The 57,671-nt window shown below is 37.3% G+C and carries 57 protein-coding genes (2 of these 57 cut by a window edge); 36 read left to right on the top strand and 21 right to left on the bottom strand.

The features are described 5' to 3' along the window. Both secB and gpsA read left to right on the top strand, forming a co-directional pair. Nucleotides 1-262 carry the 3' portion of a protein-export chaperone SecB gene (gene secB, locus AC27H3_RS11860; RefSeq protein ID WP_085306022.1) on the top strand. It extends 248 nt beyond the left edge of the window, so only the last 262 of its 510 coding nucleotides appear in the window; its start codon lies beyond the left edge, outside the window; its stop codon occupies nucleotides 260-262. 3 nt (nucleotides 263-265) lie between these two features. Further along, nucleotides 266-1,273 carry an NAD(P)H-dependent glycerol-3-phosphate dehydrogenase gene (gene gpsA, locus AC27H3_RS11865; protein WP_487106470.1) on the top strand — a complete coding sequence of 336 codons (1,008 nt, stop codon included), beginning with the start codon at nucleotides 266-268 and terminating at the stop codon, nucleotides 1,271-1,273. Between the two features lie 93 nt (nucleotides 1,274-1,366). Here gpsA and trmL read toward each other — a convergent pair whose 3' ends face one another. Then, nucleotides 1,367-1,831, bottom strand: coding sequence for a tRNA (uridine(34)/cytosine(34)/5-carboxymethylaminomethyluridine(34)-2'-O)-methyltransferase TrmL (gene trmL, locus AC27H3_RS11870; RefSeq protein WP_487106472.1), 465 nt, complete (start codon nucleotides 1,829-1,831; stop codon nucleotides 1,367-1,369). A gap of 110 nt (nucleotides 1,832-1,941) precedes the next feature. Here trmL and AC27H3_RS11875 point away from each other — a divergent pair, with 110 nt between their 5' ends. Continuing rightward, nucleotides 1,942-2,868, top strand: a complete 927-nt coding sequence (locus AC27H3_RS11875) for a cation diffusion facilitator family transporter (protein ID WP_487106473.1) — start codon at nucleotides 1,942-1,944, stop codon at nucleotides 2,866-2,868. 47 nt (nucleotides 2,869-2,915) lie between these two features. On the opposite strand, the gene AC27H3_RS11880 is transcribed toward AC27H3_RS11875, so the two are convergent. Genes AC27H3_RS11880 through AC27H3_RS11890 form a run of 3 tightly spaced genes read right to left on the bottom strand, consistent with a single transcriptional unit; the run spans nucleotide 2,916 to nucleotide 6,083 of the window. After that, the gene (locus AC27H3_RS11880; protein WP_487106474.1) at nucleotides 2,916-3,926 is read right to left on the bottom strand and encodes an alpha/beta fold hydrolase; all 1,011 of its coding nucleotides are present in this window, start codon (nucleotides 3,924-3,926) and stop codon (nucleotides 2,916-2,918) included. 49 nt (nucleotides 3,927-3,975) lie between these two features. After that, on the bottom strand, nucleotides 3,976-5,382 hold the full coding sequence (locus tag AC27H3_RS11885) for an ATP-binding protein (protein WP_487106475.1): 1,407 nt from the start codon (nucleotides 5,380-5,382) through the stop codon (nucleotides 3,976-3,978). Then, the gene (locus tag AC27H3_RS11890) at nucleotides 5,382-6,083 is read right to left on the bottom strand and encodes a response regulator (protein ID WP_085306027.1); all 702 of its coding nucleotides are present in this window, start codon (nucleotides 6,081-6,083) and stop codon (nucleotides 5,382-5,384) included. The genes AC27H3_RS11885 and AC27H3_RS11890 overlap by 1 nt, the downstream gene beginning before the upstream one ends. A gap of 176 nt (nucleotides 6,084-6,259) precedes the next feature. On the opposite strand from AC27H3_RS11890, the gene AC27H3_RS11895 reads away from it, so the two are divergent. Beyond that, nucleotides 6,260-6,757, top strand: a complete 498-nt coding sequence (locus tag AC27H3_RS11895) for a Spy/CpxP family protein refolding chaperone (protein WP_487106476.1) — start codon at nucleotides 6,260-6,262, stop codon at nucleotides 6,755-6,757. A 2-nt stretch (nucleotides 6,758-6,759) separates the two neighbouring features. Here the strand turns inward: AC27H3_RS11895 and AC27H3_RS11900 are convergent, their stop codons facing one another. The 4 genes from AC27H3_RS11900 to rsgA all read right to left on the bottom strand — a co-directional run bounded on the left by AC27H3_RS11900 (nucleotide 6,760) and on the right by rsgA (nucleotide 11,910). Then, nucleotides 6,760-8,721, bottom strand: a complete 1,962-nt coding sequence (locus AC27H3_RS11900; protein ID WP_487106478.1) for a TonB family protein — start codon at nucleotides 8,719-8,721, stop codon at nucleotides 6,760-6,762. 49 nt (nucleotides 8,722-8,770) lie between these two features. Next, nucleotides 8,771-9,157: a BlaI/MecI/CopY family transcriptional regulator gene (locus AC27H3_RS11905; RefSeq protein ID WP_085306030.1), complete on the bottom strand. Its 387-nt coding sequence runs from the start codon at nucleotides 9,155-9,157 to the stop codon at nucleotides 8,771-8,773. Nucleotides 9,158-9,959: 802 nt separating this feature from the next. Then, nucleotides 9,960-10,835, bottom strand: a complete 876-nt coding sequence (gene asd / locus AC27H3_RS11910; protein WP_487106480.1) for an archaetidylserine decarboxylase — start codon at nucleotides 10,833-10,835, stop codon at nucleotides 9,960-9,962. Nucleotides 10,836-10,872: 37 nt separating this feature from the next. After that, on the bottom strand, nucleotides 10,873-11,910 hold the full coding sequence (rsgA, locus tag AC27H3_RS11915) for a small ribosomal subunit biogenesis GTPase RsgA (RefSeq protein WP_487106482.1): 1,038 nt from the start codon (nucleotides 11,908-11,910) through the stop codon (nucleotides 10,873-10,875). Nucleotides 11,911-12,123: 213 nt separating this feature from the next. On the opposite strand from rsgA, the gene orn reads away from it, so the two are divergent. Next, nucleotides 12,124-12,669, top strand: coding sequence for an oligoribonuclease (gene orn / locus AC27H3_RS11920; RefSeq protein WP_085306033.1), 546 nt, complete (start codon nucleotides 12,124-12,126; stop codon nucleotides 12,667-12,669). A 258-nt stretch (nucleotides 12,670-12,927) separates the two neighbouring features. Here orn and AC27H3_RS11925 read toward each other — a convergent pair whose 3' ends face one another. Beyond that, nucleotides 12,928-13,398 (bottom strand): hotdog fold domain-containing protein, encoded by a 471-nt coding sequence (locus AC27H3_RS11925; RefSeq protein ID WP_487106484.1) that lies wholly within the window; start codon nucleotides 13,396-13,398, stop codon nucleotides 12,928-12,930. A gap of 449 nt (nucleotides 13,399-13,847) precedes the next feature. Here AC27H3_RS11925 and AC27H3_RS11930 point away from each other — a divergent pair, with 449 nt between their 5' ends. From AC27H3_RS11930 to AC27H3_RS11940, 3 genes are read left to right on the top strand one after another with little or no spacing between them, the layout of a single operon-like run. Next, nucleotides 13,848-17,474: a hypothetical protein gene (locus AC27H3_RS11930; protein ID WP_487106486.1), complete on the top strand. Its 3,627-nt coding sequence runs from the start codon at nucleotides 13,848-13,850 to the stop codon at nucleotides 17,472-17,474. Next, nucleotides 17,471-17,668 (top strand): DUF1289 domain-containing protein, encoded by a 198-nt coding sequence (locus AC27H3_RS11935; RefSeq protein ID WP_487106488.1) that lies wholly within the window; start codon nucleotides 17,471-17,473, stop codon nucleotides 17,666-17,668. The genes AC27H3_RS11930 and AC27H3_RS11935 overlap by 4 nt, the downstream gene beginning before the upstream one ends. A gap of 31 nt (nucleotides 17,669-17,699) precedes the next feature. Continuing rightward, on the top strand, nucleotides 17,700-19,349 hold the full coding sequence (locus AC27H3_RS11940; protein ID WP_487106490.1) for a response regulator: 1,650 nt from the start codon (nucleotides 17,700-17,702) through the stop codon (nucleotides 19,347-19,349). A gap of 63 nt (nucleotides 19,350-19,412) precedes the next feature. Here AC27H3_RS11940 and queG read toward each other — a convergent pair whose 3' ends face one another. Then, nucleotides 19,413-20,558, bottom strand: a complete 1,146-nt coding sequence (gene queG / locus AC27H3_RS11945; protein WP_487106492.1) for a tRNA epoxyqueuosine(34) reductase QueG — start codon at nucleotides 20,556-20,558, stop codon at nucleotides 19,413-19,415. Between the two features lie 398 nt (nucleotides 20,559-20,956). On the opposite strand from queG, the gene tsaE reads away from it, so the two are divergent. The 8 genes from tsaE (at nucleotide 20,957) to hflC (ending at nucleotide 29,614) form a co-directional block, all read left to right on the top strand. Continuing rightward, nucleotides 20,957-21,397, top strand: coding sequence for a tRNA (adenosine(37)-N6)-threonylcarbamoyltransferase complex ATPase subunit type 1 TsaE (gene tsaE / locus AC27H3_RS11950; protein ID WP_487106577.1), 441 nt, complete (start codon nucleotides 20,957-20,959; stop codon nucleotides 21,395-21,397). Nucleotides 21,398-21,492: 95 nt separating this feature from the next. Beyond that, nucleotides 21,493-22,806 carry an N-acetylmuramoyl-L-alanine amidase gene (locus AC27H3_RS11955; protein ID WP_487106494.1) on the top strand — a complete coding sequence of 438 codons (1,314 nt, stop codon included), beginning with the start codon at nucleotides 21,493-21,495 and terminating at the stop codon, nucleotides 22,804-22,806. Between the two features lie 7 nt (nucleotides 22,807-22,813). Next, the gene (gene mutL / locus AC27H3_RS11960) at nucleotides 22,814-24,784 is read left to right on the top strand and encodes a DNA mismatch repair endonuclease MutL (protein WP_487106496.1); all 1,971 of its coding nucleotides are present in this window, start codon (nucleotides 22,814-22,816) and stop codon (nucleotides 24,782-24,784) included. Between the two features lie 12 nt (nucleotides 24,785-24,796). After that, a complete protein-coding gene (gene miaA / locus AC27H3_RS11965; RefSeq protein WP_487106497.1) occupies nucleotides 24,797-25,753 on the top strand; it encodes a tRNA (adenosine(37)-N6)-dimethylallyltransferase MiaA in 957 nt (318 codons plus the stop codon). 118 nt (nucleotides 25,754-25,871) lie between these two features. Continuing rightward, a complete protein-coding gene (gene hfq / locus AC27H3_RS11970) occupies nucleotides 25,872-26,120 on the top strand; it encodes an RNA chaperone Hfq (RefSeq protein WP_487106499.1) in 249 nt (82 codons plus the stop codon). 33 nt (nucleotides 26,121-26,153) lie between these two features. After that, nucleotides 26,154-27,440 carry a ribosome rescue GTPase HflX gene (gene hflX, locus AC27H3_RS11975; RefSeq protein ID WP_487106500.1) on the top strand — a complete coding sequence of 429 codons (1,287 nt, stop codon included), beginning with the start codon at nucleotides 26,154-26,156 and terminating at the stop codon, nucleotides 27,438-27,440. A gap of 137 nt (nucleotides 27,441-27,577) precedes the next feature. Next, a complete protein-coding gene (gene hflK / locus AC27H3_RS11980) occupies nucleotides 27,578-28,726 on the top strand; it encodes an FtsH protease activity modulator HflK (protein WP_487106501.1) in 1,149 nt (382 codons plus the stop codon). Between the two features lie 3 nt (nucleotides 28,727-28,729). Beyond that, nucleotides 28,730-29,614: a protease modulator HflC gene (gene hflC / locus AC27H3_RS11985; RefSeq protein ID WP_487106502.1), complete on the top strand. Its 885-nt coding sequence runs from the start codon at nucleotides 28,730-28,732 to the stop codon at nucleotides 29,612-29,614. 288 nt (nucleotides 29,615-29,902) lie between these two features. On the opposite strand, the gene AC27H3_RS11990 is transcribed toward hflC, so the two are convergent. Together AC27H3_RS11990 and AC27H3_RS11995 are read right to left on the bottom strand one after the other, a co-directional pair. Continuing rightward, the gene (locus AC27H3_RS11990; protein ID WP_487106504.1) at nucleotides 29,903-30,709 is read right to left on the bottom strand and encodes a hypothetical protein; all 807 of its coding nucleotides are present in this window, start codon (nucleotides 30,707-30,709) and stop codon (nucleotides 29,903-29,905) included. A gap of 161 nt (nucleotides 30,710-30,870) precedes the next feature. Continuing rightward, nucleotides 30,871-31,746, bottom strand: coding sequence for a CE1 family esterase (locus AC27H3_RS11995; RefSeq protein ID WP_487106506.1), 876 nt, complete (start codon nucleotides 31,744-31,746; stop codon nucleotides 30,871-30,873). Nucleotides 31,747-31,911: 165 nt separating this feature from the next. Here AC27H3_RS11995 and AC27H3_RS12000 point away from each other — a divergent pair, with 165 nt between their 5' ends. The 3 genes from AC27H3_RS12000 to AC27H3_RS12010 all read left to right on the top strand — a co-directional run bounded on the left by AC27H3_RS12000 (nucleotide 31,912) and on the right by AC27H3_RS12010 (nucleotide 35,465). After that, a complete protein-coding gene (locus AC27H3_RS12000) occupies nucleotides 31,912-34,005 on the top strand; it encodes a winged helix-turn-helix domain-containing protein (protein ID WP_487106508.1) in 2,094 nt (697 codons plus the stop codon). 152 nt (nucleotides 34,006-34,157) lie between these two features. Then, on the top strand, nucleotides 34,158-34,775 hold the full coding sequence (locus AC27H3_RS12005; RefSeq protein ID WP_487106510.1) for an HAD family hydrolase: 618 nt from the start codon (nucleotides 34,158-34,160) through the stop codon (nucleotides 34,773-34,775). Between the two features lie 150 nt (nucleotides 34,776-34,925). Continuing rightward, entirely contained in the window at nucleotides 34,926-35,465 is a 540-nt protein-coding gene (locus AC27H3_RS12010; protein ID WP_487106512.1) for a CIA30 family protein, read from the top strand. 71 nt (nucleotides 35,466-35,536) lie between these two features. Here AC27H3_RS12010 and AC27H3_RS12015 read toward each other — a convergent pair whose 3' ends face one another. Genes AC27H3_RS12015 through AC27H3_RS12025 form a run of 3 tightly spaced genes read right to left on the bottom strand, consistent with a single transcriptional unit; the run spans nucleotide 35,537 to nucleotide 37,360 of the window. Beyond that, entirely contained in the window at nucleotides 35,537-36,283 is a 747-nt protein-coding gene (locus AC27H3_RS12015; RefSeq protein ID WP_487106513.1) for an SDR family NAD(P)-dependent oxidoreductase, read from the bottom strand. After that, a complete protein-coding gene (locus tag AC27H3_RS12020) occupies nucleotides 36,246-36,671 on the bottom strand; it encodes a thiol-disulfide oxidoreductase DCC family protein (RefSeq protein WP_085306052.1) in 426 nt (141 codons plus the stop codon). The genes AC27H3_RS12015 and AC27H3_RS12020 overlap by 38 nt, the downstream gene beginning before the upstream one ends. 38 nt (nucleotides 36,672-36,709) lie before the next feature. Next, on the bottom strand, nucleotides 36,710-37,360 hold the full coding sequence (locus AC27H3_RS12025; protein WP_487106515.1) for a flavin reductase family protein: 651 nt from the start codon (nucleotides 37,358-37,360) through the stop codon (nucleotides 36,710-36,712). A 325-nt stretch (nucleotides 37,361-37,685) separates the two neighbouring features. Here AC27H3_RS12025 and AC27H3_RS12030 point away from each other — a divergent pair, with 325 nt between their 5' ends. Then, nucleotides 37,686-38,687: an ABC transporter substrate-binding protein gene (locus AC27H3_RS12030; protein WP_487106517.1), complete on the top strand. Its 1,002-nt coding sequence runs from the start codon at nucleotides 37,686-37,688 to the stop codon at nucleotides 38,685-38,687. 13 nt (nucleotides 38,688-38,700) lie between these two features. Then, complete coding sequence (locus AC27H3_RS12035; protein WP_487106518.1) at nucleotides 38,701-39,978, top strand: GGDEF domain-containing protein; 1,278 nt, start codon at nucleotides 38,701-38,703, stop codon at nucleotides 39,976-39,978. A gap of 11 nt (nucleotides 39,979-39,989) precedes the next feature. On the opposite strand, the gene AC27H3_RS12040 is transcribed toward AC27H3_RS12035, so the two are convergent. From AC27H3_RS12040 to AC27H3_RS12060, 5 genes are all read right to left on the bottom strand, one after another. Continuing rightward, entirely contained in the window at nucleotides 39,990-41,741 is a 1,752-nt protein-coding gene (locus AC27H3_RS12040; protein WP_487106579.1) for a sugar phosphorylase, read from the bottom strand. A gap of 17 nt (nucleotides 41,742-41,758) precedes the next feature. Beyond that, the gene (locus AC27H3_RS12045; protein WP_487106520.1) at nucleotides 41,759-42,985 is read right to left on the bottom strand and encodes a glycosyltransferase family protein; all 1,227 of its coding nucleotides are present in this window, start codon (nucleotides 42,983-42,985) and stop codon (nucleotides 41,759-41,761) included. A gap of 54 nt (nucleotides 42,986-43,039) precedes the next feature. After that, nucleotides 43,040-43,891 (bottom strand): HAD-IIB family hydrolase, encoded by an 852-nt coding sequence (locus AC27H3_RS12050; RefSeq protein WP_487106522.1) that lies wholly within the window; start codon nucleotides 43,889-43,891, stop codon nucleotides 43,040-43,042. Further along, nucleotides 43,888-44,769, bottom strand: coding sequence for a kinase (locus tag AC27H3_RS12055; protein WP_487106580.1), 882 nt, complete (start codon nucleotides 44,767-44,769; stop codon nucleotides 43,888-43,890). Before AC27H3_RS12055 ends, AC27H3_RS12050 begins: the two co-directional genes overlap by 4 nt. Nucleotides 44,770-45,061: 292 nt before the next feature. Further along, nucleotides 45,062-45,934, bottom strand: coding sequence for a LysR family transcriptional regulator (locus AC27H3_RS12060; RefSeq protein WP_487106524.1), 873 nt, complete (start codon nucleotides 45,932-45,934; stop codon nucleotides 45,062-45,064). Between the two features lie 93 nt (nucleotides 45,935-46,027). Between AC27H3_RS12060 and AC27H3_RS12065 the strand changes: the two genes are divergently transcribed. The 3 genes from AC27H3_RS12065 to AC27H3_RS12075 all read left to right on the top strand — a co-directional run bounded on the left by AC27H3_RS12065 (nucleotide 46,028) and on the right by AC27H3_RS12075 (nucleotide 47,470). Beyond that, nucleotides 46,028-46,531 (top strand): lactoylglutathione lyase family protein, encoded by a 504-nt coding sequence (locus tag AC27H3_RS12065; protein WP_085306058.1) that lies wholly within the window; start codon nucleotides 46,028-46,030, stop codon nucleotides 46,529-46,531. A 463-nt stretch (nucleotides 46,532-46,994) separates the two neighbouring features. Further along, the gene (locus AC27H3_RS12070; protein ID WP_487106526.1) at nucleotides 46,995-47,258 is read left to right on the top strand and encodes a DUF3081 family protein; all 264 of its coding nucleotides are present in this window, start codon (nucleotides 46,995-46,997) and stop codon (nucleotides 47,256-47,258) included. Next, nucleotides 47,255-47,470, top strand: a complete 216-nt coding sequence (locus tag AC27H3_RS12075) for a TIGR02450 family Trp-rich protein (protein WP_487106528.1) — start codon at nucleotides 47,255-47,257, stop codon at nucleotides 47,468-47,470. The genes AC27H3_RS12070 and AC27H3_RS12075 overlap by 4 nt, the downstream gene beginning before the upstream one ends. A 49-nt stretch (nucleotides 47,471-47,519) precedes the next feature. On the opposite strand, the gene AC27H3_RS12080 is transcribed toward AC27H3_RS12075, so the two are convergent. Continuing rightward, entirely contained in the window at nucleotides 47,520-47,936 is a 417-nt protein-coding gene (locus tag AC27H3_RS12080) for a DUF3429 domain-containing protein (RefSeq protein WP_487106530.1), read from the bottom strand. Nucleotides 47,937-48,087: 151 nt separating this feature from the next. Between AC27H3_RS12080 and AC27H3_RS12085 the strand changes: the two genes are divergently transcribed. The 12 genes from AC27H3_RS12085 to AC27H3_RS12140 all read left to right on the top strand — a co-directional run. Further along, nucleotides 48,088-48,603 carry a DUF2878 domain-containing protein gene (locus AC27H3_RS12085; RefSeq protein ID WP_487106532.1) on the top strand — a complete coding sequence of 172 codons (516 nt, stop codon included), beginning with the start codon at nucleotides 48,088-48,090 and terminating at the stop codon, nucleotides 48,601-48,603. Beyond that, nucleotides 48,593-49,216 carry a chalcone isomerase family protein gene (locus AC27H3_RS12090; protein WP_487106534.1) on the top strand — a complete coding sequence of 208 codons (624 nt, stop codon included), beginning with the start codon at nucleotides 48,593-48,595 and terminating at the stop codon, nucleotides 49,214-49,216. Before AC27H3_RS12085 ends, AC27H3_RS12090 begins: the two co-directional genes overlap by 11 nt. Then, complete coding sequence (locus AC27H3_RS12095) at nucleotides 49,213-49,773, top strand: DUF3833 domain-containing protein (protein WP_487106535.1); 561 nt, start codon at nucleotides 49,213-49,215, stop codon at nucleotides 49,771-49,773. The genes AC27H3_RS12090 and AC27H3_RS12095 overlap by 4 nt, the downstream gene beginning before the upstream one ends. A 203-nt stretch (nucleotides 49,774-49,976) precedes the next feature. Next, entirely contained in the window at nucleotides 49,977-50,552 is a 576-nt protein-coding gene (locus tag AC27H3_RS12100) for an LON peptidase substrate-binding domain-containing protein (protein WP_487106537.1), read from the top strand. A gap of 69 nt (nucleotides 50,553-50,621) precedes the next feature. Continuing rightward, nucleotides 50,622-51,248, top strand: coding sequence for a sigma-70 family RNA polymerase sigma factor (locus AC27H3_RS12105; RefSeq protein WP_487106539.1), 627 nt, complete (start codon nucleotides 50,622-50,624; stop codon nucleotides 51,246-51,248). Further along, the gene (locus AC27H3_RS12110; protein WP_487106540.1) at nucleotides 51,241-51,930 is read left to right on the top strand and encodes a ChrR family anti-sigma-E factor; all 690 of its coding nucleotides are present in this window, start codon (nucleotides 51,241-51,243) and stop codon (nucleotides 51,928-51,930) included. The genes AC27H3_RS12105 and AC27H3_RS12110 overlap by 8 nt, the downstream gene beginning before the upstream one ends. 11 nt (nucleotides 51,931-51,941) lie before the next feature. After that, entirely contained in the window at nucleotides 51,942-52,901 is a 960-nt protein-coding gene (locus AC27H3_RS12115) for a YbgA family protein (protein ID WP_487106541.1), read from the top strand. Between the two features lie 20 nt (nucleotides 52,902-52,921). After that, on the top strand, nucleotides 52,922-54,325 hold the full coding sequence (phrB, locus tag AC27H3_RS12120) for a deoxyribodipyrimidine photo-lyase (protein ID WP_487106542.1): 1,404 nt from the start codon (nucleotides 52,922-52,924) through the stop codon (nucleotides 54,323-54,325). Between the two features lie 108 nt (nucleotides 54,326-54,433). Continuing rightward, nucleotides 54,434-54,910: a nuclear transport factor 2 family protein gene (locus AC27H3_RS12125; RefSeq protein ID WP_487106543.1), complete on the top strand. Its 477-nt coding sequence runs from the start codon at nucleotides 54,434-54,436 to the stop codon at nucleotides 54,908-54,910. Continuing rightward, complete coding sequence (locus AC27H3_RS12130; RefSeq protein WP_487106545.1) at nucleotides 54,910-55,668, top strand: SDR family NAD(P)-dependent oxidoreductase; 759 nt, start codon at nucleotides 54,910-54,912, stop codon at nucleotides 55,666-55,668. The genes AC27H3_RS12125 and AC27H3_RS12130 overlap by 1 nt, the downstream gene beginning before the upstream one ends. Then, complete coding sequence (locus tag AC27H3_RS12135; protein ID WP_487106547.1) at nucleotides 55,668-56,951, top strand: NAD(P)/FAD-dependent oxidoreductase; 1,284 nt, start codon at nucleotides 55,668-55,670, stop codon at nucleotides 56,949-56,951. The genes AC27H3_RS12130 and AC27H3_RS12135 overlap by 1 nt, the downstream gene beginning before the upstream one ends. Continuing rightward, nucleotides 56,944-57,671, top strand: the 5' portion of a protein-coding gene (locus AC27H3_RS12140) for a DUF1365 domain-containing protein (RefSeq protein WP_487106549.1). Its footprint extends 91 nt past the window's final position; the window shows 728 of its 819 coding nt (coding positions 1-728); the start codon lies at nucleotides 56,944-56,946; the stop codon falls past the right edge of the window. Before AC27H3_RS12135 ends, AC27H3_RS12140 begins: the two co-directional genes overlap by 8 nt.

The raw sequence follows: 57,671 nt of genomic DNA on the forward strand, positions 1-57,671 counted from the left end.
TTTAGCAGAAGTACAACAATCAGGTATTTTTACTATTGGTAATTTACCAGAAGCACAATTAGCACATACTATTGGTGCATTTTGTCCTACAACATTATTCCCATATGCTCGTGAAGCCGTAGCTAATTTAGTCAGTCGTGGCTCTTTCCCACAAATTAACTTAGCACCAGTAAACTTTGAAGCATTATTCGCAAACTACGTACAACAGCGTGCAGCTCAAGCAAATGCTGAACAAGCTCCAGCAAGTACAGAAACGCATTAATTGATGAGCCCTGATTCTGCCGCAATTTCGGTTATTGGTGCTGGCTCTTACGGTACCGCGCTGGCTATTTGCTTAGCGAGAAATGGCCATAAGACGCTACTTTGGGGGCGTAATGAAAATCATGTTGCCCAAATGGCAAGCTCGCGTGCCAATGAAAAATATTTACCAGGTAGCTCTTTTCCAGAAGCGTTACTCGTAAGCAGTGACTTAGCTAAAGTAGTCGCTGCCAGTAAAAATATTTTATTAGTAGTACCTAGCCATGTTTTTGGTGAAATGCTAACGCAAATAAAGCCTTTTTTGACAAAAGATGCCCGTTTAGTTTGGGCCACTAAAGGCTTAGAGCATGATACAGGGCGTTTATTGCAAGACGTAGCAAGAGAGATCTTAGGTGACGATATATCGTTAGCAGTACTTTCTGGGCCTACTTTTGCTAAAGAAATGGCGGCAGGCTTACCTACCGCAATTTCGTTGTCTTCAACGGATGATACTTTTGTTGAAGATATCTCGAATTTATTACACTGTGAACGAACATTTCGGGTGTACAGCAATAAAGACTTTATTGGCATTCAATTAGGTGGTGCTGTTAAAAACGTTATTGCCATTGGTGCTGGTATGGCCGATGGTATTGGCTTTGGTGCCAATGCACGTACCGCATTAATTACCCGTGGCCTAGCAGAAATGACACGCTTAGGCTGTGCATTAAATGCTGAACCATCAACTTTTATGGGCATGGCCGGGCTAGGTGATTTAGTATTAACGTGTACTGATAACCAATCACGCAACCGTCGTTTTGGCTTAGCCTTAGGTGGCGGGGCTGGTGTTGAGCAAGCTATTGCTGATATTGGGCAAGTGGTAGAAGGTTACCGCAACACCAAAGAGGTTTACTTATTGGCTAAAAGAATGGGCGTTGAAATGCCTATTGTTGAGCAAGTTTACCAAGTACTTTATTGTGCTAAAGATGCCAAATTAGCTGCTGCAGATTTATTGTCACGCGATCGTAAATTCGAATAACTGATAACTTAGAGTTTCAAGCTGTCAGTTTTAAGCTGTCAGCTTTAAGTTCATTTTTCTAATTTTAGCTTCTCGCTAATTCAACCTCTGCTTTTAAACCGAATTTTCAAAACCTAGTTGACGCCACGCCTCGTAAATAATAACAGCAGTAGCATTTGATAAATTCATACTTCTACTGTCTTTTAGCATCGGAATTCTGATTTTGTCTTGATCGGGGATTTGTTGCCTAACCTCTTCAGGTAAACCTCCGGTTTCAGAGCCGAATAAGAGATAATCGCCGGCTTGAAAGTTTATATCACCATAATAACCGGTAGATTTAGTCGTTACCGCTAATACGCGTTTAGGTTGCTCAGATTCAACAAAGCTTTGATAATTAGCATGACGTTTAAGCGCAGCAAACTCATGGTAATCTAGTCCAGCTCTGCGGAGTTTTTTATCTTCTAGATCAAAACCCAATGGCTCAATAAGGTGTAATCTAAACCCCGTATTGGCACATAAGCGAATAATATTACCTGTATTGGGCGGTATTTGAGGTTGAAATAAAACGACATCTAACATAGCAAGTGCTTAATAAATTCTATAATTAAATGTTATTATACAGGCCTTGAAGCGAATGCTTAAGCTTTGCTTTGACAATTTTTTAGAATATATATTCATGGGAGAACCCAGTGTCAGAAAACAAGATTGATTCTGCTCAATATGCGCACTTAGTTAAGATGGCGGCCTTTGCTGCATCGACAACGGCCTTGGTGTTAGTGCTAATAAAGCTCTATGCATTTTTTGTGACTGACGCTAGTGCTATGTTGGCCTCTGCTACCGACTCTATTTTAGATTTGTTTGCTTCTATTATGAATGTGGTTATTTTACGTTTTGCTTTAGCGCCAGCTGATAAAGAGCATAAATTTGGTCATGGCAAAGCAGAAAGTTTAGCTGGCTTAGTGCAAGCCGCCTTTGTTTTAGGTTCAGCGCTACTGCTAGTATTTAATGGTGTTGAACGCACGATTAGCCCTCAAGAAGTTGTTCGAACTGAAGTCGGTATTGTGGTATCGATTATTGCGATTGTGATGACATTAATGCTAGTGGTATTGCAAAAATGGGTTATTAGTCAAACAAAGTCGGTTGCGATAAGCGCCGATGCTTTGCATTATCAATCTGATCTGATATTGAATTTAGGCGTGTTGGTGGCATTATTTCTTAGCCAAGGTTACTGGTTACAGGCAGATGGAGTATTTACGGTTGCCGTTGGTATATTTTTGCTAATTGGCGCAGGTAAAATAATATGGACCAGCGTGCATCAGTTAATGGATCACGAATTAACTTCAGAAGAGCTGAGTGTTATTAAGAAAATAGTTTTAGCGCATGAAGGTACACTAGGTTTGCATGAATTAAGAACACGACAAGCAGGTCCTGACCGTTTTATACAGTTTCATTTAGAGCTTGATGGAGAATTGTCTTTGTTTGAAGCCCATACAATAGGTGAAGCGATTGAACTTGAAATTATTGAAGCGCTAGCACCTTGTGAAGTCTTTATTCATCATGACCCGCTATCTGCGGCTAATCATCAACATACTAGCGATGAAATAAAACGTATTTAGTCTTTCATTCTCATAGCTAACAACGCGTTACTGTGAAGATAATAACGTTATTGGTGTAATTCAAACCACGCGATAGTTTTATCTATCGCGGTATCTCGATATTGGTCTAACTCAAAATAAAGCTCGTGATAAGCTCCGTTGATAACAACAGGTTTACCTTCAGGACATGCTTTTTTATTGGCTTTATAAAGTTGTTGGCAAAAGCTCAACTGAGCATCGTTATCTACAATATATTCGCTGCCGGCTTGTAGCATTTGTATAGGTAGCGATAGCTTGTTTATATCTTTAAATAAGTTGTCTGAATTAATTATGGCTTGCTCTAACCAGGTAAAGGTTACACCGCCAAGCTTTAATTCAGGTTGCGCCTGGTATAACGCTTGAAAACGCTCGAACCTAGGTGCTGAATGCATCAGGTAATTCTCTTCAAAAGTACTTTTATTGATATCGTTTTGTCCTAAAAAATACCAAGGATTGTCTGACAGCCAGCGATTTAATGTTGAGCCTGTTTTTATTAATGACTTCGCCAACCACTTTGGTGTACCACCACTTGATATAGCGATCATCGGTGAACTTAATGTCAGTGCTTTGATATTATTAGGATATAACTGCAAATACCTTAGGGCAATCGCGCCACCCATAGAATGTGCCAGCATATAGGCTTGTTTATTATGTTGCGGGTATTGCTCGGGTAAAACGACGCTAAGTAACTGGTTTAAATCTTGGGCGTAGTGATCAAACTTTTTAATATACCCTTGTAAACGATTAGGCGTTAATCGTGCTGAAAGCCCTTGGCCGCGATGATCAATAATAACACTGTCATAACCTAGGTTATCGAGATCAAATGCCAATTCTTGATACTTTAAGTAGCTTTCTGAGCGGCCTGGAACAATAACAATGAACGGCTTTTCTGGACGCTTAAGGTTAGTGGCATAAGCAATAGTAATGCTATCTTGGGTTTCGAATGAAGCATGATTCACTGTCTTCCAAAAATCTGCAATGGCGAGCTCTTTTTGGGTTGTAAGTGCTCGCTTACTTTCTATGCTTTTGTCATTAGCCATTAACGGGGTTCCTAGCAATAGTCCCAATAAGACTACTACATAAAATAATTTAAGCTTGATGACGACTATTTTTGCCGATTGCAGTGGGTAATTCAATGGTTACTGTTAATCCGTTTTGATTATTATTTTGGGCGCTTATTTTACCATTATGCGCAACAACAGCTTGTTTTGCTATAGCCATTCCTAGCCCGGTTCCACCGGTTGCCCGATCGCGTGCTTGAGCAACTCTATAAAAAGGGTCAAATAGCTTAGGTAAATCTTCAATAGGTACACCTGTGCCGGTATCAGCTATCTCAATAATAAATGTTGAATTTGTTTTCGTTAATTTAACACTAACTTGTTGATTTTTATGACTGTAGTTTACTGCGTTAATCAATATATTATTAAAGGCGCTCGATAGTAAGTTAGCATCTGCTTGCAATAAAGCGCTTCCTTGATGATCAAAGAGAATATTAATAGATTTTTCATTAGCGATATACTGTGCGTCTTCAATACACAGCGTAAGTAGTTGTTTAAGATCTAAAGACATTAACTCAAGTTGGTTAATCGTATTTTCTTGCCTTGATAGCGATAAAACACTCGATATCATTTCGTCGAGTCGAGCTATTTCAAGCTCACATCGTTGTAAATGTTTATGTAATAAAGCTTCAGAGATATTGTTTTGTTGAGCAAGGCCTAACGCGATTTGTAAGCGGGTCATCGGGGAGCGGAGTTCATGAGAAACATCAGCCATTAATCGTTGATGTGAACCAATATTTTGTGCAAGTTTTTCAGCCATTAAATTAAAGCTTGCTGCACAAGCGCCAATTTCATCATTACGTTGGGCAATTAAAGGTATACGGGTGCTAAAGTCGCCATCACCAAAACGAGCAGCTGCTTTTTGCATAGCGATAAGCGGCTTGGTAAATGATCGGGTTAATAACCAGAGTAAAAAAGAGCTAATAATAATGGGAATAGCTAAACGTAGCCAAGTCGGAATACGTTGTATTATATTACCAAAGACAGGTTTTCGATCACGATTTGCAAGATACAATTGATATGAATTGCCGGCGACGTTAACTAAAACTGGGCCGGTCATACGGTAGAATTCAAATTTTATGGTAGTAAGATTTTCAAGATTATTTTCAGATAAAAACTTTTGTAAATTAGCTGTTTGCCATTCGCCTGATGTAAGTACTTCGTTGGTGTTAACATTTTTAAGTAGTATTTCTCGACCGGTTTTTTTTGATAAATTAGCTAATATTTTTTCGGTTGTTTCATAACGGCTGTTAATTAATTTTTGGCTGATGCGATCAACTCTGACGATATCTGAATGATGCGTTGGAATAATAACGCTTTTTGTTCTAAATTGTTCAGATATCAACCGTGTAACAACTATAGTTAAAATTACGATCAACCAAAAGCAAATAAATAGTTTAGCGCCAATGGAAAAGAATTTTTTTGGTATTTTAAGCATTAAGACACCTCTCCTGCTAAGAAAATATAACCAGCGCCACGAATGGTTTTAAGTTTGTCCGTTGGGCTAAAAGGTAGAAGCTTACGGCGAATATTACTCACATGCATATCAATACTGCGATCAAACGCGCTTAACTTTCGGTTTAATACTTGTTCTGAAATTTCATTTTTACTGACAATTGAACCTGGCTTTGCCATTAAGTGCTCAATAATTTGATATTCAGTGCCGGTGAGTTCAACAAACTGATCATGGCAAGTCACTTGTCGTGTTGCGTGATTAAGCTTCACACCATTGACTTGTAAAGCTGAAATAGGAGCTTTAGTATTTTTAACGATGTTTATGCGGCGAAGAATTGCTTTAATACGTGCAAGTAGCTCACGATGCTGAAAAGGCTTTGGTAAATAATCATCGGCCCCTAGCTCTAAACCTAATATGCGATCAGCATTATCGCCTTTAGCTGTTAACATTAAAATAGGTGTTTTATGGTTGCCACCTAAGGCTTTCAATACTTCAAAACCCGTTAATCCGGGCATCATAACGTCTAACAAAATCAATGAAATTTTATCATCGAAGGCCTTTTCTAATCCTGAAATTCCATCATGACAGCAAATAAGCTCAAAGCCTTCAGTAGCAAGGTAATCTGTTAATAATTCGGCAAGCTCTTTGTCATCGTCGATTAATAAAAGTTTATGATTTTTCATTGTGGTTCTCGCTAATTACTGATGTATATGTCGATAGAAGTCATTTATTGATTCGTGGTGCATGATAACGTATAAATTTAAAGCGCATTGCTATCTTTACAAAACATTTACGTTGGCTTTCGTTTCTTTTCGTTGCATAAATTATACTGGTGTTGAATTCATTGAGGAGCAATATTATGAAAATCCAAAAACTATATACAACAATTAAGCCGTACGCAGTAGTCAGTATATTTGTACTAGGTATTAGCAGTCTTAGTGTTAGCGCCATGGGGCATAATAAAAACGACCATAATACCGAAAATAAAGTTGAAATGAGCCAACATAAAGGTGAGGGCGGTCATAAGCATCACGGTAATATGAAAAAAAGTCTACGTCGTCTAGCGAAAAAATTGGACTTAACGGCTGAGCAACGTAGTGAAATAAAAGCTATTTTTGCGGGTATGAAGGAAGATAGGAAAGCAAATAAAGTTGCGCTTTCTAGTTATAAAGAACAAATGAAGTCACTACATGCTGAGAGCGAATTTGACGAAAATAAGTTTAATGCAATTTATGCCGAATTTCAGGAGAGCTTTAAACAGCTAGCAATGGAAAAAGCAAAAAATCATCATGCTATCATGCAAGTATTAACACCTGAACAACAGGAAAAATATTCATCAATGCGTAAGCGCCGTTAAGCTTATTTTAAAAGGCTGAACGAGAATATTTTAGACATCTTGCTTTCTACCGCACGGCCGTTCTTTTTAGCCGGTAGAAAGCGCCACTTTTCCATGGCATTACGAATGGTACTTCGAAAGTAGTTCACTCTACTTTTTGATTCAAATTCGATATTTCTAACAAAGCCATTTCGGTCAATATCAAACTCAACCATAACCTCTAGCTCTATACCTTTTCTTTTTGCAGAGCTAGGGTATTTAGGATCTGCAGAGCTTAATAACTTAGCCGCTACGGTTTTATGCTGTAAATCATGCTTACTTATATCGTTATCATTTAATGTTGCTTGATTAAAGTGATTGTTATTAGTGCCTAGTTGCACGCTTTTGGCTGTTTGGTAATAATTTTTTGGGTGACTTCTATTTAATGTATTAGTTAACGTATCACTTGATGTAACAGGTTCATTTAACAGGTTACTAATTTGTTTAGTGTATGAATTATTTTTAGCAACATTACGCTTAGAGTCGGTACGTTCAAACGCTATTTCAGAAATTGACTTAGTATTTGAATTTGCTTGATTTTGTTGGGTAGGTAAATGTTGAGTTAGCTCTTCAATAATAGGTTGCGCTTCATTTTTTGTATCGCTGGTGTTTGCACCTATAAAAGGTAGCTCATTGTAATACGGGTTCGTTGAATATTGATTCACAATAGCTAACTCATTAGCTGGCTCAACAGCTATAACTTTAAGCTTTGAATTAAATTTTTTCGGCTCAGCATTAGCAGGAGATATCGATGCTGAATTTGCGCCGTCTGCGTTATCTATGGCTAATAAATGGCTAGCTAACGACGTGTTAATATTTTCAGGTTCAACATTAGGCACTGCTTGTAATAGTAAGCTTTTGTTTAAATATGTTGCCGAATTATTTAAAGAAATGCTGCCAGATTGCAAATCAATGATAGGTAAGGTGAAAGAATATTTTGACAACAGAAATACTACGGTAAGTAAAATACTAACCGAAGCTAACCACTTACCCGAGTCATTAGTTTTTGTACAATGTTGTTGGTGCTCTAATAAGCGTACAACCCGTTGCTTAAGATCACCACCAGAAGCTGCCATCGCCATGTTCGGAATAGTATGGTGGCGATGATTTGCGCATAACGAAGCTGTATCTGCTAAAGTATGCGCATAGGCAAGCGAGTTGCCGCAATGTTTTACCGCAATGTCATCGCTACAATATTCACGCTCATTACGCATTTGTTTTGAAACCCAACGCACGCTTGGATGAAAAAATAATGTTATTTCTACCAATGTTTGGAAAAAGTTAACTAAATAGTCATGGCGACGAATATGGGCTAACTCATGCAACAATAACATATCAAGCTGTTGCGGGGTTAAACCAGAAACCATGCTAAATGGAATCAACACTACTGGCTTTAACCAACCTATTGCCATGGGTACATCAGTTTTATGTGAAAGTAAAAGAGATACAGGTTGCGACAAGCCAACTTGGCTTATTAACTGATTAAATCGCGTTTGTAAGGTTATATCTGCTTTTGTGCAGCCTTGAAGCGGCAGACGATTTACATTGTATAACTCTATAATTAGCTTAAGCGTTAGTACAATTACAAAGCTTAGCCATACCATGGTAAGCAGTGGTAGGTACTCTAACCATTCAACATACCAAATATTAGTTTGTATATGCTCTAGATTAAAGCTTTGATCAAGTAACGGTAGGCTATACACCAAATTGGTTACTTGACGGTAATCAATATCGTAGACAAAAAAGAAAGTTATCGTAGGTAGAACTAAGTTAGCCAGCATAGCTAAGGTGCTTAATGCGTAGCGTAATTGAGACTTTTGATATGAAATTAACGATAGAAAAGCTTTTAATACTGCTGCAACAAGTGCTCCTTGCCATAAGAAATGGATAAGAGTAATGGCTAAAGCAGCTAATAGTGGATTATTAATTAAGCTTTCCTGAAACATGCCTATTTAAGTGACCTTTTACGTATAAGTTAGTTAAGGTGTTGATGAATTAAGACTGTTGTTCTAATTCATTAAGTAACTGTCTAATGTCTTCAATTTCTTTTTTACTGGTTGAGTTATCTAGTGCGCGCATAACGAGCTTTGACGTTGAACCACCAAAGGCTTTTAAAACTAAGTCTTTCAATAAAGAAGATTGGGTAACCATTTCGCTATTCGCCGGAGCATAAACGTGTGCTCGATTGCTTTCATCGCGAATGACTAACGCTTTTTCATGCATTATTTGCAATATTTTTAAAACGGTCGTGTAGCCAGTCGTTTGTGTTTGGCTAACTGTTTCATGTATTTGTCTAACGGTAGCAGGTCCCATTTTCCAAAGTATATTAAGTAACGTCAGCTCGGCTTCGGTAGGCTTAATATCTGATTTATCTCGTAACATTGAGATTCCTTAAGCAGTTTTATTTCATTGTTATACTAAACAGTACGCTGCATTTAAGTTTTAATTTTCTATTAACGGCGTAAATCAGTTCAGTCTTATTATGTTATGTTTTTACATTTTTTTTATATTGTTATACGAATTAACTCGTATCATATTACTCCTATCCTATCTTGCGATGAATAAATGAGCAATAGCAATTATAAAATTGCCCGATTTAAATCTAAATATTAATAACAAATAAAAGAACGGATACTCGTTTAAGGTCAATATTATTTCATGCGTATGTGCTGGGGAATTGGTAAATAACCTGACGATTTGGAAACCGAAATATTGTTAAATTTAATATTAATTATCAATAGTATAAGCCTAAGCCTGTGAGCTTGCTTGAAACGCAGCGTTGATTATTTCAGCATCAAAGCACTTAAGTGAAAGATTAAGTATTCTGACGTTTAATTTTTGGCAGAATTAGCGTAGCTGATAGGGCATTATGCAATAAGTGCAGCGATTTTGATGCTAGATATATTATCTGCTATTAACAAAAATGCATGATGATTAAACGAAGAAAAAATTGCAGGTAAAAAATTATTGCCTGTTTTTATTGTTTTAATGAATCAAAGAGCTTCTGAATTTCAATACGGAGTTGTTCGCCTTGTGTTCATAAAACTCAATGGCATTGCAACCTCGTATGGCTGTTTTACTCAAAAGCTAGTAGTGAGTTTTTGTGGAACTCACTACTGGTATCATTGCATAATGATCTTCTTGGTTTTAAATACCTTCAGGCTTGAAAGTCAAAAAATATGGTTTATGTACTTTCAGTTGCGTTAACTAAATCAGCATAATGTTCACCAAGTCGCGTTACAGTTTCTGGACCTGCTGCTTGATTAAATTTCACCATGTTAGGTGCAAAGGTTGTTACAACGGTAGAGCCGAGTTTAAAGCGACCCATTTCAGCACCTTTTTCTAATGTAATAGCACCAACGCCATCTGTGGGGTAGTGCCAGCGAAATACATCTTTACCTGCCGGAGGTGTAATAGTGCCTGCCCAAACTGTTTCAATACTGGCAACAATTGTTGCACCGACAAGCACCATTGCCATAGCACCATGTTCGGTATCAAAAATAGCGACAACACGTTCATTACGAGCAAATAAATTAGGCACATTATTAGCCGTTAATGGGTTAACAGAAAATAAATCGCCCGGTACATAAATCATTTCACGCAATGTACCTGTAATTGGCATGTGAATGCGGTGATAATCTTTCGGGGCAAGGTAAATACATGAAAATTCACCATCTTGAAAAGGTGCCGCTGTTGCTTTGTCGCCACCAAGTAAGGTTTCTAAGCTGTAATTAAAGCCTTTTGCTTGAATAAGTTGTCCTTGCTCAATAGGGCCTTGTTGACTGATAGCACCATCAACAGGATAACAAACCGTATTTTCATCTGTGATAAAAGTTCGAGCGCCATCTTCTAGTTCACGAGTAAAAAAATCGTTAAAGGTTTTAAAGTCAGTAGCATCTTTTAACTTAGCTTCAGCCATATTAATATCATAGGCTTTAATAAATGAACTAATTGCTTTAGTTGTTAACCAACCGGCTTCTGCGGCGGCAAACTTGCCTACTAATCGAGATATTGCATGCTTTGGCATTATGTACTGCAGAGCAATTTTAATTTTATTCATTAACACTTTTTTTTCCTTAATCTATTTATTATCTATTTTAATCATTAAAGCGCGAGGTTAGGGTGTTATCACCTAAGCTGGCTAATATTTTTTGGAAACTAGCTAAACGCTCAGGAAATATTTTTCCTTCTTCTTTTGCCGCTACTAGCGCACAACCGGGATCGTTCTGATGTTTGCAGTCGCGAAATTTACACGTACCTAGGTATTCGTCAAACTCGATAAAGCCATTACTGACCTGCTCGGGTGATAAATGCCATAAACCAAATTCTCTTATACCTGGCGAGTCAATTAAATCACCGCCCTGTTCAAAGTGATATAATCTAGCAACCGTTGTAGTGTGCTGACCAAGCCCTGAGTTTTCAGAGACAACTTTAGTCATTACCTCTAACTCTGGCATTAAAGTATTAGTTAAGGTTGACTTGCCTACGCCAGATTGCCCAACAAATACACTAGTATGTTGGCTAAGCTGTAGCTTTAAATCTGCAATGCCTTCGCCGGTTTCGTTACTCACGTAAGTGACTTGATAACCAATATTTCTGTATATGTTTAACTGCTTTTCAATGGCTTCGCGATTACTATCATCAAGTAAGTCGACTTTATTTAAGAGGATAACCGGCGTTATGCCTGTTTGCTCGGCAGCAACTAAATAGCGATCGATAATATCTGCATTAAAAGCAGGCAATACAGAAGATACAATTAATATTTGACTAATGTTGGCAGCAATAGGTTTAACACCATCATAAACATCAGGGCGACTAAGTACTGACTTTCGCTCATGAACGGCTTCTATAACGCCAGAAATACTATGCTGTGTTTCTTTACCTCTACGCCAAAGCACTTTGTCGCCACAGACTAATGAGGTAATACTGCGACGTAAGTTACAACGGAAAATTACGCTGTCGCTGCTTTCAACATCGGCATGTTGACCAAAGCGGCTGATAACGGTGCCCGTTTCAGCAGCGGCGAGTTCGTCATCTTGCCACTGCACTTTTTCAGTCGATTTACGTAACTTCTTACTTTGATTGGCTTTGATTTGCCGTGCTTGACCTTTGGTCAGTTTTTTGGCTTTAGCCACAAGTTAGTCTCATTTATATGTTATCTCAGCATTTGTGTTTTAATCGGATAGGGTTACCGAAAAATAATTTTAATCATGCCACATTCTGACGTATTATATACTCAAGCATTATATAAATGCATGTGTAATTGCGCCTTTTGCAGACACTACGCTGAGTAGGTGGTTTAGTCATAGGCGCTAACTTGATAAAAGGTAACTCACCTAGGGATAACAATGAGCGTGAATGATAGCAATTTAATTTGGTTAGATTTAGAAATGACCGGTCTTGAGCCTAAGACTGATGTTATTTTAGAAATTGCGACAATAATTACTGACAGTCAACTGAATGTATTAGCCGAAGGCCCCGTGTTTGCTATTCATCAAAGTGATGAAGTTTTGAATAATATGAATGAATGGTGTATCGACCATCATGGTCAATCAGGTTTAACTCAAAGGTGTCGGGAAAGTAAAATCAGCCTTGAACAAGCTAGTGCTGAAACGTTAGCATTTATAAAGCATTACGTTACCCAAGGTAAGTCACCTATGTGTGGTAATAGTATTGGGCAAGACAGGCGATTTATTAACAAATACATGCCAGAGTTTGAAGATTACTTTCACTATCGTAATATCGATGTAAGCACCATAAAAGAGTTAGCGCGTCGTTGGAAGCCTGAAGTATTAGATAAAGTGGTAAAAACAGGTGCACACTTAGCGATGGATGATATCCGTGAATCTATAGCAGAGTTAAAAGTTTACCAAGAACACTTTTTTCAACTTTAAAAGTTAAAACAAAGCTAAGCCTGATTTGTTCGAACACTTTACTGATAACTGGTTTTTTTTGCCTTGATATGATTGATATTTTCGGTGTTTTTGCCAAGCTTACATTGCATTAAGCTTGGCAAAAAACGATTGATTCTTAATAATTGCTTTTTATAGCCGAACTTTCGTTTGACTGGAAATTCGCAAGAAAAATTACAGTAAACCGAAATTTTGTCCGACTATTTCGGTATTTTCAACCAATACTGGCCAGTACAAAGGTTACTTTTTAGGCTTTTCAGATAGCCATAGTCTAATTTCGCCATCAACAACAACAGTGCCGTGGGTGTCTAATGCTCTAACGGCAACACTAACGTCGCCCACTTGCCATTGCTCCGCATTGATTTTCGCTTCTGCTGTGATATCTGTTGTAGATTTAGCGAGGTAATTAACATCCATGCCTTTTGGCAGCCAACGTAAATTTTTAGGTATTGAAGCTTCTGTCATAGCACCCATTGCCATTTCTAATGCGTTACAAATCGCAATAGCATGTACAGTACCTATGTGGTTTTGAACAGGCTTGCGCTTAGGTAATAGCACCTGACAAAAATTCTCTTCTAAGGTCAAAATTGTTGGCTTAATCGATTTAAAATAGGGGGCTTGAGAAGCAAACACTTTACTAAATAGTGTGCGTCCAAATGGGTACTTAAGAAATTTTTCTTGTAATTTTAGTAGATAGTTTGTTTGACTCATACTGGTCCAATCTCTTTTGAAATTTCGGTAAGTTGGCATCTTACCGTATTTTTTTGGTGATGTTTATCTTGTTTTAAGCAAATATTTATTATCGTTATTACACTTCAAATATTAAGGAATATTCAGCAATACATTGAATTATTAATGGGCGAATGCCTGAACTAGGTTGAAATGGGAATAATATGTTTTACTTTAAAGTTAGCTCGTAGTTTGTGTTAAATGAGTTGCTGTATTGAACGATTAGTGAGAATTTAATACCTTAAATGCACTATTTGCAGGCGCTGTATTGATGAATTCATGATGCCATTTAGTATTAATCGTTGCTAATTAACGTTAAATCCATACACTGTTATCTAGCCAAACCATTTCACTTAGATGTTAACTTCTCGAACAGGTTTGTCTTTATAAGTTACCCATTAGTATTTGACCTGTTAGGATATTCTTCGTTCATGGATTCAACATTACCGCTATATCGCCAACTTACCAGTAGACTATTGCTATTATTTTTAAGTTTTATGGTGCTATTTTCAGTCGGATTTTATTTTTACTTACAATATGAGCAAGACCTAACGCAATTAAAGCACCAACAACTGCCAGCAATTGAGGAATTTAATCAACATCAGCAACTATTAATTCAAAGTGATCGCATTTTGTATGGGATTCTTAATAGTAAATACGCTAATACTCTTGCTAATGACTATTTGATTTTACAGGAAAATATCAAAAGTATATCTGATGTAAACCGCAAAAACAGAAGGCTACTCGAGCAATTTATGATGAGGTTAAAGGCACAATCAGTAAATGTGTCTCTGTTAACTGAGAATGAGCGACGAAACCTACAGCTTAAAGATAATGTTATTATTCAGTTAACTCTCATTACTGATAATTTAGCGAGCTTAATTAGCGAACAGTCAGATGAACAAGAAACCTTAAACCGTCAAATTAACGAAGAGAAATCTTCAAACCGTATCTTGGTAAACCGAGTTAAAGCCTATAGTCGTTTGCTAACGAAAATAAAAATAAACCACGAATTACATCAAAGCCTTATCGATACATTAGTTATGTTTAATCAGCTTGATTTACAATACGACTTAGCTGATTTTGATTACACAACACTAAAAGCACAACGTAATATAAATGATTGGTTAGATAACGCTGCCACTGGCGTCTCTAGAAGTTCAAATGAAAATGCCTTAATGGAGCAAGTTTTAGTCCTTAACGCCTTATTATTTAACGAGCAAAATACTTTAGCAAAATGGCGTGGACAATTGCGCATGGCGATTGATTTACAAACCGAACTAAGCAAGCAAAAAATTGAACTTGCACCGCTACTTAATAAAATACTAGTTGTACAACCGATTAAGTCCTCAATAATTGAACAAAAAATATTATCTTGGTTAGCGTTAGTTAATGTTAGTTTTCAGCCTAAATATTATATATGGCTTATTACGACTACCTTTTTAATCATTGGCATTATTTTTATTATTTTACTCATTAGTTTACGCAAAAAAATAAAACATGCAGGTTTACAAGGAATAGCCGTTATTGATGAATTAGTAACGACGGGAGAAGTGTTAACGCAAGTACCTGTACAAGAAATTAATACTATAATCAGTAAAGTAGAGCAGCTTTCCAAACCTTTACATTCAGAGAGTGATTTTCAACTTCAGCAGCAACAATTTAAGACACATAGCGCATTAATGACGCGCCATACCGGCAATGTTTATTGGCAATTACCGCTAACTTCAAAAAAACTTAAACGAAAATTAACGGTATTATTAGCGGTTAAAGCCAGCGATAAACACTGGCGTCACTTTTTCAGTCGTGCAGACGTTCGCTTGATTTTAGCTAGTGCGAGAGCGGCTAAAAATAATCAGCGTGTTGAAAAAATAAATTTAACCAGTAATCAAGAAAAAGCGGTCGCGATAAGCATTGAGTATATCGATAGTACTTGGTGCGGTAGCATACAAAATATAGAAGAGTACCGATTACTTAAAGATGAAAACGTACAGCTGCATCAACAAGTTAAACAACAGAACCAAATAAACAAGCTTGCTGTCATTGCCAGTAGTGAAGATGTGTTAGACATCACGAGTAACATTATGGCTCAACAACAACTGTCGTTAACTCCAGGTGATCAAGGCTATGTTTATCAGCAATTGCAGCAGTTAACTCATTTGAGTGAACAGCAAAGAACTTGTGCGCAGTTGCGTTGTGATGATTTTCTTTTGTCGTTATCAACCGTATCACTAGTGAATGAAGTCAATACAGCAATAGCGAATGCTAGCTTTGGTCAAGCGCATAATAATAACCATGTTTTTGTCAATATGGATGAAAATTTAGCGAATTTAGTTACACTAGAAAGTGAATTGTTCCAGGCTATGCTCACCACAATATGCCAAAAAATGCTTACAGAGCAACATATGTCAGTGCTTGATATAGACTTAAGTGTAATCGATGTAAACAGCGCTCAACAGATTGTTCGTATTAGCTTTACTTTAAAGAAAGCATCACAATTACAACCGTTACAAGAGGTTATTAATACATTAGCATTTAACGAAGAATTCAATGCAAATCAAAACAACATTACCGATAATTATTTAAAAGATTTACAGTTAATATTTAATGTTAACAATAAGGTATGTCAATCGCTTGATGAAGGCGGTAAATTCTCATTCGATATGCCGTTTGCCATTGCTGAAGACTTACATCAAAAAAATAACGATAAAATAATTAAGCTTTCAAAGCGTTCATTACTGGTAATCGCGACTGAAAAAGCTAATCGAGAACGAATTTGCCAAGCGTTAAGTAAAAGCAAAGCTGTTATTGAAACTATGCAAGATATGGTGTTATTTCAGCGGCAAATTAGTATTAAGCATCTGACTCAAAACCCTGTTGACGTTATTATTTTGTCTGCTGAAGTTTACCTAACAGACTATGATTTAATTACTCAGCATATGGCTAGTTTACCTAATAAGATGCAGCCTAAAATATTAGTTATACAACCATATCACTGCGAAATGCTACAAAGAACAGGTTTATTTTCATCATGTAACTTACCCTGGTTCAGTGAAACACTTATTGCTGAGGTTCAGCAGTTACTCCAAAGCGACAGCAAAATTAATTTAGTTGTTGAACCTGAAATTTTCGCACCTTACCGATTTGTACCTAACCAAGTAGAAGTTTTAGTTGGCATAGCTGAAACGAAAAGCAAGCAACTTTTAATTCGAACACTACACTGGCTTGGCTTGCAAGTTACCTTAGTGTCTCGGCCTGAACAGCTTGAACGGTTGTGGCAATCGGGACGATTCTTGTTGGTAATTTCTGAGTTTTCAGATTTTAATATGGTTGTTAATAACAATGTCAGCGCTCAGCGTGGCATATTTATTTTAAATCAACATCTAGCTAAAAAAACCGATGTTATACACAGCAATAATGTATCTCATACTTTTAATAGTAATTACGACGTTAAGTATTTAGCACCAGTGCTAGACTTTCAAAAACTTACCGAGCAGTTATCACCTTGGCTGATCTCAGGCTTAGGTGTAAATGCAAGTTCAGAGCAGCAAACACCAGTAACATCGGGTAAAGATATTAACGCTGCAAAGATGAATACATCAGCAAAGGCAATGCCTTTGGCACCAGCAACAAACAAGGCAGACATAGAGCAGTTATTGTCTATTGAGTTAGATAACAAGCTGGAACAGGTAAGCGAAATAACGAGCAATGCTTTTGATTTAAATCAATATGCACAGAATCAAGGTTCTGCTGAGCTTGCCGCCTTTATGTTAGACGACTATTTAACCGAGATTACGGATTATAGCCAAGAATTTGTTACAGCAATTGATCAACAAAATATTGATTTGGCTAAACAAAAGCTAGTGTTATTAGTTAAATTAGCTAAAGTTATTGCAGCTAAACCTTTAATAACGCAATGTGATGAGCTGAGCAAAACACTAAATAATGATGATGGTCAGGCTGATGTGTCAGCTAAACTCGATAGCGAGGTTCATCAGAAAATACACCACCTAAAGCAATGTATAGTAGAATTAACTGAGTTCGCAGAAACAATATGAATGTAAAATATCACCAGCCAACAGAAGCCGTTGCTAGCCCTTGTGTTCGTAATTGTTGTTTGAATCAGGAAGATGTTTGCTTAGGCTGCTTTCGTCACATAGATGAAATTATGGCGTGGAGTAAACTCGATGACAAGGCAAAGAAAAACGTACTAAACTTATGCGAGCAACGTCAGCAGCTTATTAAAAAATAGCAATGCTAGGCCCATAGTCATTAGGTATAAAATGGAAGAAGTCGATAAAAATACATTAGCACAGCTCGATCAACTCAATGTGCTGATTATTGATGATAACTTACTCGTTCATAGTATTTTGAAAGAGAGTTTATTCGCGTTAGGCATTAAAGAAGTACGTTGTGCACAAAATGCATATTACGGGCTTAGGTTGTGTGATGAAATGCATTTTCATATCATAATTTGTGCTTTTAATGTAAAAAGTGACAAAGACGGATTTCATCTTTTAGAAGAGCTAAAATTTAAAGGTCATGTGACTAAAACCACAGTATTAATATTTTTAAGTACTGAAACTAATGAATCATTGGTTAATTCTATTATTGAGCTACAACCTGATGATTTTTGGACTAAGCCGTTAGCAATAAAGAAAGTACGCAGTCGTTTTATTGCCATACTGAAGGTTAAGCAGGTGTTGTTTAATATTAACAACGCGATTGACAAAAAATCTTACGCTAAAGCGCTTTATTTCGCCGAACGTCATCTAAAAAATGAAAAGCTCGCATTTTATCATCCTAATATTAACCGCATTATTGGCGAGTCTTACCTAGCTTTACGTGAGTTTGCAGAAGCAGAAAAATTTTATTTTCAACTTTTTAAGCAGTATAAATATTCTTGGGTTTACCTAGGTTATGCCAAAGCCTTATTAAAACAAGGCCGTTTAGAAGAAATTAGCGATATGCTAAAAACCTTGATAGATAAACCAGAAACTCGGTTTGGTGCTCACGATATGATGGCGCAGTATTTCATTGAGCAAGAAGATTACGAACAAGCCTACGAAGAAATAAAAAAAGCCATGGCGCTTGCTCCTAGAAATATAGAGCGTAATAAAAAATCATGGGATTTAGCACGTTTAACTCATGATCATAAAGGCCAGTATGTGGCGACCAAAAATATTGCACAACAAGCTAAAAACTCGATTCATGATTCTCCCGAGCTATTACTTAATGTTATTAGGTCAAGTATTGATCTCGCTTGTGCAACGCCAGATGAAAGCGCTAATGATTTGTTGCAACAAACCGATCGATATATCAGGCAATTTGAGCACGATTTACACGACGCTAACCTATTTAAACAGCAATTAATTGTTGTTAAAGCTCGGCTGCATAATGTTCGCAACGAACGTGATAAAGCCACCAAGTTAGTTGAAAATCATATGTCGCTTCAGCCAACTAGCGTTGTAGAAGATAACCTAGATCGGGTAAAAGTATTACATGAACTTGGTATGCGTGAAGATGCCATTGATTTACTTGCTGCGATAAATAAGCAAATTGCAGGTGACTCGTTAAATAGCCAAGTGGTTAGGCGTTACATAGCGCAAGAAACTCAGCAACGTGAAGAAATACATTTTACCGCTAAAGAACTTAACAGCATGGCTGTTGAGCATTTTCAGAAGAATCGATTATTGCCAGCACTTGACGCTATAAAACAAGCATTAACGCTCAGCCCTAACAATACAAAACTCCTGTTTAGTGAATTAAAAATATTAATAAAAATTAAACAAGAAGAGCAAGGTACGTCGGAGCATGAGGAGGCCACAGAAAAAATTATTGCTGAACTACATGCCGCTAACCTTGAGGGGAAAAGCCGAGCTACTTTTGAAGACTTATTGCTGAAATGGCAAAAAGCTAAAGAACAAGACTAACTACTTTAAACCAAGTTTAAGTTATTCATAGCAGGTTTAAGCCATTAATATCCATGTAATATGCTATGCATCCCGTGGCATACCTTTTTCTACAGAGCGAATGAGTCGAGCGGTTAATCTAACATTTTTGTCTTGAACTAGTGTTTTTTGTTTTAAAGATTGCTGCGCTAACGCCCACTCAATATGCTCTGCCACCATAGTTTCAGCATTAACTAATGCGGATGTTAACGCATGAACATTATCTAGAGAAAAATTGGCATTACCCAAAGCAACGGCGATATTACGTTGCCAGCATTGAAAACCAATACGTCGAATTGGAGAGCCTTCTGTTTTACTGAGAAAAGTGGCTTCATCCCAAGCAAATAAAGTTAATAAGTCGATGTTATCTAAGTTTTGTCGCGGTTTAAAATCATCTTCACTGCCAAGCTTGGCAAATTTATTCCATGGGCAAATTAGCTGACAATCATCACAACCATAAATTCTATTACCAATTAATGCTCGAAACTCTTCCGGAATTGCATCTCGTAATTCAATCGTAAGATAAGAGATGCAGCGCCTAGCATCTACAACATAAGGTTCAACTATTGCTTGAGTTGGGCAAATTTTTATACACGCCACACAGGCTCCGCAGTCATTTTCTGCTTGCATATCTGCAATCAAAGGAATATCAACCAATAACTCACCGAGAAAAAACCATGAACCCGCTTGTTTGTTGATCAGTAATGTATGTTTACCCACCCAACCCAAACCGGCTTTTTCGGCTAGAGGCCTTTCTAATATCGGGGCAGAATCAACAAATGGGCGATAATTAAAGTTTTCACAGTGAGCGCTAATTTTTTCACCTAATTGTTTTAGGCGTTTGCGCATTAATTTGTGATAGTCACGACCTAGCGCATAACGACTAATGTAGGCATGATCTCTATTTTTTAATATACGCGCAAACTTAGCATCCGTAGGTAAGTAGTCCATACGTACGCTAATTACGCTAAGCGTACCTTCAACTAACTCTTTTGCTCTAGCGCGCATTAAGCCATGACGCGCCATATAATCCATGTCGCCGTGATAATTGTTTTCTAACCATCGCGTTAATGCTGCTTCATGATCAGATAAATCTACATCACTAATACCCACTTGGGAAAAGCCAAGGTCTTGTCCCCAATGTTTAATTTGTGTGGATAATTCTTGATAATTAATAACAGGTAAGGTCATGGCTATGGAATATAAAAAAGATATAGATGATGCATAATGTGCGACAAGGTTAACACATCACGATTATAAGGTTAATTGAAGTAAAGCTCATAATAAAAATACTTATTAATTATGGTGAGTATTAATTAGTACAAGTTTACCTTTTAGGTAATTACAAAGCGCTAGGTTGAGTTATAAGAAAAATTTTACGCTTTCAAGTGCTGATACTGTATTCAATGCGTTGCAGCTGATATTATTATCATCTCTTACGGTACAGCTTGCATAGAAAATAGTAGACTATAGCATTAAATTTGAACTGCTAAATAATGGTAATTGTGCAGTAGATAAGATACTTTAGAACGACTAACGAAACGATGAATAATATAGTGACAAAACAAACGTTTATATTAGCCGATGAAATGGCAACAATTGCTTTAGGCAAAAAAATAGCAAATCTTGTAAAAACAGCACTTAAACAAGGCATTATTGTTTTTTTAAATGGTGATTTAGGGGCAGGAAAAACCACGTTAACTCGTGGCTTTGTGCAAGGAATGGGGCATATTGGTAATGTTAAAAGCCCAACTTACACTTTAGTTGAGCCTTATGATCTACAAGATTGGCAAGTGTATCATTTTGACTTATACCGCTTAGCTGACCCAGAAGAACTAGAATATATGGGCATTCGAGATTACTTTAACAGCAACTGTTGTAGCTTTATCGAGTGGCCTGAAAAAGGCCAAGGTATGCTACCAGTAGCCGATATGATTATTGATTTAGCTTACCTTGATGAACAACGTCAAGTTGCGTTACAAGCTAAGACCCCATTAGGCGAACAACTAATATCACTTTTGGCCAGATAGCATTAACGATAGAAAGCATTAACGATAAATAATATTAATGAGCTTGCTCCAAGAACAATAGTATTCAAAAAGAAATACACAAGGGAATAAATTCGATGCACTTAAGCCGTATTGTAAAAAACGCTGTACTTATGCTTTGGCTAGTCTATGCAGCAACGGTTAACGCAAACAATAGCATTGATAGTGTTCGGATATGGCCGGCGCCAGAAAATACCCGGGTTGTTTTTGATCTGAGTAACAAACCAGATTTTAAATACTTTTCTTTAAAGTCACCGCAACGTTTAGTGATTGATTTTAAAAATAGCACCAATAATGCTGATTTAATGTCAGCAATTAAAGCCGATCGTCGCGTACAAAAAATTCGCACTAGCCGATCAAAACAAAAAGGCACCACGCGTTTGGTCTTGGAGTTAGCTGAAGATTACAGAGTGTCGGTATTTCCCTTAGCACCGGCAGGGCAATACAGTGATCGTTTAGTTATTGATCTTTACGACAAAAGTAGCCACCCAATTACCACTCATGATAACAGTAAAGGTAAACGCGATATCGTTATTGCTATTGTTGCTGGTCATGGCGGTGAAGATCCTGGTTCAATTGGCGCTTCAGGTACTTATGAAAAGCATGTTACCTTAAAAATATCTCAAAAATTGGCTAATTTAATTAACAGCAAGCAAGGGCTAAAAGCGGTGATGATCCGCAGCGGCGATTATTATGTTGATCATAACCGTAAAACAGAGCTTGCCAGAAAGTCGAAAGCAGATTTACTTATTTCCATTCATGCCGATGCATTTACCTCCCCACAACCTAGCGGTGCTTCTGTATTAGTGCAAGCGACTCGGCGCGCAGATTCTGAGTTTTCGCGCTGGATTCAAAACCGAGAAAAAAACTCTGAGCTACTTGGCGGTGCCGGTGAAACCATTAGAAGCACTAAAGATAATAACTTAGCTATTGCGCTTGGTGATATGAAAAAAGAATACACCATGGCGAGCAGTTACGACTTTGCTGAACATGTAGTTAAACAATTGAAAAAAGTAACTAAATTACACAAGCACAAACCTGAGCGTTTAAGTTTAGCGGTATTAAAGTCGTCTGATATCCCTTCTGTACTTATAGAAACGGGCTTTATTTCTAATCATCAAGAAGAACGACGTTTAAATAACAGTAATCATCAGCAAAAACTTGCTAACGCGATATATATTGCCGTTGATGATTATTTTTCTCGTAACCCACCTGACGGCACTTTAATGGCGGCAACGCGAGTGCGCGAGCACAAGGTTAGTCGAGGCGAGTCGCTATCGGTTGTTGCACAGCGTTACAAAGTTTCAATTAGACAATTAAAATCTGCCAACAACCTCAAATCCAATGTGGTTAGAATTGGTCAAACACTCAAAATACCACAGGCAGACTAACGCTCGTATGACCATCGCAATATTACCCGCTCGCCTCGCTAACCAAATTGCCGCAGGCGAAGTAGTAGAACGCCCAGCCTCTGTTGTAAAAGAACTTGTTGAAAATAGCATTGATGCTGGCGCTACCACCATTAAAATTGACATTGAAAAAGGCGGTGCTAAACGTATCCGCATTATTGATAACGGTAAAGGTATTGCTAAAGCCGAGCTAGCATTAGCCTTGAGCCGACATGCAACCAGTAAAATTAAAGATCTTGATGATCTAGAAGCTATTAGTAGTTTGGGTTTTCGTGGTGAGGCATTGGCCAGTATAAGTTCTGTTTCACGTTTAACCTTAACCTCGAAACCTGAAGCTCAAGAGTCAGCATGGCAAGCAAATGCCGAAGGTCGAGATATGGCGGTGTCAATTAAGCCTGCTGCTCACCCAAATGGCACGACTATAGATGTTAGCGACTTATTTTTTAACACACCAGCAAGGCGAAAATTTTTACGTACTGAAAAAACAGAATACGCTCATATAGAAGAAGTAATCAAACGTATCGCGTTGGCAAACTTTGATATTACTTTTGTCTTGTCACACAACCATAAAATTATTAAACAGTTTCGTGGCGCAACCACAGCCTTGCAACGCAGTAAACGTGTTGCGCAAGTGTGTGGTCAAAAGTTTATTGATAATGCTATTGAAGTCAATTGTGAGCATGGTGGCTTACATTTGCACGGTTGGATTGCTCAACCGAGTTACTTTAGAAATCAGAATGACTTAAGCTATAGTTATGTTAATGAACGCATGATGCGCGATAAATTAATTAATCACGCTATTCGTCAAGCATATGCTGACATGCTGCCTAGCGATAGTTATCCTGCGTTTGTTTTATTTTTACAGCTCGACTTTAGTGAAGTTGATGTGAATGTGCACCCCGCCAAGCATGAAGTACGGTTTCACCAAGGTCGCTATGTGCATGATTTTATTTACTCAGTTTGTAATCGAGCTTTACAAAGTGAGCTCGAATTCAATGTTGATAATACCACGGGCGAAATTTTTTCTACGCCAAACTCCGATAGCAGCCAGCAGCAAGCTCATAGTCAGGCTTCGAACTTTGTTACGCCGTTAAGACCTCACGCTGATGCCCAGCAAGCAACAGCTACATCAAGTTCTTCTCAGACAAGAAATCAGCTAGGAAATCAATTAGAAAATCAGTCAGTAAGTCAGAAAGGTGAATATCATCAAGCATATAACAGTCAGCGTAGTAATGGGCAAAGTTATAGTAGCAAGGTAAATAATCAGGCTAGCAAAGCCTATAGTGATTTAATGACACCGTTGGCGAACGAGCCCCAGATTTCAGAGCCGGTGATTACACATTCACAACCTCTAATACAAAATGCACAACCTAATAATATTGCTCAAGTTATTGAAGACAATAGCGCTGATGTTAATAAAATACTGTTTTGGCAGGCTCCACATTATTTAGTTTTTCAACACCACGATACTTTACGTTTATTGTCGGTTACAAAACTTGATTTACAACTTAAGTTACAAGTAATCAAACAACGTTGGCATGAAAAGCTTGTTAGTCAGCCACTATTATTACCGGTAAAAATATCGGTCAGTGAAGAAGTCGCCAACTTTGTCCAAATAAATGAAAATCAATTTCAGCATATAGGGATGGAAATTCGTCAACAAAATTCAACAACATTACAAATTCGACAGTTTCCCGCTTTGCTTCGGAATCAAGATATAGCAAATAGCTTTGATGCGTTAATTAAGCAACTAGACGTTGAAAATACTACCGAAGCACACTCAGAAACAGCGTGGCAAATCGCGTTGGCTGAACTTATGTTGAACCGAGAATCTACGCAAGCCTATGCATTACAAGTTTGGCGAAATGCAGAAAGTCATTTTAATTGTCAATTTGAACAGCAACTACGCTTGAATTCTGTAGTGATAGACCTCACATCATTCATAAATCAGATAAAGTAAATTATTACCAAAATGACTAAGGCGTTAAACCAACAGAATATTAACCTGCAAGAACCACCCGTTATTTGCCTAATGGGTCCAACTGCGTCAGGTAAAACTGCCTTAGCAATGGCATTATGTGATGCATTGCCATGTGACATTATTAGTGTCGACTCTGCGTTAGTTTTTAAGGGAATGGATATTGGAACGGCGAAACCTACGGCAGAAGAATTAGCCGCCTATCCGCATCAGTTAGTCGACATTAGAGATCCTATCGAAAGTTATTCTGCTGCAGATTTTTGTCATGACGCACTTAAAGCCATCGCAAAAAGTAGAGAAAATGGCCGTATACCTTTATTGGTTGGCGGTACTATGATGTATTTTAAAAGTTTAATTGAAGGAATATCACCACTTCCTGAGGCCGATCAAGACATTCGCAATGCTATAGCGCTAGAGGCAGCTGACAAAGGTTGGCTTGCACTGCATGAAGAATTACAGGGTTTCGATCCTGTTTCTGCCGAGCGTATTCATCCTAATGATCCCCAAAGGCTTGCACGTGCAATAGAGGTATATCGAAAGTCTGGTAATACTTTGACACAATTAACTGCAATAAAAGGTGATATAGTCAGTGGAAATGTTTTACAGTTTGCTATAGCACCAAAAGAGCGAAGCGATTTGCATGCACGCATTGAGCTTCGCTTTGAACAAATGATAGCGCAAAACTTTGAACAAGAAGTTATTGCACTAAAAGAAAGAGGCGATTTGCACCTTGACTTACCTTCGATTCGTTGTGTTGGTTACCGGCAAATGTGGCAATACTTAGCAGGTGACTTCTCTCACGAAGACATGGTTTTTAAAGGTGTGTGTGCGACTCGTCAGTTAGCAAAAAGACAGTTAACCTGGTTAAGAAGTTGGCAAAATTTACATTGGTTGCATATGGAAGATGAAAATAATTTAAAACTTATTTTGTCGGCAGTGAGCAAACTGTAAACATTGATGTATAATTAAACTGGTTGCGCAGTTTTCAGCTAGTTAATTGAATTACTATAATAAAATATTTGAACTAAATATTTCACTTTTTACTAAAAATAACAAAAGGGGCCAAATAATGGCAAAGGGGCAATCTTTACAAGACCCATTTTTGAATGCGTTACGTCGTGACCGTATTCCAGTAGCAATATATTTAGTTAATGGCATTAAATTGCAAGGACAAGTAGAGTCATTTGATCAATTTGTAATTTTACTTAAAAACACGGTTAGTCAAATGGTATATAAACACGCCATTTCAACGGTAGTGCCGGCGCGTGCAGTTACAACTATGCCAAGCCCACAAGCGAATCAGGAAATAGAAGATTAATGCAAAAAGCTAGTATTGTATGGAGTCGCTCATTTGTTTGATAGGTATCAGGCAGGTGAGCAGGCGATACTTGTTCATGTAGATTTTCCAGATGATAACACCCGCGAAGATATACAAGAGTTTGAAATGCTTGTTGATTCTGCAGGTATAAATTCGTTAAATATCGTTACAGGTAAACGCAATACTCCGCATCCTAAATATTTTGTTGGCACAGGGAAAGTTCAAGAAGTTGCTGACGCAGTACGTATGTTCGATGCGAATATTGTTTTATTTAACCATAGCTTATCGCCTTCACAGGAAAAAAATATCGAAGCCTTGTGCGAATGTCGTGTGGTTGATCGCACAACATTGATTTTAGATATTTTTGCCCAGCGCGCTCGCACGCATGAAGGTAAGTTACAGGTAGAATTAGCGCAATTACGCCACATGAGCACTCGCCTTATTCGTGGTTGGACTCATTTAGAGCGCCAAAAAGGTGGTATTGGTTTACGTGGCCCAGGTGAAACACAGCTTGAAACTGATCGTCGTTTACTTCACGAACGTATGGTTAATATTCGTAAGCGATTAGGTAAAGTTGAAAAGCAAAGACAACAAGGCCGCCGAGCAAGAACCCGCGCTGAGATCCCAACAATTTCCCTCGTTGGATATACCAATGCTGGTAAATCAACCTTATTTAATAAAATAACTCAAGCGGACGTTTATGCCGCAGATCAATTATTTGCTACCTTAGACCCCACTTTACGTAAAATTGAAGTTGAGGATGTTGGTCGTGTTATTTTGGCTGATACTGTCGGTTTTATTCGTCATTTGCCTCATGACTTAGTTGCTGCATTTAAAGCGACCTTAACCGAAACACGTGAAGCCGAGTTATTGTTGCATGTAATAGATATTGCCGATGAACGACGAACTGAAAACATTGAACAAGTAGAAGAAGTTTTAAAAGAAATAGAAGCGGGCGATGTACCGCAGCTATTAATTTGTAATAAAATAGACCGCTTAGATGATGTTGAGCCGCGGATTGATCGTGATGATCAAGGATTGCCAATTCGCGTATGGCTCTCAGCACAGCAAGGTATTGGTATTGAGTTATTATTCCAAGCGCTTTCGGAGCGATTAGGAAAAGAAATAATTCAACATTTACTGTGTTTACCGCCGAGTGCTGGTAAAATTCGCGGTCAACTTTACGAGTTAAATTGTATAACTGATGAACGTTATGATGAGCAAGGTAATTGTTTACTCGACATAAAATTACCAATTAGAGAATGGCATCAGTTACTAAAACAAGATGAAGCAGAAATAGAGCACTTTATTCAAACTTAACAGACTGATATATTACGTGAAACGCAGTGTTTTATCGTTTATACCCCGTTCCATTTCAAGATGCTCTGAAATAGCATCTTGAAGTGGTAGGGGTATATATAGCAGTTAGCGCATTAATTTTTATAGCGGAGAATAGCATGGCTTGGAATGAACCGGGGAATAACGAGAAAGATCCCTGGAAAAATAAAGGTGGTAAGAATCAAGGTCCACCTGATCTAGATGATCTATTAAAAGATATCGGCAATAAATTTGGCGGTATATTTGGCGGTGGCAAATCAGGAGGCGGATCAGGAAAAAGTTTTTCTAGTATCGGCATCATGGTTGTTCTGGTTATATCGATATTAGTTTATGTATTTGCAGGCTTTTTTACTATTAAAGAAGCTGAAAAAGGTATTGTTTTACGCTTTGGTCAGTATGCCGGAACGGTAGAACCTGGCTTGCGTTGGAAGTGGACGTTCGCAGAACGTATTATTCCTGTTGATATGCAAACTACACGTAACCTACCGTCATCTGGTTTTATGTTGACCAAAGACGAAAACGTTGTTCGTGTAGAAATGGAAATTCAATACCGTGTTGTTGACGCTCGTAATTATGTTTTTAGTGTAACTAATGCAGATGAGAGTTTAAGCGAATCACTAGATAGTGCTTTGCGCTATGTTGTTGGTCATGCAAACATGGACGACATTTTGACTAGTGGTCGTGAAGCCGTACGTCAAGCTGTTTGGAAAGAGCTAGAGAAAATTATTGATCCTTACAATTTAGGTCTGATTATTGTTGATGTTAACTTCAAGGATGCTCGTCCGCCAAACGAAGTTAAAGATGCATTTGATGATGCTATTTCTGCACAAGAAGATGAAGTGCGCTTTTTACGTGAAGCTGAAGCCTACGCTCGTGGTATTGAACCTCGTGCCCGTGGTCGTGTTAAGCGTTTAGAGCAAGAAGCGTTAGCTTATAAGTCACAAGTTTTACTTGATGCTGAAGGTGATGTAGCGCGTTTTAACAAGTTGTTACCAGAATACAAAGCTGCGCCTGAAGTTACTCGCCAACGTATGTACATTACATCGATGGAAAAAGTATACAGCAACACCAGCAAAGTAATGGTTGATGTTGATGGTGGCAATAACATGATTTACTTACCTCTAGATAAAATTATGCAACAACAATCTGGCGGTCAACGTGTTATTCAACAATCATCACCGACGACGATAAATCAATCGTCAAACAGCAATAATACTGCGCCAACATTATCTGGTCGTAATGATCGATTCAATAATGGGAGAGACTAAGCCATGAAGAATTTTCTATTGGCAATTATTGCCTTAATACTTGTGCTAACGGTTTCGTCTGTTTTTGTAGTAATTGAAGGCCAACGTGGCATTGTTTTCCAATTCTCAAAAATTAAACGTGATGGTGATACCGGCGACATGAAGGTTTATGAGCCTGGTTTACACTTTAAATTTCCGTTTATTAACCAAGTACGTAAACTTGATGCACGTATTCAAACCTTAGATGATGCGCCTGATCGATTCGTAACATCTGAAAAGAAAGATTTAATGGTCGACTCATTTGTTAAATGGCGCATTGTTGATTTTTCTACTTACTACTTACGTACATCAGGTTCAATTGAGAATGCTCGTGCTTTACTTAAACAGAAAGTAAATAATGGTTTACGAACTGAAATTGGTACGCGTACTATCAAAGATATTGTCTCTGGTGAACGTGACGATATTATGGCTAAAGCACTGGAAAGCGCTGCAAGTAGCCGTGAAGATTTAGGTATTGAAGTGATTGATGTTCGTATCAAAGCTATTAACCTACCTACTGAGGTCAGTAATTCAATTTACGAGCGTATGCGTGCTGAACGTACCGCTGTGGCGAAAGAGCATCGCTCACAAGGTCAAGAGCAAGCTGAAATCATTCGTGCAACTATTGATGCAAAAGTTACCGTAATGTTAGCGACAGCACAGAAAGAAGCACAAGAAATTCGTGGTGAAGGAGATGCTTTAGCAGCAAAAGTTTATGCTGATTCTTATGGCCAAGATGCTGAGTTTTATAACTTCTTTCGTAGTTTAGAAGCTTACGAAAAAAGCTTCAGCGATAAGAGTGATATCTTAGTAGTTAAGCCTGATAGCAATTTCTTTAATTACCTAAAAGACAGTAAAAAGTCGAATTAAGATTAGTGTTAAGCTGAACTTTGAAAAGCATGATTTAGTTATAACGCCACTCGTTTAAAAGCGAGTGGCGTTTTTATATCGAAAAATATAATTTTAGTTATTGAAACTGCAGCTTGAGAGTGCGCTTTCATTTTCTCACGTATGAACGTTGTTGCTAATTACTGCAAACTTGTATTTATTTACACCTGCTAATACATTAATGGCTTTTCGCTCATATTGATTTACGTAAAATAACGCTCTGTATTCGGCTGGCTATGTATCTAAAATATGCTTACAAAAAACTAGGCCTCACACGTTTTCAAACAAACATGCCTGATGCGCTTGTATGGTCTCTGAGGCTAGTTGTTTCAATACTTGTTGTGTTGCTTCGTTGACATCAATATCTTTAATAAAGGGCAGTAAATCTGCCGCTTCTCCAGTAATGACTTCATAGAAAACAAAAGCGGTGAGCAGTTGCCCTGTTAAAGCAGCATGATTGCCGTCAGGTGTATGAAGTACCAGTTGAGGTAGGGTCATGATGACTTTATCCCAAGTTAAGCCAATAGGTGCTACACACGACTTTTGTATTTCTGCAATTCCAGTATGAATTTGATGCACTCGTTTCCCTTCTTGCCTTTTACCTTGTTGCGGGTGCTCTGGAAATAGTATTGGGGTTATACCTAGACTTTTAGCTTTTTTAATCCAAGATAGTGCGGCAGTAACAGGGTAGGTTGTCGCACCCGATTGAGAATATTTTTGCCCTTGTAAAATCACATGTGTCCAAGGTTGGTTTTCAAGTAGATCAATCCTTTTCTGTTGTGTTGATCTGTTATCTAGAAAACCTCCCCCTGCATTCTGTATAGTGATGGTGGCAAAGGGATTACCTGCGTTCAGTAACTTCTTTAGTAAACTGCTTAGCCCAATGACATGGCTATTGCCAAAGAGTAATACTTGGTAATTATTAGCAAATCGGTTGTCAGGAATTTCCATGTTAGAGTCAGACACTGCAATGTTTTCGGGAGGTTCAATGGGGTTTGTTATTTCTGTTTTATTGTTATCACCAGAGCAAGCTGACAACAAAAATGTCATCAGTAAAAAACTATAAATTGTACGCATAGTTGATCCTTATTAAATGTGAAGTGTTTTGACATTGGTGGTATTAGTTAATCAGCACTTGCTCAATGCTCCCTTTTAACCCATTATCTGCGTTAAAACGTCGATAAATAGCGCGCTATTGATTCACTTGAGTATCAAACACTCATTATCCAGAGTTCAGGTTAGTTAAAAACAGCGCTATAAATTTGCTTTAAAGCCTCTGCGTTATAACTGCTTTCGTGTGGTACATTATTTAATGAAGTGAAACGAACATCTTTAGCGCAACCCTCCCATACTTGTGTTTCGCTACCACTACTTTCATTGATAACTTTAGGGTGCTCTATGCTAGTAAATGTGTCGCTACAGCCATTGATTAACAGCCAATGGGCAAGTGTATCTGTAACAGATTTAATCGCGCCTGTGCTTCTGCCGCTTATAGGGACTTCTCTATCTTGTGGGCTATGTAGATGATGTAAAGTTACTGGTGTTAATGTTGAGCAAGCCGTAAATTCGCCACGAAACTGTCCAGCTAAAGTAACCACTGAAGTTAAATGTTCTGGAATGTGGCAAGCAAGTTTATAAGCCATAAACCCGCCAGCGGAGTAACCAAAAACATAGACTTTATCTGTGGTTACATCATTGTCAGCTCTGATCTGTGCTAGCAGATTAAGAATAAAGTCGACATCAATATTACTCGCACTCGCATTATTAAGACTTTCCCATCCCCAAGTTTCATTTCTCCCTTCAGGAGCAACCGAGAGTAATTTTTCGCTAATACTTAATGTTTTAGCATCAAATATTTTACTCACTTTTTTAGCTGAGCCAGGGGCACCATGTAAAAATAGAGCGATACCTTCAATTGCATCATCAGGTTTGTAAACAATGGCTTCTCGGTTCTCTATGCTAATACAGCTCGCATCCGTATCAAGCGATTGTCCAGCACATGTTTTAATAACTGGGGTCGGCTGTGTAATTTTTTCATCTTTACTGCCAGATCCGCAAGCTATCAGTAGGCAACATGAAGCAATAGTAAGGCTAAGTATCTGGATTTTATTCATGATATTTCTCATCTAATTTCTTATCAAATTATGGTGACTAGGTAGGTTCGAAGTTTGTCAGTTTCTTGATTTGCTTCAATAAAGAGGTAACAATGATTTTATAATGAAATGATAATGACGAAGAAAGTGATGAATAAAGTGATGAATAAAGTGATGAATTATTAAATGCGGTTTTTATTTGGCGATATTATTGTTGATGTAGAGCAGGTAGCACTTTTTAAAAATACTAAACGTATCGAGTTTGAGCCGAGAGTTTTTGAATTATTAGTGTATTTTTGTCAACACCCTCAAGAGGCTATTTCAAGAGAAGAGCTAGTTGCTCAAGTGTGGCGAGGTCGTGTTGTTAGTGATGCAGCCATAAACCGAGCTGTTGGTGAGCTACGAAAACTAATAGAAGATGACTCATCCGCGCCGAAATGGATTAAAACAGTAAGTAAAGTAGGCTATAGATTTACAGAAGTACCAACTTTACAGCATATAACCGATGAAGCTAGCTCAGCTGAGTTGATGGCTAATGCGCCTGCCCCAAAAAATAATAAAGCTTCTCATGACGACACAATAGCCGTAAAAGAGTCTGCTGAGCAAAAATTACCTTTGTTAAGTGCCAGTCGAGTATGGGTTTTAGCTGTATTATTACTCATCATAATTTTCTTGTATAAACTTTCAGACGCTAAGAGTGAACCAGAAGCTTTAAGAGTTGTTGCTTGGCAACCGATTACATCTACATTGGGTAGTGCTTTTAATGCGAGTTTTGAGCCCAAAACTGGTTCACTTGTTTATTTGCACCGAGCAAATGCTGATGCTACTGCACAGCTGCAGATGAAAAAAGCTGACGGTTCAATTCAAGCTATTTCCGATGACAATTATTATTACACCGACGTATTGTTTGCCAGCGATGGCTTTATTTATGCTTCAAGATTAAATAACTTACAACAAAGGCTATGTGAAATAGTTAAAATAGACTTATCTACAATGGTGTTTTCTACCGTTGTTGAATGCGGCACAAGAGTGGTAACACCGCTTGTTTATGATGAGAGAAAGCGCCGCTTAATTTATCGTTCTAGAGCAAGCATATCTGAGCCGTATGCAATGTACTCTTATCAGCTTGATACCGGAAGAAAACAACAACTTACTCACCCGGCTCAAACCGGAAATACTGTCGGGGATTATGCTTTTTCTATTTCACCTGACTTTCAAACGTTAGCTGTTATTGAATATAGTGGCGATGAAACCGATAAAATTAAACTTATTTCGTTAAACGATAACTCGATTACGTTGAGCGCAACCGTTATCGATAATGTTTACGGCATGATGTGGCATTCAGCCGATAAAATATTATTGGCCAATAATACGGGGCTTTTTGACTTTAATATTGACCACAGTCTGTTAAAAAATATAGCGCACGGTGATCAATTTAGTCGGCTTTCAATCGGAGATTCTCCTCGCACTGTAATAACCGAACGCAGCCAATCTACGGTTAATATAGTAAGTTACTCTATGCAAAATAGTGAACTAAAACCACTGACAAAAAGTAGTGGGATTAATCTTAATCCAGCGCTTGGCAATAATACTAACGTATTGGCATTCTTATCTAATAGAGCCGGTAAAGAACAAGTATACATACAAGATGAAAATGCAAACGTTAGTGTGGCTAAGTTCGATGAGGAAATAGCTTATATCGGCGCCATTTCTTGGTCACCAAACGATGATGAAATAGTGGCGAGCATTAATAATAGTTTGTATTTGTACAGTTTGAATAATAAAAAATGGCAAAAAATAGCTGAAAACTTTACCAAAGTGCATCACGTTGCTTTTACATCGGGGCACATCCTATTTAGTGCTGAAGTTGATGGGCAATGGAATATTTGGCAGTTGTCTTTAAACAATAAAAGGGTAACCCAGTTAACTGCTAAAGGTGGTTATAGCGTACAAGGTAATCAAAATAATGTTTATTATACTAAATTTAATCACTCAGGCTTATATCAATTAGATGTAAAAACCGGTGTTGAATCTATGCTTATTGCTGAGTTTCCTATTTCTGGTTGGCGTCATTGGCAGTGGCGAGATAATAGGATTTATTATTTGAAAGATAAATCCTATATGGCACTGAACCTAAACACAGGTGAGCATCAAGTTATGTTTAACTTTAAAGGCAGAATACCCAACAGTTGTCATACCGCTTATGAACACAACTTTTTTGCTTGTGAAAAGGTTGACTCAAGCAGCAGTAATGTTTGGCAATTTCAGTTGTCTAACTAATCTTTATTATTGCTTTAGCCAGCGGAATATAAACTAGCGGCCATGTTATATGATCTTTTTACGTATATATCGCGTAATAAAGACCATGCTTAGGTTTTATTTTATAAGTACTATTGCGAGTGCTTAAATCGATTAATTATGAGAGAGAAATATTGTTACCACATAAACTATCGGGTGTGATTTTTGACTTAGATAATACGTTAGTTTCTTCAGCGTTAAATTTCGACGATATTCGTGACGCCTTAGGGTGTGAGAAAAATATAGACCTACTCGATTTTGTAGAAAGTTTACCAGAAAGCCAGAAAATACAAGCGAATGAACTATTAGTTGAGTTTGAAATTAATGATGCGAGAAATACCGAGAAGCTACTTGGAACAGATCAACTATTGGCACTATTGTCTGGCTTAAATATTCCTTGTGCCATTGTTACCCGCAATTGTCGTGAAGCCGCATTAATAAAGGTTAAGCATAACAATATTGCTATTGAACAGGTTTTTACCCGGGCTGATCACAAAGCTAAACCCGCACCAGATGCTTTATTGCATGTTGCGAAACTGTGGAATTTTCCTGCTGAAAATATATTATATGTGGGTGATTATCTTTATGACCTGCAAGCAGCTAAAAATGCTAATACTATGTCTTGTTTAGTTACCCATGGCGCTGAAGTTGATTATGCCAGTATGGCGACTATTGTGGTAAATGAACTGACTCAGTTAAGCGAAACTATTGCTCAAATTTTTGCTCGTGAAACTGTAGGTATTGCTAAATAAGCATTGTCTAAAAAAGTTTATTGTTTAAAGGTGTACTCAAGTTTTGCTTTGAGTTTATGATACCTTGATTTTAGTTATTTCAGTGTCAGCAGTTACTCAGCAACCATTTAAATACACCTTCTTTATTACTGACGAAATAGGGCAAAGCAGTTGATTGATTTTTCCGATCCACACAGCACTGAACTCGCTTCCGCCTCCAGGCATCCTGCTTTAACGTCTATGGGCGAGACAGAAGATATCGGCCATTGGCGTATTACTAACGATAGCGTTATGGGAGGTAAGTCGGCAGGTAATTTTATCTTACAGAAGAATTACGCACTTTTCAGCGGTAATATTTCCTTGGAAAATAATGGTGGATTTAGTTCGGTTTATCGTTCGATTAGTCCGTTAGAAAAAGCACTTAGCAGGGTATGCATTAAGGTGAAGGGCGATGGGCTTACTTATCAATTAAGGTTGAGCGTAAATGTTGATGGTTATCGCTTAGCTTATAAACATAATTTCACTACGATTTCCGATCATCTAGCACAATTAAGTTTTTTATTGACTGACTTTCAAGCTACTTTTCGTGGACGAAATATAGCTAAAGCACCTATTCTGCTATCTGAAAATATTATTGAAATAGGCTTTTTAGTTAAGAGAAAAGTGTCTGGCCCATTTTCATTAGCGATAAAAAGTGTAGATTTCGAGTAAAGACCTGTTAATTAATCGAAGAACGATTCAAATATACCCATAAGTCATGGTTATAACGTGTGAGATGTTAGTTACCAGTTAATCTTTTCGCCTTGCCAATCAAGGTAACTTGCCATTTGATCATGTGGCGTTTTTTCAACGATTTCTAATAACTGCTTCGCGACGAACTCTGCACTAAAAAGCTTACTTTCAGGCACATTTTTTTGAAAGGGTTTTGATAATGGTGTATCCGTTGTTCCCGGATGAAAAGCAATTAACTTAATGTTTTTGGCTCGTCGAGCTAGCTCTATTGCTGCGGTTTTCACCATCATATTTAATGCTGATTTTGATGCCCTATAGCTATACCAACCGCCTAAACGATTATCACTGATACTGCCAACTCTGGCACTAAACAGTACAAATGTGCAGGGAGATTTCCCTGTTAATACCGGGGTTAACTTTTGTATCCACAGCATTGGCGTTAAAGTGTTTGAGCTGATAACGTCAATAAAAGATTCTGCATTAAAGTCCTCTAAACGTTTTTCTGGGGTTATGGTGCTGTTATGTAATACACCGTTACAAACAAATACCTGGGTGATTGGCGCTTGGTTGTCTTGTGATAGTTGCGATATAGCTTGGTCAATAGACTGTGGCTGATAATCTTTGAGTTTAATTTTGGTAACATTTGATGAATTAGCTTTATACTCTGGTTGATCATCATCAGCGAAATTACGGCTAATCAATATTAAATTGGCGCTATCTTCAGCGATGATTTGCTTAGCAATAGCTTTACCTATGTCGCTACTTGCGCCTATTATCAAGGTTTGCTCGGTTCTCATAACATGCTCCTGAAGTACAATGGGTAGTTTTGATGTTAAATATTTTAGCGAGTAATGCTGAAATTTGGTGTCGATATTTCGCTAAGCCTAGATATATCCAATGACTTATTGTTTTAATAATAGGCCAATTTAAAGGAGCGACCCAAAAGCCTTTACCTACCAGTGTCCAGGCTCTATGAGTTACTTCTAGACCAAGTAATAGCTGAGCATTGTAATGCCCATGCAATATTTTCATTGCTTCATCAAAACAAACGCTGGGGTAACGTGTTGAAAAGTCATCTTCATGTATATTGACTAACTGAATCTTGTTTTTTGCATCATGTTTTTTAAGATGTGCCATTTCAGTTGCACATAATGGGCAATTACCATCATAGAAAATCGTTAACATTAATTTATCTCACCAAATAACATATATTTGCAGTTATCTTATGCTTCGCCATTAATAGTAATACACTTAGGTAAAGTCTCAGGTTTAGCGTAACTCAAACGTGAAAGCCTTTGGCTAGTGTGATAGCTGTCGAGGCCCGAAACCATAACCGTGTTTAATGATTCGATGTCGATGTAACCATCGTTTTTAATTGCGGCTTCTTGGCATAAAATATGAGTAATTTCACCAATAACAAGCACTGTGTTATTCAGCTCAATTGGTATTATAGACTTTAACGTTAGTGCATACTTAAGTTGGCTCTCTTCAACAAAAGGTGCTTCTATACCCGCTATTGACTGTGCTGTTAGCCCCGTTTGTTTAAATTCGCATTGCTCTTCTTTATAACGGGCTGAGGTTTGATGGGCTGCTTGCCAAAACCCTTCAGCTACTTGATTGATGGTATATTGTTGTGTTTGTTTGATGTTTTTCAAGGTATGTCGATCAACACTGTCTGGACGTGAAATAAAGCCGACCAAGGCAGGTGATGCACCAAGGTGAAATACAGAACTAAAAATAGCTAAATTATGTGTTTGGTTCTGGTTAGTGGTACCAATAAGGTTGGCACTTTTAAAACCCGATAAACTGTTAATCATTTGAGCTCTATATCGAGGCTCCATCGCGTTTAATTGCGCTTTAGTTATATTTTTCATTTAAGTCATATTTATTCCACAGTACTTTAAATTTATATACGAAATTGGCAATGCTTAGGATCACCAAATATGAAGTGCAGCTACTCGCAATAAGTACTTAGAACAGTCCTTTATTAAGAAATATTCTCATGTATTTTTATATTTTTTCAATATTGTTTAATTTTCATAAAAATTTAAAAGCAGACCTAGCGTTACCTGCTAGTATTATTATTTAATGGTTGCAGTACTGTAATTAATCTAAAACGATGCTTAATTAATAGGATATATCATTAAATATGCATATAATAAGTATAAATAATGCATAGATAAAAAGGAGATTTACGCTTTGCATGAAAAAAAACGATTAGCGCCTTTTATATTGGTGTTCGTAATCATGGGTGTTGCAATTTGCTACTTCTACGTTGCAAATTTTACAGCCCAAGAAAAGCATCCCATCACTATCGCCGTTTCTAAAACGCCATTGTCTGCGCCTTTTTATGTTGCTAACGCTATAAATGCTTTTGAAAATACCTGTGCAAGTGTCGAAGTTGATGAAGTTGTTGGTGGGCAAGCAGCATTTGAAAAAGTGATGAGCGGTAAAGTTGATTTTGGTACAAGCTCTGACTCTGTGATTGCATTTCAAAGCTTAAACTCGCAAGAATTTGTAACACATGCCATGTTTGTTCAATCAGATAACGATGTGAAATTAATTACTCGCACAACTGATAATATTGACTTAATGAGTGATCTCAAAGGTAAACGGATAGGAGTTACTAAAGGCACGTCTAGCGAATATATTTTGAGTACATTACTTGCTATTGAGGGGCTAAGTATGAGTGATGTTGAATTACATCACTATAAGCCTGAAAATCTGTTGGCAGGTTTTAGTCAGCAGGAAGTTGACGCCATTCTTCCGTGGGAACCTTTTGGCTTTCAAGCGTTACAATTACTCAGTGAAGAAATAAAAATTCACGACACTAAAAGTTTAAGTACGCTAAGCTTTAACTTAATTTCTCAAACCGCAGATAAAAAACTACTAAAAAAAGCTAAGTGTGTTATCGAAGGTTTACGTATCGCAATTGATTATATCGTGTCTAATCCCGAAGCAGCGAAAAAAATAGTCATAGCAGAATTAAATGTAGAACCTGAGTTTATTGCCTGGGTATGGTCTGATTATATTTTTAAGCTCGGGCTAAATCATTCTTTAATGTTAAACATTAAATCTCAAGCTATTTGGGCAATGGAGTCACAATCTGAAGAGTTTGAACATGTTCATAATACCGAACGTATTTTTGATAGCAGAGCGCTTACTATGGTTAGTCCTGGGTCAGTAAACCTATCGATGTAAATAAGGATTTACTATGAAGTTGAGCCTACAAAAACAAATTTACGTATTTACCTTTAGTAGTTGCATATTTTTTCTCGCGCTTGCGATCAGTATTTTATGGTCAATTCAGGTTGTAAATGTTGCATTGGAGCGAGAAAGGTACGCCAATAAAGTAGAAAACCATGCTAACATTTTGAAGCAATTTATAAGTATAGAGAACATTTATGCAAGCGACTTTAATACCGATAGTTGGTTGGCTTTAGATCGTGAATTTAGTGAATTGCTCTTAAAAACGCCAAATTTAACAGCTCAACAACAGACCATTCAAAATAGTATCGAAAGTCAGAATAAAAATGTACTTCGTTTATTCAACGCCATTAATAAAAATAAGTTATTAAATGCAGATAATAAAATTAAACAACACTTAAAAGCGCGATTAATTAATCAGTTAGAGGCAATAAGAGCTGATTCTAAACACTTATTCAATATAGTGCAGGTTGATATTAATTCTGTCATAAAACGACAAGTTACATGGATATTATCGGTGTTGCTCTTGAGTTTATTTACTTTGGTTTATGGTGCTTTTAAATTAGTGCGAATTTTTAGAACGTCACTTCAAGAAGTTAAATCAGCTTTTGTAAAAACTAGTTGTGGTAATTTTCAAAAAATAGAACTGTCTAACACATCAGAAGAATTTGAAAATATTGCTAGTGCATTTAATGACATGAATACCGAGTTGAGTGAAACAACGGTATCTTTAGAGTCAATGACTAAAATTGTTGCAGAAAGAACAGAAGTGTTAGAAAAGTTATCTAACACCGACCCGTTAACGAACGTTGCTAATCGACGTGCCTTATTTGAACGCGGTAATGCTGAATTTGCTCGGGTACAAAGAAGCCATAATAAGTTCACCGTTATATTGCTAGATTGTGACTTATTTAAAGATGTTAATGATCAATATGGTCATGCATTTGGTGATGAAGTGCTCAAACATATTTGTAATATATGCAGCACAGAAATTCGTAATATTGATTTTTTTGCCCGCTATGGTGGCGAAGAGTTCATTATACTTTTACCTGAAAGTGAATTAGCAGGTGCAGTGAAAACGGCTGAACGTATTCAAAAATCTTTAGCAAGTAATTGCCCTAGTTTTGAAGGTAACGAAATAACAGTAACCCTAAGTTTAGGCATTTGTACCGTTAGCGACAGCCACACTAATTTTGAAGCGGTAATAAAAGATGCCGACATCGCTATGTATCGAGCCAAGGAAAGTGGTCGAAATAGAATTGAAGTGTTTAAAAGCACATCATAATCAACAACAAGTTAAGCTCTGTGGTTAGAGATCCAGACTGTTTGATATGGTGCTAACATAACTTCTTGAGTTAAAGCGGTTATTTCTTCGCCTCTGATTAATTCTACCCATGCCTCTGTAATAATTAAATTGAGTTCACTTAATGGTAGTGAGGCAGGTTTGTCCGAAATATTTGTCACACAAAACACGCTTTGTTTTCTATTTTGACTTTGTCGCCAAAAGCCAAACAGTTTTACACCTAAGTGCAAGGTAAATTGGGTTGCATTAGGGTGAAAAGCTGGTTGTTTAATACGTGTGTTTAACAAAGACTTTAAAGTGGAAAGCACTTTGCCATGATGCAAGTTAGTATTTGCTAAAGCGGCTTCTAGTTCACTTTCATCCCAGCGATGTCGATTTATTGAGCGATTATTGTGGGTGTTGGCAAGCTTATTATAATCGTTTTGCGTACCTAACATGCTATGAATATAAATCCCAGGTACACCTTCAAGTGCAAACATAATGGCATGAGCACAAATAAAACGTTCAAAATTCCACTCGTCTTTACCTTTTACCGTACCTTGTAGCGCATCATAAAGGGCTATGTTCATTTCATACGGTTTTTGTTCGCCTTGGTCTGATGTTCGCCACGATATTTTACCGCCAAAACTTTCGATAGTTTGCACTAAATTATCTAGCTCAGTGTCATTTAACAAACCTTCTGCAGGGCGTAAGCCAATGCCGTCATGTGAAGCAATAAAATTGAAGTACATGGTGCCGTTTTGTGAAGGTGGCATGCTCATCAGCCAACGCTTTAAATGGGTGCAATTACCGGTAAGTAAAGTGTTGATTAAGAGCGGAGGCAGCGAGAAGTTATAGATGCCATGGGCTTCATTAGCGTTACCAAAATAGGTCAGGTTTTGAGTGTTAGGGATATTGGTTTCAGTAATAATTATGGCTTGCGAGTCGGCAGACTCAATCAACGTGCGTAATAGTCTAACCATCTCGTGCGTTTGGGGTAAGTTGATACAATCGCGGCCGACAATTTTCCAAAGAAAAGCAATCGCGTCAAATCTAAATATTTTAACGCCACTATCAAGATATTGTCGAATGATTGAGGTAAAGGCTTTTAGTACCTCGGGATTTCGAAAGTCAAAGTCAACTTGGTCATGGCTAAATGTACACCAAACAAATTTTTGTCCTTGGCCGGTCATTACCTCTTTTAGTAAGGGGGATGTTCGTGGTCGAACGACATTAGATAAGTCGTCATCTAATTGCGCAGTAAAGAAAAAGTCATGCCCTGGTCCTTCACCTTTTATAAAGTTATCGAACCAGGCACTGCGGCTTGAGCAATGATTAATAACTAAGTCTGACATTAATTGATAATCTTGACTTATTCTGGTGATTTCTTGCCAAGAGCCTAAAGATTCATTAACAGAAGAGTAATCAATAACCGAAAAACCATCATCTGAACTATAAGGAAAAAAGGGCAGAATATGTACACTGTTAATAGTGTCTTTTACATGACTGTCTAAAAATTTTTTCAATGTTTTTAGAGGTGCTTGGTCTGTTTTTATAATACTGTCACCATAAGTGATTAATATTATGTCGGTCTCTGACCAATGGTTGGTAAAAGGCGTTGGGGCTTCGGTATCGCACGTTAACCGCATTATGTCTATGAGCGCATCTGCAATATCATCAATAGACTGCTTTAGGGTTATCCCTTGATAAATCGTCGAAAGCTGTTGGGTTAATTTGTGTTTTAACGGTTCGCTCTGCGCTAGCATAGTCATAGTCGGCCTCCTTATGATTGATTAAACTCTTGGTTATCTAATTCTACAGCGGTTTTTAGTTGCGATAATATATCAGGAATTGCACTTACGACTCGGTTCCAAGACGGTATGAAAGGTGTTTCCATTGGGTTTTCTAAAAAAGTATTACCTGCAGTTAAAATATTTTCAGCAAACATTTCTACCGCTTTTTCTTCATTGTGAATATCAAGTTCAAGGCCGTTCATCATTGCATCGTTTCGATAGGTTTCAACATAATCGAGAGCGATACGGTAATAGGTTGCTTTTAACGTTCTGAATTTTTCAGCACTAAAAGTTTCGCCTTGTGTAGCAAGCTTACGAATAAACGCTTTACTGATATCAATAGACATTTTAGATAAGCCACCTGCGGTGTTATCTAATGATAAATCCTGATGCTTATGATCATACGTTGCGGCTATATCTACTTGGCATAAGCGGTTTGGAGAATAGTTACGATACATTTCAGACAACACGCCTATCTCTAATCCCCAGTCACTTGGAATGCGAATATCACTGAGCACATCTCGGCGGAATGAAAACTCGCCCGCTAGTGGGTATAAAAAACTGTCCATATATTCGAGATAGTCACAATGGCCAACGGTTTTCTTTAAGGCTTTTATCAGTGGCGTCACAAGTAATCGTGAAACTCGACCATTAATCTTTCCTCCGGCTACTCGGGCATAAAATCCTTTCGAAAATTCATAATTAAATAACGGATTAGCGACTGGGTAAAGTAGTCGATCGAGCAGCTCTTTTTCATAAGTTAAAATATCGCAGTCATGCAGCGCAATTGATTCCGCTTTACCAGACGCTAGAATATAGCCCATGCAATACCAAACATTACGACCTTTACCGAGTTCTTTTGGTGCTAGCCCCAATTTTTGCAATTTTTTATCAATTGCCTGTAGTCTTGGACCATCGTTCCACAATACTCTGTGATGCTGAGGTAATTGTCCAAAAAACGATAGGGCATGTTTATATTGGGCTAAATCGGCACGATCTAAGCCTATAACTATTTCAGATAAGTATTTTACGTCTTTTATTTTACCTATAATATCTGGTAAGGCTTTTCCTTCTAATTCAGAGAATAAAGAAGGAAGAATAAGTCCTAAAGAGCGCGTTTTTGAGAATTCTAATAACTCAGCTGCCATATTTTCTGGATCGCGCTGAGCTAGGTTATGTAACGTGGTTACGGTTCCATTTTGATAAAAGTCAGCCATGTTATTCCTTTGATTTAATTGCGAGTGAATTTGATTTAGCGGTTACGTTCTGCATTATTTTACTTTTTGGGGTATTGCATTTATTTGCTCAGCGAGCAGATGTTGTATCGATTCTGCCCAGCCTTCTGGGCCATATAGCTGTGTTTGGCTAGTTCGATACTTACGATACAATGTTGGGAAGTCATGCACTGGGGAGCGAATTTGCACGGCAATATCTGCAGCATCTAACATGGGGGTGTCATTTTCACCGTCACCTAAAGCCAGGGTGTATACTGAAAAATTGTTATAATGCTCTCGATATTGCTCGGTTAACCAAATCAGCGCTTGGCCTTTGTCACAGAAACCTCCCACATGAATAAATCTGCCGCCATGTACTACATTTGCACCTAATTCCACTAAATGTAAGATGAAGGATTTTTTAGTTCCATCGTCGCCTAACCACTGAATAGGCTCACCATACTGACGCTGTTTTGCTCGTGCAGCTTGCGCTAAATCTAGCCCGGTTATTTGGCTCAATTCTTCCACCGAGAACGATGAAAACCCACGGTAATACTGCTTAAAGTCGTGGCTATGTTCAGTAAGTAAATCTAACCAATGTTTGCTAGGTAAACAGAATGACTTTACCCAATAATCACCGACACTTTCAGTATCTTTAGGCTGGATATCGAAGGTGTTTTTGGGAATATATACCGCAGCGCCATTTTCGATAATAAAGGGGGTATCAAGTTTAAGTTCTGTTTTTATAACTTCAAGCTCGGCCAATGTTTTACTGGTATTTAATATTACCGGTATTTTTGCTTGCTGCAGCTGTAGCAATGTTGCATCAGCCGCAGTTGACTTATAACTATAATGGTCAAGCAGAGTTCCATCTAAGTCGCTGAATATAATTGGTTTTTTACTATTCATGCATCATCCGTCACTGGCATATCTGAAATGTTTCTAGCGTAATCTAAATAAAATATTGCATCAGCAGATTGAGAAATCGTATTGCAGGCTTGTACACTAAGCCTTTGAAAATATTGTGTGAAATTTAAAATACCAGCTGACTTCATTATTTTAGAGTTAGACAAGCCCTGATTTTTAGCCTTTAATTTTTCTTCTTGCTCTAAACGCCATTTGTAGACACAGTCAAATGAAGGCGCTTGCAGTGCTAGCCAAAAATCCATTGTTCTATATAGAGGTTGGTAGTGTTGTTGTAGTTGTTGGTTAACATAATTACGCCAGTCTCCGTTACTGTCGTGTTTAAGTTCTAGTTCATTTACCGGTGAACTGAGTTGTTCTGCTGTTTGCGGCTTTACACCCCAACACCAGCCTTCCAACAATATAATGTCTATCGGTTTTTCAATAACTTGCCATTGTTCCTGAGGATACGGTTCATCAGTAGCTTTATTAAATCTGGGGATAGTAAAGCCAACTTCTTGCGCCTTTAGTTTTACTAGCGTACTTTCTAGCATAGCTATGTCATGGGTGCCGGGAACGCCTCGTGTAGCGAGTAATGGGTGAATATCTCGTGCTAAAGCCTGACGCTTTTCGCCAGTATAATAAAAGTCGTCTAGCGACATTACCACGATATTCAAGTTATGGGTTTTTGTTAAATATTCTGCGATATAATCGGTGAGGGTTGACTTTCCGCTACCTTGACAGCCATTAATGCCGACAAAGTAGGCATGACTACTTTTGCTAAATTGGTTGAAAATTCGCTCTGCGAGAGGTTGGTAATAATCTTTCGCAGTTAGTCTAAATTTTTCAGGTAATTTATGTTGTTTAATAAAAGTAGAAAGCATAATTTTCACTGTGGCTCATTATTTATATCTTAATACTTTCAACTCTTATGCCAGTATATCTAGTTAATAACGTTTGCAGGTAATACGCTGTAAACTAAGATGTATTTTTTGATTTTTTGTTTTTTAAGGAAAGGGTGGTACTCGTTCAACTGCACCAATGAAGCTAGTTGCTCTATTTTGGTGCAACTAATTTTTTGTGGAAGAGTGAGCGCTGTTGGCTGATGTTTCGCCAGTAGTTTATAAAAACTACTTCAGTAATCGCATTGAAATTGCTTTTATTTAAATTTTGCATTCAAATAATAAAATCGATGATCTTACTTTTAATAAACTTGCTGCGATTATTTTCTAATGTATGTCGGTTTTGACATAAATATAAGGTTTCATTTACTGAGTTTTCTAATGCGTGCACCTTTAGTGCTTGAGGGTTACCAAAAGCATTTACCGCATTTAAAGGTAATACTGTAAAGCCAATACCTCGGCTAACGGGCTCTAAGATCAAGCTAATTTGATTAGAAAAACCCCGATGTTCGAGTTGACTAATATGTTCAAATTGAGGGAAGTTTTTACTCAGTAAAAGCTGAGCATGATGTTGACCATCAGGGTGGTTTATAAAACCAATTTTAGTCAGTTTTTCCCAACTTATACGACTAATATCATGTGACGTAACTAATACTAAAGGTTCATCAGTTACTTTTTGGCTAACAATATTCTCCGCTTTACTCAGCTCAGTAACCAAGCCAATATCAATTTTACGTTCAACTAAGTCCTGCGCTATATTTTTATTTGGTGCAAATTTATAGTCTATAGATAATGTAGCGTGTTGTTGCTGAATATCGAGCATGTAAGGGTATAACGTTAAGCCAATGCTGCCAGGTGAAGCAATACTTACTGTTCCTGTATATTGGTCATCATATTTTATTGCCTTTTCAAGCTCGGCTGAGCGTTGTAATAAATTTTGGCCTTGTTGGTTTAATTTAATGCCGGCATCGGTGAGAGAAAAAGACTTACCTTCACGAATTAATAAAGCTGTACCCAATTGCTGCTCTAATTTCTTTACTTGTTGGCTTACGCCAGATTGCGTCATATAAAGTAATTCAGCCGTTTTAGTGAAGTGACCCACTTCAACCAAGGTACAAAATGTTTTTAACCAAATAAGACTTATCATAACGAAATGTAATCATAATTATTATTAATGATAATTTTTAGTAATTTATATTGTTCTCTATACTTTGTCTATCAAATTAAAGAGGCAATTCGCATGAATAAAGTATATCCAAGAACCTTTTCACACATAGGTATTTCAGTACCGAGCGTAGAAAAGGCGGTTAAGTTTTACACTGAAGTTTTAGGTTGGTATTTAATTATGGAGCCTACCGAAGTTATTGAAGACGATAGTGCTATAGGTGTTATGTGCACTGATGTTTTTGGTGCCAATTGGGATAAATTTAAAATTGCGCATATGTCGACAGGTGATCGCATTGGTGTTGAGTTATTTGAGTTTAAAAATCAACAAAATCCAGAGAATAACTTTGAGTACTGGAAAACAGGTGTGTTTCACTTTTGTGTGCAAGATCCAAACCTTGAAGAGTTAGTAGAGAAAATTGTTGCCGCGGGCGGTAAAAAACGTATGGCAGAGCCTCGTTACTATTACCCAGGAGAGAAGCCTTATCGGATGATTTATATGGAAGACCCTTTTGGCAATATTCTTGAAATCTATAGTCACAGTTATGAGTTAACTTATTCACAGGGGGCTTATCAATAACTAGCCAAATAAAAGCTCACGATAAATGATTTAGGATGCTTACTTTAATGGTTAATCGCCTAAGTCATTTTTATCTAATACATATAAATAACAGCGTTCAGGTTAGTTAATAATAAGCTATGTGGTTTATATCATGACCTTCTCTATTAGAAAGCATCTACCTTCTATACTGAGTGCTACTACTCAACATTCGCTATATTAAGTCACCAGTATTGAACTTTATTGTTTATTGGGTCGTATATACTTAATAATTATGGTGTAGTTGTTATGCTATTGATTGAAATGAAAATAGTTTAAAGCTTAACCGCCATTTATCAAAATGAAGGTAAAATGGCTAACGCAGCAACTAATTTAAAGTGTCACACTTTTTTGCCATGTTTGAATAAGGCGGGCTTAAGATGCAACTCGCGATTAAACTACCTTTACTTGCGCTATGTAGGTGGACTATAGGGATACTATGCTAATGAAAAACAATAACGTTGCTTTGAGCGACTTACTACAGGTGTTTAATATAGTAACGACTCATGGAAATAAAATAGAAGGTAACTATGAATTTGAAGGTATTAAAGCTTGGCATGACTTTGACGGCTATACCTGCTTTTTAGGCTATAAAGATTTAACCTTAACGCTTTTGTTTCATGGTCGTTATACCTTTGACTTTACAGAACAAGAAACCATGGATTTGTTCTTGGCTAAGATAAATAAATTATTAGTGTCAGCAGCATGAACAGAGTTAACCCGAAAGTATTAATCAATAGTAAATGGTCTAAGCGGCATGTGGAAAAAAAAGAGAAGCACTTTGTTATTACAAAAGTAGAGTTTGACGAACAAAAAAATGTTGTTGAATGTTTAATTACCGCGGTTATTAATGGTAATGAATATGCTATTAATTGGCGTGATTTAAAAGATCCTAGATTTTGGCGCTTTGGTTGGCAGTAAACTTTCTATTTTAAGCACACTAACATATAATTTTTTACCTGAGCTGCAACTAAATACACCACATTACGAAGGCGATTATGTGCATGGCAACGACCAAGGCAGTAAGGTGCATTCGTAATTTTAAGTAGTCATAATTCTCTGGATCTGCTTGATCAAAATGATATTCACACAACAAGGATAAAAGATAGATTTTTGCTAAGGCTACAAGCGCAATATAGTTAGGCAAAAGTAAAGTTAGAAACGCAAATAAACTGAATATGTTACTTAAAATGTGCAGTTTAATGCTTTCTTTACTATTGAGCTTTCGCCATAAGGTTCCAGCAATAAAGCTTAATATAATGGCACTGTAAAATATAAATACTTTAACAGCAGATATGTTTAAAAGCTCTTCAATGTATGCACCAAAAGCGAATATCAGTATAAAGGGGGCCAAACCCAAATAGCCTAAGTAGTTTTTTATTCGCATTATGAGCTCTTATCAGTTTAAATTCATTTCCAAGTGTCTACATACGTAAAGCTCCAATACTTAGATCACAAAGAAGTAGACCAAACTAATCTTATTTTCATTTCAATACGTATAAATTAAAACAACAGTAAAAATGGTGAGCAAGGTTGTTATGAGTAAAAAGCCTATTTTGTTCAATTTAGTCGGATTCAACATAGCTTGGTTTGGACTAGTTTTTATCGGAAATTTATTTATACCTATAGCCAGTATGATATTTATTGCTCAGCTTTGGTTTTTTCGAGTGACTAAAAACGAAATGTTATTAATATTTTTGGTAGCGGCTGCAGGTATTGGGCTTGATCACGCTTTAGTCTATTCAGGAGTTTTTATTTTTCCTGGTAGCCATGGTATTCCGCTCTGGCTAACCACCCTCTGGTTTGTTTTCGCTGGGACTATTCGACATAGCTTGGCGTTTCTTGAAAACTCGAAGCTATTACAACTTTTTGTCGGGGCTATTTTTGCACCCTTAAGTTATATCGCAGGGGCCAAATTATCGGTGGTTTATTTCGTACCGTCATTAGGTGTTACTTATTTCTTACTTGCCAGTGTATGGGCACCGTTAATGTTAGTTATTTTTTCGTTAAGTCGTTGGCTGCTAACTTTAGAGGAGAAAAGCAATGTTGGTTAATGCTAAAGCATTTAAAGCAATGTTCGTGATTATTTTTTTATGGCCTTTACAAACTTTTGCTAATAAAAGTAATGATTTAGTAAATGGTGCAAAGAGTATTAATACTGAAATAAGTTGCGCTGCGCCAGATCAGCCATTCATTAATCCGAATAACCTATCAGCATACTTGGCAGAACAGCCTTTTATTTTATTAGGTAAAGCCAAGTTTTCAGTGTTGTTTTGGGATATATATGAAAGCGCCTTACTCACCACCGATGGTCAAAGACCGTTTGAAGATACCTGCCAGCAATCGTTATTCGAGATTGAATATTTGCGCGATATCAGTAAAAAGGACTTATTAGATAATACCGTATCGCAATGGCAACATTTATCATTTAAAGAAAGTGAGTATGCGGTATTTTTACCTTTATTAGAACGAATATGGTTAGACATAAATGCTGGTGATAGGCTATCAATGTTAACTCAAGAGAATAAAACGTTATTTTATTTAAATAGTAAATTCATTGGTGAAATTGACAGTGCAACGTTTGCTAAAACGTTTCTCAGTATTTGGATAGACGAAGGTACCAGTGAACCTAAGTTACGATTAAAACTACTAGGAGATAATGCGTGATTAAATACCTAAGTATGCCGATAATTATTGGCCTAATTTTCTTGCTATCAAGTTGTACAGCACAGTTATCAGACTACAAAGCAACATCGCCGAGCTTAGATATAAAACAATACTTTACCGGAAAATCGATAGCTTGGGGAATGGTGCAAGACTATAGCAATAAAGTTACGCGTCGTTTTTGTGTTGAGCTTGATGGTCAATGGCAAAATAATGAAGGTATATTAAAAGAAGTGTTTTATTTTGCTGATGGTGAAATTAGTTATCGGAATTGGCAGTTAACAAAGTTAGATCAAGGTTATTATCAAGGACGTGCTGAAGATGTGGTTGGTGTAGCTATGGGTCAACAAGTGGGGCTTGCTTTTCAGTGGCAGTATAACTTGAGCGTACCAGTAGATAACGATGTTATTGAACTTTCACTAGATGATTGGATGTACAAAATTGATGAACATCGTGTTTTTAATCGAACAAAAATGAAAAAATTTGGTGTAACCGTTGCAGAAATAACCTTGTTCTTTGATAAGCAACCACCGGTTAAGCGCTGTGAATTAAGTAATTAACGCTTTAAATAAGCTTTGTTATACATTATTTGATCTTTTCTAAATTTATTACGTATAACTAAATTATGTATAAAAAAATATACAAACAAATTTGTTCCCGCTGTGTAAATCCCTTGCCTCATTATGAGGCTTTTTTTTGATCGTTTTTTAGCTTCTCTACGTATAAAGAACATCTACTAACATAATTGAGTTACTTAACGCCGATGCCTACTATTAACTTACCTATTTTTCCGTTGCCGATATTTATATTGCCGCAAGGTATTACACGGCTGAGAATATTTGAAGCGCGTTATTTAAAAATGGTTTCGTTAGCAATGAAAAACCAAGGGTTTGTTATTTTAAGTAATGATAAAGATGATAAATCTAGTGCCCCGCATGTGGGGAGTTGGGTTGAGATAATAAATTTTGAACAGAGTTACGATGGTATTTTACTCATTGATGTTCATTGCAAGTGCCTTGTTGATATACAAAGTATTAGCCAAGATAACATTAAACTTCATCATGGCAATGTAAGCCCAGTAGCGCACTGGTCTGAAGTTAATTTAGATGAAACTACCAGTGAATTATCCACTTCACTTAGTAAACTTTTTAATGAAAACAATGAATTAAGTGACTTATATCAAAAGCAATGCTTCTCAAGCGGCGATTGGGTAGTTGCACGTTGGATTGAGCTTATTCCAATAGAGTTATCGGAAAAAATAATGTTCACCACTCAAGACTCGTACAGCCAAGCCAAACAACTTTTACAGCGCATAATTTTAGCCGATGAATTAATTTAAATACTAAAGTGATCTTATGATGTTCGCACTGCGTATTAATTGTCATAAGTAAAATATCGGGTAAGAACTATGCAGTTATCGCATTCAGAGTTGCCAAGTCATAAAGCAAATGCTACATCTAGTGATATGACTAATAAAATCGATCATCCCCAACTTTGTCAATGGCTTAAATTGATAGCTGACAATAGAGACAAGCAAGCATTTACTGAAGTGTTTAGCTTCTTCGCACCCAAAATTAAAGGTATTGCACAAGGTAAATTAAACAGTGAAGCGCTCGCCGCAGAAGTTGTGCAAGACACCATGACTAATGTCTGGAGAAAAGCGCACCTATTTGACGATAACAAAGGCGCGGCAACAACTTGGGTTTACACCATTATGCGTAATGTTACTTTTGATTTGTTACGTAAAATGAAAGCTAACAAAGAAGACACACTTAGTGATGATATATGGCCACTGGCTGAATCTGAACATACAGAAGACGACGTTTTTAGTGACCATATTCAAAGCCGTAACTTAAAAGGTATTATTGATACGCTGCCTGAAAATCAACAACAAGTGGTGAAAGGTTTTTACTTTTTGGAAATGTCGCAAGAGCAGCTTGCTGTTCATTTAAATTTACCACTAGGCACAATAAAATCTCGACTAAGGCTTGCGCTTGGTAAGCTGAAATTGAAATTAGGAGAAGATCATGATTAAACACCACCCTAAATTTTCCTTGTTAAAAAGTTTTGTGGATGGTGATTTGCCTGCTTCGCTTGCTGCAGGTATAGCAATACACGCTGACATGTGTCCAATCTGCCAACAAAAAATATCTCAGCTTACAGAACAAGTTGCTGAAGCTAGCTTTGAGCAAGACATGCTAATTAAAATGCCAGTATCAGAAAGTGCTCATACGCTTGAAGCTGCACAAATGAGCTTCGATGACATTATTAGTGAAATTACAGCTTCTGATGACATCGCGCCGGCAAAAGTTATAGCAAAAGAAAAATTAATAACTTTTAAAGGTATGCAGTACTCACTTCCTAATGCGCTACGTAATATGGAGTTAGGTAGAACTGCTCAAATTGGAAAATTATCTCGCGCTCGAATCAATTTAGGTGAAGGGGAGATTCATACCAATTTATTGCATATTGGCCCTGGTGGTTCAATCCCTGAGCACACTCACAAAGGCTTTGAGTTAACACTTTTGTTAGCGGGTACTTTTGCTGATGAACAAGGTGAGTATGTTGCGGGTGATTTTATCATGCTAGATAAACGTCATCAGCACCAACCCGCAACAGAACATGGTTGTCTTTGCTATACAGTAGCTAATGATGCACTACACTTTACCCAAGGGATTAATAAATTACTAAACCCTATTGGTGCGTTTATCTACTAGTAGAGATTGTTATGTATAAAGAATTTGGCAAAGAAGATGTTATTGTCGGCATCAGTGCATGTTTAATTGGTGAGAAAGTTAGATTCGATGCTAGCAACAAACCTTCTAATTTTTGTAATAAAGAATTGGGGCAGCATGTTACGTACAAAGCTTATTGCCCAGAAGTTGCTGTTGGTATGCCGATACCCCGACCGACTATTCGTCTGATCAAAGATGAACAAATGATAAAAGTATCTAGACCTGACGGAACAGGTGATGTTACGGCAGCAATTAAAGCCTACGGCAAAAAAATAGCCTCACTTTCACAAAATCTTAGTGGTTATGTGTTTTGTGCTAAAAGTCCAAGCTGCGGCATGGAGCGTGTAAAAGTATATTCACCAAGCGGAGACCCTTTACAAGCTCAAGGTGTTGGTGTGTTCTCTCGAGAAATTATGAAAGCCAACCCGTTATTGCCTTGTGAAGAAAATGGCCGTTTAAACGATCCTATTCTGAGAGAGAACTTTGTTGCTCGAGTTTATACTTATCGTCACTGGTTGTCGGTAGTTGAGTCTGGCATAAGTAAGCATAAACTTACGAGTTTTCATGCCCAATATAAATACACACTAATGAGTCATGATCTTGTTGCGTATAAGCAGCTAGGACGTTTATTGGCCAGTGCAGATATTGCGCTAGAAGATATGGCTGAGCAATATATAGCGGGGCTAATGACTGCTTTAAAACGGGTAGCAACACGTAAAAATCACGCGAATACACTTTCTCATATTCAAGGTTACTTCTCGAAATACTTAAATAAAGATCAACGCAAAGAACTATCACAACAAATTGATGCTTATCGTGAGGGATTAATGCCTTTAATGGTGCCTTTAACGCTGATAAATCATTATTTATTGGGTCATCCTAACGATTACTTAGCTCAACAAGCTTACCTAAACCCATATCCTGAGTCGTTAAAATTAAGATACGGCTATTAAACCCAATTAATTATTAAGGAATGTCCTTGTTACTTTGGTTTCGCAACGATATAAGAATTCACGATAATCCAGCCTTAGATTATTTCCTCCAGCAACATCAAAGCTCGGAAATGGCAAAGGCCATTTTTTTTGTCAGTGAAAAACAATGGCTAACTCATGATTGGTCAGCGATTAAAATTGATTTTATCAAGCGTCATGTTAATGCACTGGCAGAGCAGTTGTTATCATTAAATATTACCTTAGAAGTTGTACATTGTGATGATTTTTCAGCGCAAATTTCTTACTTAAAGCAATATTGCCAACAGCATAATATTGCTGAAGTTATTGCTAACCAAGAAATAGAATTTAATGAGCAACAGCGTGACGCCGCGTGTATTGCCCAAGGCGTTCCGTTACGCATGTTTGAAAGTGATGTCATTGTAAAAAAAGGACAAGTACTTAATAAAACTAATGAAATGTATAAGGTGTTTACACCCTATAAACGTGCATGGCTAAGTTATGTTAAACAACACGGTTTTTCCTATTTAGGTAAACCTAGCTCGGTACTTTCAGCAAGTCAGATTGAAGAAAAAAAACAAAATTTTGAAGCGCCATTAGATTGTGTTGGCACGTCAGATTCTTGGCCGTTAGCTGAACAAGTTGAGCAACAGGTGATTCCTGATTTTTATCAATATAAAGTCGCAAACTATGCTAATAAACGTGACTTTCCTGCGATAAAAGCAACCTCTGGTTTATCTCCTTATTTAGCCATAGGTGCCATTAGCCCTCGTTATTTGCTTATGCTTTTTCTGCAACGATTTCCCGATATTTTAGTGGCTTCAGACAGTGAAGAATTTACTTGGCTAAATGAATTAATTTGGCGAGAATTTTACCGAAATTTAATTTTCCACCGACAAGATTTATCTAAGCATGCCTGCTTCAATCCTAAGTATAGCGCAGTGAACTGGCCGAATAATAAAACCTTATTTGCTCAATGGTGCGAAGGTAAAACGGGTTACCCTTTGGTTGATGCGGCAATGAGACAGCTAAACCAAACCGGCTGGATGCATAATCGATTGCGCATGGTGGTGGCGAGTTTTCTAACAAAGCACTTATTAATTGATTGGCGCTGGGGAGAGAAATACTTTATGCAGCAGTTAATTGATGGTGACCTAGCTGCTAATAATGGCGGTTGGCAATGGGCGGCAAGTACCGGCTGTGATGCTCAACCTTATTTTCGAGTCTTTAACCCGATCAGACAAAGCGAAAGATTTGATCCAAAAGGTGAGTTTATACGTAAATTTATACCAGAGCTGGCGCAATTGCCTGATAAAGAAATACATTTTCCGCATAAACATATTGCAAAAGAAAGGTTATCAATTTATTGGCCAGCAATAGTTGAGCATAAGCAAGCAAGGTTAGCGGCACTTGATTTTTATCGGTAATAATCGTCATTTAAATAGGTATAACAGGTAACCTATTTTAGCCTTGTTTAGCGTCCAAAAACTATCTACTGAATTTAAGTAGATTCGTCGAAACTATGAAGAGTGTTTATGTCAAATAATAAAGCTATGCGTGTTAATGAGTTATCTGCTCATGGTCAAAGTTTAGCCTGGTTGGTTAAGTTTGTGGATATTTATCAACAATTATCAATCGACAACTTACAGTTACTCAACGAGGTTTATCATCGCGATATTATTTTTATAGATCCATTACATCAATTGTCGGGTATTGAACAATTTAATCATTATTTTAAACAACTCTATCAAAACCTTAATTATTGTAATTTTTATATTGAGCACGTATTGGTGGATGGAGAAGAAGCCACAATTTATTGGCAAATGAACTACCAACATCCACGTTTAAACTCAGGCAAGGTGGTAAGTGTTCAAGGCAGTTCTCATTTAAAAGGTGTTGAAGATAAAGTTATTTATCATCGAGATTACCTAGATTTAGGTGCGATGCTTTATGAACAGTTACCTTTATTTGGCCGCATTATTCGTTGGTTTAAAAAGAAGGCAGTATCGTAATGAGCAGACAAAAGACAGTGCTTATTACAGGCGCAACGTCAGGTATAGGTGAATCATTGTTGCAGCAATATTTAGCTCATGATTATCAAGTAATTGCCTGTGGTCGAAATGAGCAGAAGCTAAAACAATTATCAAACCTGCATCATAATATTATTCCACTGGCTTTTGATGTTACAAATACCGAGCAAATTTGTCAGGCAGCAAGTCAGCTTAGCGAGATAAAGCATATTGATATCTTAATGTTAAATGCTGGCGATTGTCGTTATATTGACGATGCCAAATCATTTGACGGTGCACTTTTTTCTAGCGTTATCGCCACCAACTTACAATGCTTAGGTCACCTGTTAGAGAATTTTTTGACTAAAATTCCTCAGGGTGGAAAAGTGGTTTTCATTAGCTCTAGTGCCACTATATTACCTTTTCCTCGAGCTGAAGCTTATGGTGCCTCGAAAGCGGGAGTTGACTATTTAGCGAATAGTTTACGATTAGATTTAAAAGCAGAAAATATAGCCGTTACTTTAGTGCACCCAGGGTTTATAAAGACACCATTAACAGATAAAAATGATTTTCCTATGCCATTTTTACTCACCAGTGAACAAGCCGCGAAAAGAATATACCAAGGAGTTGAAGTAGGTAAATCGTATTTGCAATTCCCTAAGCGCTTAACTTTAATTATGAAGTTAATTGCATTGCTGCCAACGTTTGTTTGGCAGGGTATGGCTTTAAAAAATAACAATAATGTAAAGGATAACAACTGATGAAACGTATTGCCGTTATTGGCTCAGGAGTTTCAGGTCTAACCGCCGCCTATTTGCTGTCGAAAAAGCATCAAGTAAGTGTTTTTGAGAAGTCTGCCAATATTGGTGGCCATACGGCAACTGTTGATGTTGAATTAGCCGGACAACACTATGCTATTGATACAGGCTTTATCGTTTTTAATAATAAAACCTATCCAAACTACTTAGCGCTTCTTAATGAAATAGGCATAGGTAAACAAGAAACCGAAATGAGCTTTTCAGTACATAACTCAGATTCGGGCATGGAATATAACGGCCATAACTTAAACACATTGTTTGCTCAGCGTCGCAATATATTTAACCCTAAATTTTGGTTGTTAGTAAAAGAAATTCTTAGGTTTAATAAGCTTTGTAAGCAAAGTTATCACGCTAAAAACTATGATGAGAGTTTAACTTTAGGAGATTTTTTACAAGAAAATGACTTTGGTTATTACTTTGCAGAACATTATATTTTACCTATGGGGGCGGCTATTTGGTCTAGCTCATTGATACAAATGCAAGAGTTTCAATTTCATTTTTTTGTTAAGTTTTTTCATAATCATGGATTATTAAATATAGCGGACCGCCCTCAGTGGTACGTTGTGCCTGGTGGGTCGAGAAGTTATTTAGCGCCGCTGTGTGAGCCATTTGCAGATAATATCCATCTAAATGCGGATATAAAAAAGATTACGAGAGAAAATAATGCAGTACAGATCTATTTTACCAATGGTGATGTGCAAACGTTTGATGAAGTTGTTATAGCCTGTCATTCAGATCAAGCACTGTCATTATTGGGTGATGCAACTGAGCAAGAGCAAAAAATTCTCGGCGCTATTCCATATAGTGAAAATTCAGTGGTTTTGCATACCGATATTAATTTATTGCCGAAAAGGAAAAAGGCTTGGGCAAGTTGGAATTATCAGTTAAATGGTAATAGAGCTAAGCCTGCTAGTGTGACTTACAATATGAATATTTTGCAAGGTTTAAGCTCAGATCATACTTTTTGTGTCACTTTGAATCAGCTAGAAGATATAGATCAAAGTAAAATTTTACGTGAATTTACTTATCATCATCCGGTTTTTTCTACAGAATCTATAAATGCTCAGCAAAAACGCTTGGAAATATGTGGGCACCAACATACTCATTTTGCTGGGGCATATTGGTATAGTGGTTTCCATGAAGATGGCGTTAGAAGCGGTGTAGATATTGCTCAACGCTTTGACTGTTTTTTGCAGCCTTTAGCTTCAAATCACGCTAATGACTGATCTTTCAACATTAAGTCACATTTATCGCGGACAAATTAGACATAGGCGCCATACCCCAAAGTCGCATAGTTTTAGTTATAAGCTTTATATGCTTGCGTTAGATGTTGACGAAATGCAGGCAAAGAAAGTGCCTGGTGGAATTTTGGGTTTTTCTTGGTTCAACTTATTGAGGTTTAAAGAAAGTGATTACCTTAGAGGTGAACCAAACACACTTAAACAACGTATAAAGAATAAGGTAGCGTCGTTATCGGGTTTTGAGGATATAAGTCGCATTAGTATGCTAGTTCAGGTTAGGTGTTTAGGTATTTATTTTAGTCCAGCCAATTTTTATTTTTGTTATGACGTTAGCAACAACTGTACACAAGTGTTGGTTGAAGTAAGTAATACGCCATGGAACGAAAGGCACTATTATTTAGTCCCCTTGATTAGTAGCGATAAAAATAAAGCGGCAATACCACACTCAACGAATAAGAACTTTCAGGTGTCGCCTTTTATGGATTTAAATATGTGCTATAAGTGGCGTATTAAGCCACCAACTGAGCATAGTTCAAACTTAATGGTGCATATTGAGAATCATTTATATGGTCAAGATAATACTGAAAAAATGTCTGATACCGAGTTAAAGCAAGACAGAAGAATATTTGATGTCACGATGAATTTAACTAAAGCTGCATTTAACCGCACAGCGCTATGGAAGCTTTGGCTAAATATTCCAGTAAT

It is taken from the genome of Colwellia sp. NW0002-52-1 (assembly GCF_057550865.1).

Bases quoted from the DNA above. Each gene is read 5' to 3' on its own strand.
- gpsA (WP_487106470.1), top strand. From the start codon at position 266: ATGAGCCCTGATTCTGCCGCAATTTCGGTTATTGGTGCTGGCTCTTAC.
- trmL (WP_487106472.1), bottom strand. From the start codon at position 1,831: ATGTTAGATGTCGTTTTATTTCAACCTCAAATACCGCCCAATACAGGT.
- AC27H3_RS11880 (WP_487106474.1), bottom strand. From the start codon at position 3,926: ATGGCTAATGACAAAAGCATAGAAAGTAAGCGAGCACTTACAACCCAA.
- AC27H3_RS11885 (WP_487106475.1), bottom strand. From the start codon at position 5,382: ATGCTTAAAATACCAAAAAAATTCTTTTCCATTGGCGCTAAACTATTT.
- AC27H3_RS11890 (WP_085306027.1), bottom strand. From the start codon at position 6,083: ATGAAAAATCATAAACTTTTATTAATCGACGATGACAAAGAGCTTGCC.
- AC27H3_RS11895 (WP_487106476.1), top strand. From the start codon at position 6,260: ATGAAAATCCAAAAACTATATACAACAATTAAGCCGTACGCAGTAGTC.
- AC27H3_RS11900 (WP_487106478.1), bottom strand. From the start codon at position 8,721: ATGTTTCAGGAAAGCTTAATTAATAATCCACTATTAGCTGCTTTAGCC.
- AC27H3_RS11905 (WP_085306030.1), bottom strand. From the start codon at position 9,157: ATGTTACGAGATAAATCAGATATTAAGCCTACCGAAGCCGAGCTGACG.
- asd (WP_487106480.1), bottom strand. From the start codon at position 10,835: ATGAATAAAATTAAAATTGCTCTGCAGTACATAATGCCAAAGCATGCA.
- orn (WP_085306033.1), top strand. From the start codon at position 12,124: ATGAGCGTGAATGATAGCAATTTAATTTGGTTAGATTTAGAAATGACC.
- AC27H3_RS11925 (WP_487106484.1), bottom strand. From the start codon at position 13,398: ATGAGTCAAACAAACTATCTACTAAAATTACAAGAAAAATTTCTTAAG.
- AC27H3_RS11930 (WP_487106486.1), top strand. From the start codon at position 13,848: ATGGATTCAACATTACCGCTATATCGCCAACTTACCAGTAGACTATTG.
- AC27H3_RS11935 (WP_487106488.1), top strand. From the start codon at position 17,471: ATGAATGTAAAATATCACCAGCCAACAGAAGCCGTTGCTAGCCCTTGT.
- AC27H3_RS11940 (WP_487106490.1), top strand. From the start codon at position 17,700: ATGGAAGAAGTCGATAAAAATACATTAGCACAGCTCGATCAACTCAAT.
- queG (WP_487106492.1), bottom strand. From the start codon at position 20,558: ATGACCTTACCTGTTATTAATTATCAAGAATTATCCACACAAATTAAA.
- tsaE (WP_487106577.1), top strand. From the start codon at position 20,957: ATGGCAACAATTGCTTTAGGCAAAAAAATAGCAAATCTTGTAAAAACA.
- AC27H3_RS11955 (WP_487106494.1), top strand. From the start codon at position 21,493: ATGCACTTAAGCCGTATTGTAAAAAACGCTGTACTTATGCTTTGGCTA.
- mutL (WP_487106496.1), top strand. From the start codon at position 22,814: ATGACCATCGCAATATTACCCGCTCGCCTCGCTAACCAAATTGCCGCA.
- miaA (WP_487106497.1), top strand. From the start codon at position 24,797: ATGACTAAGGCGTTAAACCAACAGAATATTAACCTGCAAGAACCACCC.
- hfq (WP_487106499.1), top strand. From the start codon at position 25,872: ATGGCAAAGGGGCAATCTTTACAAGACCCATTTTTGAATGCGTTACGT.
- hflK (WP_487106501.1), top strand. From the start codon at position 27,578: ATGGCTTGGAATGAACCGGGGAATAACGAGAAAGATCCCTGGAAAAAT.
- hflC (WP_487106502.1), top strand. From the start codon at position 28,730: ATGAAGAATTTTCTATTGGCAATTATTGCCTTAATACTTGTGCTAACG.
- AC27H3_RS11990 (WP_487106504.1), bottom strand. From the start codon at position 30,709: ATGCGTACAATTTATAGTTTTTTACTGATGACATTTTTGTTGTCAGCT.
- AC27H3_RS11995 (WP_487106506.1), bottom strand. From the start codon at position 31,746: ATGAATAAAATCCAGATACTTAGCCTTACTATTGCTTCATGTTGCCTA.
- AC27H3_RS12000 (WP_487106508.1), top strand. From the start codon at position 31,912: ATGCGGTTTTTATTTGGCGATATTATTGTTGATGTAGAGCAGGTAGCA.
- AC27H3_RS12015 (WP_487106513.1), bottom strand. From the start codon at position 36,283: ATGAGAACCGAGCAAACCTTGATAATAGGCGCAAGTAGCGACATAGGT.
- AC27H3_RS12020 (WP_085306052.1), bottom strand. From the start codon at position 36,671: ATGTTAACGATTTTCTATGATGGTAATTGCCCATTATGTGCAACTGAA.
- AC27H3_RS12025 (WP_487106515.1), bottom strand. From the start codon at position 37,360: ATGAAAAATATAACTAAAGCGCAATTAAACGCGATGGAGCCTCGATAT.
- AC27H3_RS12035 (WP_487106518.1), top strand. From the start codon at position 38,701: ATGAAGTTGAGCCTACAAAAACAAATTTACGTATTTACCTTTAGTAGT.
- AC27H3_RS12040 (WP_487106579.1), bottom strand. From the start codon at position 41,741: ATGCTAGCGCAGAGCGAACCGTTAAAACACAAATTAACCCAACAGCTT.
- AC27H3_RS12045 (WP_487106520.1), bottom strand. From the start codon at position 42,985: ATGGCTGACTTTTATCAAAATGGAACCGTAACCACGTTACATAACCTA.
- AC27H3_RS12050 (WP_487106522.1), bottom strand. From the start codon at position 43,891: ATGAATAGTAAAAAACCAATTATATTCAGCGACTTAGATGGAACTCTG.
- AC27H3_RS12055 (WP_487106580.1), bottom strand. From the start codon at position 44,769: ATGCTTTCTACTTTTATTAAACAACATAAATTACCTGAAAAATTTAGA.
- AC27H3_RS12060 (WP_487106524.1), bottom strand. From the start codon at position 45,934: ATGATAAGTCTTATTTGGTTAAAAACATTTTGTACCTTGGTTGAAGTG.
- AC27H3_RS12065 (WP_085306058.1), top strand. From the start codon at position 46,028: ATGAATAAAGTATATCCAAGAACCTTTTCACACATAGGTATTTCAGTA.
- AC27H3_RS12070 (WP_487106526.1), top strand. From the start codon at position 46,995: ATGAAAAACAATAACGTTGCTTTGAGCGACTTACTACAGGTGTTTAAT.
- AC27H3_RS12075 (WP_487106528.1), top strand. From the start codon at position 47,255: ATGAACAGAGTTAACCCGAAAGTATTAATCAATAGTAAATGGTCTAAG.
- AC27H3_RS12080 (WP_487106530.1), bottom strand. From the start codon at position 47,936: ATGCGAATAAAAAACTACTTAGGCTATTTGGGTTTGGCCCCCTTTATA.
- AC27H3_RS12085 (WP_487106532.1), top strand. From the start codon at position 48,088: ATGAGTAAAAAGCCTATTTTGTTCAATTTAGTCGGATTCAACATAGCT.
- AC27H3_RS12090 (WP_487106534.1), top strand. From the start codon at position 48,593: ATGTTGGTTAATGCTAAAGCATTTAAAGCAATGTTCGTGATTATTTTT.
- AC27H3_RS12100 (WP_487106537.1), top strand. From the start codon at position 49,977: ATGCCTACTATTAACTTACCTATTTTTCCGTTGCCGATATTTATATTG.
- AC27H3_RS12105 (WP_487106539.1), top strand. From the start codon at position 50,622: ATGCAGTTATCGCATTCAGAGTTGCCAAGTCATAAAGCAAATGCTACA.
- AC27H3_RS12110 (WP_487106540.1), top strand. From the start codon at position 51,241: ATGATTAAACACCACCCTAAATTTTCCTTGTTAAAAAGTTTTGTGGAT.
- AC27H3_RS12115 (WP_487106541.1), top strand. From the start codon at position 51,942: ATGTATAAAGAATTTGGCAAAGAAGATGTTATTGTCGGCATCAGTGCA.
- phrB (WP_487106542.1), top strand. From the start codon at position 52,922: ATGTCCTTGTTACTTTGGTTTCGCAACGATATAAGAATTCACGATAAT.
- AC27H3_RS12125 (WP_487106543.1), top strand. From the start codon at position 54,434: ATGTCAAATAATAAAGCTATGCGTGTTAATGAGTTATCTGCTCATGGT.
- AC27H3_RS12130 (WP_487106545.1), top strand. From the start codon at position 54,910: ATGAGCAGACAAAAGACAGTGCTTATTACAGGCGCAACGTCAGGTATA.
- AC27H3_RS12135 (WP_487106547.1), top strand. From the start codon at position 55,668: ATGAAACGTATTGCCGTTATTGGCTCAGGAGTTTCAGGTCTAACCGCC.